The following is a 57,671-nucleotide window of genomic DNA, read 5'->3' as shown; positions in this document are numbered from 1 at the left end:
TTCGCCTGAAGCGCCGGAGTTAGGCTGCATAGACACTTCATCAAAACCTGTGATGGCTTTCAGTTGCTCTTGCAAGCTATCAATCATCGCAATGTAACCGGTGACTTGATCGCGCGGTGCAAAAGGATGCACATTGGCAAATTCAGGCCATGTAATCGGTAGCATCTCACTGGTCGCGTTCAATTTCATGGTACAGCTACCAAGTGAAATCATACTACGGTTCATCGCCAAATCTTTTTCTTCAAGCGATTTTAAGTAGCGCAGCATTTCATGTTCGGTATGATGCGAGTTAAAAACTGGATGGGTCAAGATATCATCGGTACGCAAGTGGGCGCTATCAAGTGACACGCTAGCCGCTTCAGGTAAATCGTGTGATTTATTGACAAATAGCTGAGTTAAAACGTTAAAGTCCTGCTCATCGCTGATTTCACTGAATGCGACGCCCAATTTACTGTCGCCCAAACGCCATAAGTTATAGCCAACATTGTCCGCATTTTCAAAAATCTGCGTCGCCAGCTTCTCTGAACCACAATCAATAACAACGGTATCGAAGAACTGCTCATGTACCACATTTAAATTGCTATCGTTAGCTTGTTTAATAACGTTCGCAAAGGCAGTCGCAAACGCATGGATACGAGTCGCGATACGCTTCACGCCACCTGGGCCATGATACACCGCATACATACCGGCTAGATTAGCAAGTAATACTTGTGAGGTACAGATGTTTGAGTTGGCTTTTTCGCGGCGGATATGCTGCTCGCGGGTTTGTAATGCCATACGCAATGCAGTATTGCCTTGTGAATCTTTTGAGACACCGATGATACGACCAGGTGCTGAGCGTTTGGCTTTATCAGAGAAGGCAAAGTAGGCGGCGTGTGGACCACCAAAGCCCATTGGAATACCAAAACGCTGGGTGCTACCCAATGCGACGTCTGCGCCCATATCGGCTGGTGATTTTAATAGCACCAAGCTCATGATGTCACTGACGACACTCACATAAGTTTTGTTTTTCTTCACCGCTGCGATAACGTCGGTTAAGTCTTTTACATCGCCTTCAACACCGACGTATTGGAAAATAGCACCGAAATAATCACCTGATTTAGCCAGTTCAAAATCACCGACCACCACTTCCCAACCAAAGTATTTGGCACGAGTATTGATGACGTCTAAGGTTTGTGGATAAATGCGGTCATCAACAAAAAACTGGTTTGATTTGCTTTTACTGACACGCTTCGACATCGCCATCGCTTCTGCCGCAGCCGTTGCTTCGTCAAGTAATGACGCGCCAGCCATCTCTAAACCAGTCAAATCAATACAAACTTGCTGGAAGTTTAGCAATGCTTCTAGGCGACCTTGGGCGATTTCAGCTTGATAAGGGGTATAAGCGGTGTACCAACCTGGATTTTCAAGCACATTACGCTGAATAACCGCTGGCATGCGCACAGGCGAGTAACCTTGACCGATATAGCTCTTATTAACCGTGATGTCGTCTGCCATGGTACGTAATTTAGCAAGTGCGGCATGCTCACTCATCGCCACAGGCAAATCTAGCTCTTTATGCAAGCGCACAGGCTCAGGCACGGTATCGTTGATGAAGCTCGCCATGTCTTTATAGCCAACTGCGCTGAGCAGGTCAGCTTGCTTGGTCTCATTTGAGCCTAGATGACGATAGACAAATTCAGCTTCGTTGAATAAACCTTTAAAGGTATCAAACGTTGGGTTTTGAGAAATAGTCATGAGAGTCCTTGGTTAAGGGAGTAATAAAGGGATGGCTAAAATAACTAATAACTAATAACTAATAACAATAACTAATGACGGCTTACAGTTTTAGACGTAATGGACAAACTGCTCTTGGTTAAAGCGGAACTGGGTGTTGTAGACGCCATTATCAGCGCGCTCACCAGCACCAATCATCATAATGATATGCTGGTCGTTGCTTAAATTTAATAAGCGTTTCATAGCAGGCTCATCAAAGCCGCCCATCGGACAGCTATCAAAACCGTGCGCGCGTAGGGCAAGCATTAAGTTTTCAGCGGCAAGGGAAGCATTGTTGGTGGCCCAATTTTTGGTGTCTTCAAAGGTATAATAAGGTGACTTAATCGGACCTTTTACGCGTCTAAATACTTGAGTTGCACTCCATTTTGCCGCTGATATTACGTTAACTGGTCCGCGTAAAAAGTCCATGGCTACGACTTTGGTGTAGTAGTCTTTGACTTTTTTGGGTACTGGTGTATCAGGGTATTCGCGCAATATCTGCTGAGCGTGATCCTGCCAGATATCGGTACGCGCAACGACCGAAATTAAGCGTGCGGCGGTTTTTGCCGCGTTTTGATTCATGCAATTCTTTACCGCGCGTTTGCGATTGTCCACATTATCAATCACATAAAATTCCCACGGCTGTAGATTGCTCGAGTTCGGCGCGAGCATGGCCAAACGCAGACAGTCTGCTAACACATCGTCAGGTATCTTTGTATCGGTAAAGCGACGAACGGAACGACGTGATTCAACCACTTCGCGAAACGCTTGCAGCTGCGGCGTATGAGTAGGCGTCGCAATATTGTCTTTAAGGTCAGTGCTAGAGGTCATATTAGAATCCATACTGGGGATTGAATGATCAACTTAGGTCAGTATTGAGTGCAACTTTTCAATAGTGTCTGACAAGTGGTTAATACGAGTAATCGAATAGCGATTTGCAGTAGTCAATTGAGCGATAAATAGGTTGAAAAAGGCGTACAGATATCAGCTGACGCCAATATCTGTCATAGCAAGTTATATTTTTAAGATTGCAAATAGCAATATTTCATTTCAGTCAAATAGCGCTTTTCAGCAAGAAAGCAAAGCTGATATTACAGCTCGTTTTCGTACTCATCAGCAGTTAGCAGCGCTTCGTAGTCAGCGATGTTGTCAGGCTTCATTCTAAAGAACCAACCTTCACCGTATGGGTCAGAGTTGATGATTTCTGGATCATCTTCTAATGCTTCGTTGATGGCAACGACTTCACCTGAGAGAGGCGCGTAAACGTCAGAGGCCGCTTTTACTGATTCTACTACTGAGATTTCGTCATCAACAGCGATGATGTCACCCACGTCTGGCAATTCAACAAACACCACGTCACCCAATAGGTCTTGAGCATGGTCAGTGATACCAACAGTGATAGTACCGTCGTCTTCTAGGCGTAGCCACTCGTGGCTGGCGATGTATTTTAGTTCTGCTGGGATATTGCTCATGGTCTCTCTCCTAAGTGATAGAGGATGGTTAACAAAAATAGTGGAAGCTAATAATAGAATTTATAATGACTACGAGTCAAACTGTTGCTTGCCGTTACGAACGAACGGTAGCTTAAGCACACGTACATCGACAAACTTACCTTTGCCGCGCAAATCGACTTGAACGCTATCGTCATCGGATAAGCTGGCAGGGACACGGGCAATCGCAATCGAATTTTTTAGGCTAGGGGAGAAGGTGCCACTAGTAATCAGACCAGTTTGCTCATTGTCCGTGCCTTGATTGATGGTGACGGTCATGCCTTCACGCAATACGCCGCGCGTCGTCAATAGTAAGCCGACTTGTTTCATGGCGGTGTTGTCGTCTTTTGCTTGCTGACGTTTGCTTACTAAGGCGTCACGACCGATAAAGTCGCGCTCATCTTTTAGCGCGAGTGTCCAGCCCATGTTGCACTCATAAGGGCTGGTTTCTTCATTCATATCATGACCATAAAGGTTCATGCCCGCTTCCATACGTAAAGTATCACGCGCCCCAAGGCCAGCAGGTTTAACGCCATTGGCTTTTAATTGCTCAAAGAACGCTGGAGCATCATCGCCATGCATAATCACTTCGACGCCATCTTCACCCGTGTAGCCGGTACGAGCAACGAACCAATCTGTGCCTTCGATGTCTGTTAAATCAGCACCAACGAAAGGCTTAAGTCCCGCCAAGGTATCCGCCCAGCTCGGTTTAACTTGCGCCAGTTTTTCAACGGCATTTGGTCCTTGTACGGCAATCATAGCCAGCTCTGGACGCTCGGTGATGGTAATGTCAAAGCCTTTAGCGACTTTTTCAAACTGTACCATGTCTTTATCGCGAGTAGCAGCGTTTGAGACGATACGGTATTCGGTAGCGTCGGCATTCATCAGGTAAACGATTAAGTCATCGATGATGCCGCCTTGCTCATTGAGCATGCCAGAATATAGCGCCTTACCGACGGTTTTTAATTTATCAACATCATTGGCAAGCAGCTTTTGGAGCCATGCTTTAGCGTCAGCGCCTTTAACATCGGCGACGACCATATGTGAGACATCGAACATACCTGCATCGGTACGCACGGCTTCATGCTCTTCGATTTGTGAACCATAATGGATTGGCAATTCCCAACCAGAAAAATCCACCAGTTTGCCATCACTATCAACGTGAGACTGGTAAAGAGGCGTGCGTTTAGGGGCTGAAGTACTGGCGCTTTGAGGGCTGGCGTTTTGAGAATTGGCGTTTTGAGTGTCGGTCATAACAAATCCTTATGTGTACATCAGTCGTACTCGGTAGAGTAATGAGCGATGTGCAGTTTCATAGTAGCGAGAAGCAATATTGCAGGGTGCAAGCATTGCAACCAAGGGTAGCACAGAAAAAAAAGATAAAGCAGTAAGCCAAACCAGCGCTGAACGTCGGTTTAAGCAAAAGCCCTATCTGTCCTGTAACCTGAGATTTTCAACACGAACCATCATTTTTTGTCTAAGCATTTGCTTGCAGAACAATAGCAATGATGTCGCATTTTCTCCCCTTCGGTGGGTAAGGCGTCGTCCGTCCTTACCGCTCTCCAGATTTGTTATGCCTTGTGTTTGGGTGTGCTACGCGATTGACGGTAGACAGCGAAACAGTCGTGGCATGTGTTTTTCAGTCCTTTTACCTGAGCGATTGGCAGGGTATATGCGCCTTCGGTGGTCTTGTTACAACTATCAACGCAACTCATTAAATAAGTGCATCTGACATCGTACCCAAGACTCTCTCCTGAAAAACGCTTTTATTATGAAAGGTTAATGGTTTTTTTACAAGCCACCGCAAGGATTAAAGTGAATAATTTAACCAAAATGCGCTTTTTTAGAGATATTTAGGCAAATAAACCGCTAAAAAAGCCAATTTTTTGCGCCTGTACAAAGCAACATGAGGCAATCAAAAGCCATCTCGTTAAAGCCTGCTACGCAAAGCCACTATTGAAAGTCGGACAAATTATGCTAGGCTAGCAACCATTATTCCCATATTCCTCATTCATTTCATCTAAGCTATTTACTACAGGCTATTTAATACAGGCTATTTAATACCAGTCATTTGATAACTGTTTTAATTGATGGTTTTTAACCTTTCGTGCTCAATAGGTGCCCTTTATGCATTGCGATATTTACAAATTTCCCAAACACAATGATATGTACGTCTATATTGCTCGTCCTGATTATCCTAACGATACCGACGAGATTAAAGACTGGCTTGGCGTATTACCGAAAGACTTCCGTGCAGGCTTAGGGCGCAGTCAGTTTGTTATGCATCTAGATTTGGCAACCACGGCAACGCTTGCGCGTGTTGATAAAGAAGAAGTATTGGCGAAATTACAATCACAAGGCTATTTTGTACAAATGCCGCCGCAAGATGTTATGCGCCGTCAAGCCGAGTTGCGCGCCCGTGAAGCACAAGACAATATCTACGATTAATGCGCTTGTTTTAAAGTATTTCTTTTAAGTTGTATCGCAAGCTTCTTTTATAATGTGTCATATTTTATAAAGCAACTAACGGCAACTGAAGGTAAATATAGGTCAGTGGCCAAGTGGTAGCAAGTCATAAACAGTCATAATCGGTGCTAATAACAAGCCAACTGGCGATGCGACCAATTGATAAAAAACGTTACCAAATAGTGGTCAGCATGCACTTTATTTAGAAGTCGTGATAAACTAGCAGCCTATTCAGTACAGATGTCGATGATGTAGTCGGCCCCATTTCTAGTACGACAGAACGTACCCTATACCGCTAGACACATAAAGTGTCGCCGGTGATAAATGCAGGTAACCAAACACGTATGGACTGGTTTAAAAGTATCTTACACAGCTTACCGTTGGAAGCCATCAGTGACATTCTCGGCGAGATTGCGATTTGGTGGGGGCAGCTGGTAAAAGACGTTCCAGCCGCAGACCTACCCATGTATGCGTATTTGGGCGGTGTCATTATCGTCTTGATACTTTGGCTGCTGGTTGCTCGGGTTTTGCCGCGTCCACTTGGCGGTATGAGCTGGATGATGCTCTTTGCTGTTTTACTAGCTCCCGGTACAGCGCTTGGTGACCCTAGCGTGATTGCACCAGCCAGTATTAGCGTTGTCTACGCCATTATGATGAAAGACACGGCTGGCGCGATTGCTAATATGTTGCCGATATTGGTGGTATTGGTCGCCGGCTTGTTTGTGGGTTTTGTTTGGCAACTGATTCGCGGCGCGTTTGAGTCAAGCTTAGATAAAGCCCGCAGCCGAACGGCAGAAGATACGCAAGCGACGATGCAGCTAACCAGTGGTAATTACTTAACAGACAATGCTGGTTTAGCAGAGCCGTCTGCTGATTCAGCATTAATGACTAAACCCGAAATGGCTAAGACGGAAATAAATAAGCCTAAAGCTGAAGTCAGTTTAAAAAAAGATAATAAGCCATTAAAGCAAGCGGATAGTGATAAATCTGATAAGCTTTAAAGTAGAATTAAGCTTCATTAGTTAAAATAGAAGACACCATGCGTGTCTTTTTTTATGTAAAAGCATTTTTATGTAAAAGCATTTTTTGCTGGTTGAGGATGTAAGCAATAAATGACTATTAAAACGATATCAGTAATATTTGTTAGCAACTGCGAACGCATGAGTATTTTGGCAATTAAGGCAGCTGTGCTAGTCTAATTCATTATTTTTTATTCACCAATTGCCCCTTAATCCCTTTAATGTATAACAATAACTGAGACTTAGTTTATGACAAACACGACCGATAAAACCAAGAAAACCTTTACCGGTACAGAAAGCTATATCGCTACCGATGATTTGCAATTGGCAGTCAATGCAGCGATGACTTTACAAAAGCCGCTACTTATCAAAGGCGAGCCGGGCACTGGTAAGACGTTACTGGCTGAAGAAGTAGCAGAGAGTCTGGGTATGCCGCTGATTACATGGCATATCAAATCAACCACCAAGGCGGAGCAAGGGCTGTATGAATATGATGCGGTATCGCGCTTGCGTGATTCACAAATGGGTGATGATAAGGTTTATGAGATTGGTAACTATATCAAGCCGGGTAAATTGTGGGATGCCTTTACCAGTAAAGAGCGCAGTGTGTTATTGATTGATGAGATTGATAAAGCTGATATCGAGTTCCCCAATGACTTGCTACATGAGCTGGATAAGATGTCATTTTATGTTTATGAGACGGGCGAGACCATCACCGCCGAGCAGCGTCCTGTAGTCATTATCACTTCAAACAATGAAAAAGAGCTGCCAGATGCGTTTTTGCGTCGCTGTTTCTTCCATTATATCGACTTCCCAGAAGAAGAAACCATGCGTCAAATCATTGAGGTGCATTTCCCCGATATCCAAGAAAAGCTGGTCAATGATGCATTAGATATCTTTTATAAGCTACGTAATGTTCAAGGGCTTAAAAAGCCACCATCAACGTCAGAATTGGTTGATTGGTTAACGTTATTATTAGCCGATGATATGGCACAAGAAGAGCTGCAAGAAAACTTGCGCGGCGAAAAGTCTATCCCGCCATTATATGGTGCACTGCTTAAGAATGAAGCCGATGTCAACTTATTGCAGCGTTTTGCCAATATGATGCGTCGCTAAGCAACAGACCATTTGTCATGATTAAAGCTAATGAAACGGCTTTATTCGTAACCATATTAGCAACGTCGCCAGATAATAATGTCAGCCAATAAGTGATACGTGTCTTATGTTTATCAAATTGTTCTATACCTTACGTACTTACGGCGTACCCGTCAGTACCCGTGAGCTGCTTGACCTAAACGCTGCGTTAGATCAAGGGTTGATGATGCAGCCGCATCCTGAGGATCCAGAGCTATCTACCTTTGCCAGTCGCGAGGATATGTATCGGCTGATTCGCCTCTGTATGGTCAAAGACGAGCGTCACTTTGATAAGTTTGACCGCGCCATGGCAGACTATTTTGAAGGGGTGGATAGCCTTGATATGGACGAGCTGTTGGCCAAGTTGACGGACGTCCCAAAAGAATGGCTCGATTTAAAGCTCGACCCAAAAAATCTGACCGAAGAGCAGCGGCGCTTGCTAAAAAAATACGGCTCGCTAGAGGAGTTGATGAAAGCGCTTGAAGAGCGTCTTAAAGAGCAAAAAGAGCGTCATCAAGGCGGTAGTAAATGGGTCGGTACAGGTGGGACATCACCATTTGGTGCCTATGGCGACCATCCAGAAGGGGTGCGCGTCGGCGGTGAATCGCGTAAACGTAGCGCCGCTAAAGTTTGGGAGCAGCGAAAATATCGCAATCTCGATGATGATAATCAGCTTGGTACGCGCCAAATTCAAATGGCACTGCGTAATTTGCGCCAGTTTGCGCGTACCGGAAGCGCGGATGAACTAGATATTCATGAGACCATCAAGCGCACCGCCAAAAAAGGCATGCTCGATATTCATATGCAAGCTGAGCGCCGTAACCGCGTCAAGGTACTAATGCTGTTTGATGTCGGTGGTAGTATGGATATCCATGTAGAGGCATTAGAAAAACTGTTTTCTGCAGCGAAGAATGAATTTAAAACCTTAGAGTTTTTTTACTTTCATAACTGCTTGTATGACTATGTTTGGAAGGATAATAATCGTCGTCATAGTGCACCGATGCCTACCTTTGAGCTGCTCAATAAATACGGCCGAGAATATCGCGTGATATTCGTCGGTGATGCATCGATGTCGCCCTATGAGCTGATGACAGTTGGCGGTAGTGTTGAGTATATGAATAATGAGGCGGGCATCGTTTGGCTTAAGCGGGTGCTGGCGCATTTTGATAAAGTCGCTTGGCTTAATCCTGAAAACCCCGCGTACTGGCAATATACCCAAACCATCGTCGAGATTAAAAAACTATTCGACAATAAAATGTATCCGATGACCTTGCATGGCGTGGAAGACATGACCAACTATATGGCGCGCTAACGGCTAACTATAGATAACTATAAGAATCATTTGCTTTATTTCTTATTGAAACACGCATAAAAATAGCCGTTATAAAATATAGCGGCTATTTTTTCTTTCTATTTTTCGTTTCTACCTTTTCTTTTCTAGTTTTTTGTTTCTATCAGCCCAATCATAACGCCCATCTCTTTTTTATCATGCTTATCGATAGTCGGTGCATACAATGCCGAAGCAATGCCGCCATCTAAAAACAATGCATTTGGACAGTTTAAATCATCCTTAAACAGGGTGGCAAATTGATAAAAGCTCACAGGCTCTTCGCTATTGACAAATTGTAGGCTGCCGTCACTGCAAACACCGGCACCATTACGCAGCTTAATCGAGGTACTGTCAGGATTGAACTGCGGATGAATCTCATTATTGATGACCAGCATCGGTCCAGATTGCGTCGCATACCAAGGCTGTGCTGTACCACTTTTGAGTTGCTTATCTAAAGCATTGCTTTCAGTAATTTGCACCTTACCAGACTTATCCCACCACATAACGCCATTGGGCAATAAGTGAAAGTTGCCGCCGCCTTCTTTAATATTTAACGCGCGCAGCTCTTTACCTTCGATGACGGTGTAGCCAATTGGCGCATAATTTTCATTATACATACCGGCGTTCATGGCAAAATTCAGCGTTTGCTCAGACGGTAATGTCGCTAACAAAGTATCAAAAGTCAGCAGCGGCTGGGTGTTATTAGCACTGTTATCCGCTTGCTGCCAAAACAGCTGTAAAGAATAGCGAGGGTCTGATAACGTTTGCGCGTCGATACGACAAGCGCTATAAGTAAAGGGCACGTTTTGCGACTGGCATGACCAGTGCTTGTTGCTATTATCAGTGCTGCTATCGTTTTGGTCTGTCGGTTGACAGGCGCTGATGCTTAATGCAATGAGCGCTGCCGTCAAAAGAGTGTGGGATAAAGTGAAAATGGTGCTTGGCATCAATGACTTGCCTTGTGGCAGGTGGACAGAAGTTATCTATTGTAATGCTTCTACCATATTTTGTCGCTTATTTGCTGCTTCGCTTAGTCATCTGTATGAGGTAAGTCGCGAAAAGTATTATTGACGTTGCCAATTAACATGCCACCATCGATGATGTCTACTGAATCATCTGGGTGTTTCGTGGTCGGCGCGCTGGTTTCTTTGCCTCTATCGCGCGAGTCTTTATTATAAGCAATCAGCGCATCGTTATTGGCAAGGAAGCTATCAGGATTTGCCATGACCCACATTTGGTTAAAGACGTCGGCGCGAGCGTTTTGCGCAAGTAATGCACCTTGGTCAGCAAAGTAAAAGAACTTCGATAATAGCTTAATTTGTCCGTTATCTAAACGGCGCGCAATATGATAAGGCTGTAATTGGCTTGGATGCTGGAGGCCAACCGCGCCAACGATGCTGGCGAGTGATTTCAGGGTGTTTTTATGGAAGCTTGCCACGCGCTCAGCTTTACTTGGCACATCAAGGGCTTTTTGGCGATACGGGTCTTGGGTCGCAACCCCCGTTGGGCAAGTGTTGGTGTGGCACGAGCGTGATTGAATACAACCAACGGCAAACATAAAGCCGCGCGCTGAGTTACACCAATCAGCGCCAAGCGCAATCATGCGCGCAATATCAAAGCCTGAGACGATTTTGCCACTGACACCAAGCTTGATTTTGTCACGGATACCGGCGCCAACCAAGGTATTGTGTACCAATAAAAACCCTTCAACCATTGGCATACCGACGTTGTCCATAAATTCAACGGGCGCTGCACCTGTGCCGCCTTCAGCGCCATCGATCACGATAAAATCAGGATAATTGTTCGTCTCAATCATGGCTTTAACAATCGCCATAAACTGCCACGGCTGACCTACGCATAGCTTAAAGCCGACAGGTTTGCCGCCTGATAAATCACGCAGCTGCTGCCAAAAACCAACCAACTCTCGCGGCGTGCTAAAAGCGCTATGCGAAGAGGGTGAAACGCAGTCTTGACCGGTTGGTACTTCACGGGTATCAGCGATTTCTTGGGTGATTTTTTCGGCGGGTAACACACCGCCTTGACCGGGTTTGGCACCTTGTGAGAGTTTAATCTCAATCATTTTTACTTGCGGGTCAACAGCTTTTTCGGCAAACGACTGCGGATCAAAATTACCCTGAGCATCACGGCAACCAAAATAACCGGTGCCCAGCTCCCAAATCAAATCACCACCAAATTTACGGTGATAAGGGCTAATCGCACCTTCGCCGGTGTCATGGGTAAAGCCGCCCATTTTTGCGCCTTGGTTGAGCGCCATGATGGCATTGGCAGATAAACTACCAAAGCTCATTGCCGAGATATTAAATACCGACATATCATGCGGCTGCTTACAACGATCGCCACCGACCACGATGCGAAAATCTTTGTTTTCTAACGGCTGGCTGACGGCGGATTGTAAAAACCACTCTTTATCATGGGCGTATAAATTGTCTAGCGTACCAAAGGCGTTGGTGTCACTGACATTTTTGGCACGTTGATAAACCAATGCGCGCTGCTGGCGTGAAAACGGCACTTGTTCTTTATCGTTTTCCAATAAATATTGGCGAATTTCAGGGCGGAAGTCTTCGAGCACGTAGCGGATGTGGCCGGCAACCGGATAGTTTCTTAAAATAGCGTGCTTTAACTGTGTGATATCGTAAATCCCCAAGCACACACCGAAGCCGCCAAGAATGATTAGCCACCAATTCGTCAGTAACAGTCCGGCTAAAAACAGCAAGACCGCGGCAGCAAAGGTACTATAGCGCAAAAATACGCCGACTAAATAAGGAGAACTGGTTTTTGATTCTGGATTTAAATTGGTACGAGATTGGGGCATAACGATACTCAACAGTAAAACATTGGAATTAAAAATGCGGCAGAAAGTTATTTCGTAACTTTGCCGCTATTCATTATTCAGTATAAAAGGATTGGATAATACTCATTAAAACAAATTAAAGCGCCACCAACTTAAACACTGACAATAAAGGCAGGGGCTCAAATTGATGGCGTACATCATACGCCTATAATATCACGGCTCCATATTAATTGAGTAACGGCTTGCTAATAATGACATGATAACGCCGTTTTTAAGGGTTTTAGCATGGCATAAACGGCTTATTAGCCAGATAAGCGCTTAAATACCGCGCCCAATTCTTTCTGCCAGCGCCTGCAATTTCGGCACAATGGTCGCCGCATATTCATCTGCCTGCCAGTTGGCACTCGGCACACTGGCATTGAGCGAATACGCATACTGTCCAGTGGCAACATCAAATACACCAACGGCCACGGCCAATATATCGGTAGAAAACTCACCGTCTGATACCGTATAACCATGCGCTCTATAATGCTCTTCTGCATCAGATAAAGCCAACTGCGCGTGCTTATAATCTTCTGTAGATAAGTGCTGTTGTAAATTACTAAGAATCACACTCTGTCTTGCTGGCGAGCTAGCCGCATAAAAAGCGCGCCCAATAGCAGTACGGGCGACGGGCACTGCCGAGCCAACTTGCAAATTGACTGACAGGCGAGCAGGGCTGCGACAACAAGCGTGATAGCGCATTTCTCCTTCGACCTCGGTTGCTAAATTCACCGATACTTCATTGCTACTGGCAAACTGTCGTAGCAACGGCTCAGCTGCCGCCACCATGTCATGTCGACTCCACGCCGTTGCGCTGAGTCTCACCGCGCTACTGCCGAGTTGATACTGTCCATGCTCGGTCATGCGTAAAAATCCAAGCGTCATCAAAGTATGAATAAGACGGGTGATGGTCGCTTTTGGCAAGGAAGTCATTTGACACAATTGCTGATGACTGAGCTGCTCATGCTGTTCAAAGGCTGCCAATAAAGTCAGTCCACGCCCCAGTGCGGTGACAAACTGCCGGTCGTTATCGTCCTTACTTTGCTCAAGAATGGTGATCATTCGATCGAGTAGTGGCAGAGCTGCCGATACATTTTTTGTCATTTTATGCTCATTTTTTTTGATAAAGGTTTACAGCGCGGTAAAACTTTGCTTAAATAGATTTAAATTATGAAACTAAGTTTCGCACAGCGGAATAAGTAAGTCAACAACCTGTGCAGTCAATTTACTTATTAATCACTACTCGTCGGTCAGGAAGACTGACATCAAGGAGATCCACATGGCAACATCTACGCGTCCAAGTTTCGATTGGGAAGATCCGTTTTTATTACGCGACCAGTTGACTGATGAAGAGCGCATGGTCACGGACAGCGCCCGTCAGTTTTTTCAAAAAGAGCTGATGCCTGGCATTTTAGAGGCCAATCGTAACGAGAACTTTGACCGTAATATCATGCGTCAAATGGGTGAGATGGGCTTGCTTGGCGTGATGATTGAAGGTTATGGTTGTGCCGGTTTATCAAGTGTCGCTTACGGTCTGATTGCCAAAGAAATCGAAGCGGTTGACTCAGGTTATCGTTCAGCGATGAGCGTGCAGTCAAGCTTGGTCATGCATCCTATCTGGGCATACGGCACCGAAGAGCAAAGAGAGAGATATCTGCCTAAGCTTGCTACTGGCGAATATGTCGGCTGCTTTGGTCTGACTGAGCCAGATTCAGGCTCAGATCCTGCCTCGATGTCGACCCGTGCACGCGCGGTTGATGGCGGTTATGAGCTGACGGGTAATAAAATGTGGATTACCAACAGCCCTATCGCTGATGTGTTTGTCGTTTGGGCAAAGGACGATGCCGGTGAGATTCGCGGTTTTGTTTTAGATAAAGGCATGAAAGGCTTATCAGCGCCAAAAATTGAAGGTAAGTTTTCACTACGTGCTTCAGTTACCGGTGAAATCGTTATGGACAAGGTATTTGTTCCTGAAGCCAATGCTTTCCCAGATATCCGTGGTCTAAAAGGGCCGTTTGGCTGCTTAAATAAGGCCCGTTACGGTATCGCATGGGGCGCGATGGGGGCAGCTGAATTCTGCTGGAAAGCAGCACGCCAGTACACGCTAGATCGTAAGCAATTTGGTCGTCCGCTCGCCGCAACGCAGCTCGTACAATTGAAGCTTGCCAATATGCAGACAGAAATCACCTTGGGTCTACAAGCGGCATTGCGTGTTGGTCGTTTGATGGATGAAGACAATGCGGCGCCTGAGATGATTTCACTGATTAAGCGTAATAACTGCGGTAAGGCGCTCGATATCGCGCGTATTGCTCGTGATATGCATGGCGGTAACGGTATTTCGGATGAGTTCCACATTATTCGTCATGTGATGAACTTAGAAGCGGTCAACACCTACGAAGGTACGCACGATATTCATGCGCTTATCCTAGGTCGTGCGCAGACTGGTATTCAAGCGTTTTATTAATAAGTGCTAACTAGTCAATGCTAGCCAGTTTTAGACCATTAACGTACGTTACTGTTTGGCTTTTTATAAGCTGTTATAAACAGGAACGTGCGTTTCTGAGTTTTTAGGCATTTTTCTTATACATTGTTTTTAGGCATTGTTTTCATCCATCGTTGTTATGCATCATTTATTTAGTAGTGCCTATTCTTAAAAGGTATTCAGGCATTAAAGAAAGTAAAAGCTAGAAAAGAAAGTAAAAGCTAAATGATACATGGCAATTTTTTATTAAATTTTTATCAAAGAATAAGTTACATAATAAGGGAAGATTATGACTGATATGGCAAAAGGTGCATTACACGGTATCAAGGTGCTCGACTTATCGAGAGTATTGGCCGGTCCTTCTTGTACCCAAGTACTTGCAGATTTGGGCGCTGAAGTCATCAAAGTAGAACGTCCACATATTGGCGATGAGACGCGTCATTGGGCGCCGCCAAAATTCAGCGATGATACCTCCGCTTATTACGCCACTATTAACCGCAATAAAAAATCCCTCACTGTTGATATCACCACACCTGCCGGACAAACCATTATCAAGCAGCTTGTCGCCGATAGCGATATCGTTGTTGAAAACTTTAAAGTTGGTGGTCTAAAGAAATACGGCTTAGATTATGACAGTCTAAAACAAGACAACCCGCGCCTTATTTATGCCTCATTAACGGGTTTTGGTCAGACAGGTCCAGACGCTAAGCGCCCCGGTTATGACTATATTATTCAGGGCTTGTCAGGACTGATGAGTATTACCGGTCCAAGCGATGGCGAACCGCATAAGGTAGGCGTGGCAGTGGTCGATTTATTCGCCGGATTGCAGCTGACCATCGGTATTCAAGCGGCCTTATTAGCGCGTCAAAATACGGGACTTGGGCAGCATGTCGATGTGGCATTGCTTGATAGCGCGCTTGCGATGCTCGCCAACGTTGGTATGAATTATTTGGCATCAGATAAAGTCCCGCCAAGACTTGGCAATCAGCATCCCAATATTGTTCCTTATCAAGTGTTTGCAGGGCAGGGTGACGCGCACTTTATCTTAGCCTGTGGCAATGACAGTCAGTTTGCCAAGCTTTGCACTGTGTTGGGCGTTGATTGGCATAGTGACAGCCGTTTTGCGACCAATCCTGCCCGGGTCGCCAATCGTGAGCTGCTGTGTGATGAATTGGCTAAGAAGTTTGCCGAGCAACCTCGTACTTATTGGTTAGAGGTGTTAGATAAAGCAGGTATTCCTTGTGGGGCGATTCATAATATCGCTGAGGCATTGGCCATGCCGCAAGCACTGGCACGTGAGATGGTAATTGATTTTGCCGAACAACGCAGCCCTGTTCGTGCCCTTGGGAATCCGATTAAATTATCCGCCTCACCGGTTACTTATCGTACGCCGCCACCGCAATTGAGCGAGCATACCGATAGTACGCTTGCTGATTTGGGTTATGACAGCGACATGATAGCAAAGCTTAAAGCCGATGGGATTGTTTAGTTAAGCATCAAAAAAAGCACCATTGGAAAAAATGTTCAACAAAGGAATGTTAAGCATGAAAATATACAGCCATGAAAACCTCAGTCTACATAGACCGTTACCGTATTTTTCTTATGGCAAGATGCATGAGCCGTTAGAGATACCAGAGCGCATGGTCGAGTTGTTAAAGGCGCCAGCAGCACTAGGTTTAGAGGTAACCACTGCCACCGATATCGGAACGGGGCCAATATTGGCGGTTCATGATTTTGGTTACGTGGATTTTCTCAAGCATGGCTATGCTGAATGGATGGCTGTTGAGGAAGATTTGGGCGCACAGGTGCAGACGGGGATTTTTGTGCCGTATGACAATCCTGGTATCGGCATCATGGCAAAGGCTGCTAAATATCAGGCCGATGATAGTGCGCCCATCAGTGAGCATTCTTGGACGTCTATTTATTGGTCGGCACAAACGGCGCTGAATGCTGCTGAAGCCTTATTAAATGAAGATGCATCAAGTGCTGAGCGTGGGAAAAATAATATCCAGCTTTGCTTTTCACGGCCGCCCGGTCACCATGCGCGCAAGAGCGCGGCGGGCGGATTTTGTTATCTTAATAACGCCGCCATCATCGCCGAACATCTGCGGCAAAAATACGCAAAAATCGCCATTATAGACACCGACATGCACCACGGTCAGGGTATCCAAGAGATATTCTACGAGCGCAGCGATGTGCTCTATACCTCGGTTCATGGTGATCCGGTTAACTTTTATCCAGCCGTTACTGGTCATGAGTTTGAAAGGGGCACCGGCGCAGGAGAGGGCTATAACGTCAACTTCCCGATGCCACATGGCACCGATGAAGCTGGGTTTTTTAATTATATTGATAAGTCTATCGAGGCGATGACGCTATTTGACCCTGATGTCATCGTCCATGTATTGGGCTTTGATGTGTATAAAGACGATCCAGAAGCCAGATGTGCGGTCACTACCGAAGGATTTACCGTATTGGCGCAAAAGCTGAAAGCGTTAAACAAACCGTTAATTGTCTTGGTTGAGGGCGGTTATTACCTGCAAAAGCTTAATGACAATTTGCAAGCATTTTTATCAGGGCTGATTTCAGAAGATTAGCAATTATCCTCAGAATAACTGAAATGATTGGAAATAAACAAGGAGCTAACGAAAAGCGTTTAGGCCTTATTGATGAGCAATAAAACCTAAACGCTTTTCAATCTGCTCTGCCAATTCAATCAGTACCGCACTGACCTCAGCTCGTTTTGACTCATACTCTGCTTGTAAAAAGCTGACCGCCATACCGGCAACCGCGTTGCCTGACGCATTGCGAATATAAGTGCCAAGGCAATACATGCCCTCGCGCAGTTGCCCATCGTCGAGGGAGATGCGACTGTTTTGAATAGCCGTCAGCTCAGTGGACAAGTCGGTAAAGTTATCGACACCGTGTTGGGTAATGGGCGTAGGGAAACCGCTGGCATAGATGGACTTTATGCTGTCCATAGAAAAGGTGGAAAGCATGGCTTTACCGGTAGCAGAGAATACTGCCGGTACGCGAACACCAGCGCGGAAAGTAAAGCCAAGCGGCGCCGGCGCTTCATGGCAAGCCAAAAACACCACTTCACCAAAATCGAGCTTGGACAAAGTCACCGTATGCTGAAGAAGGGTTGGATACTGGACAATAAGGTCTTTAAATAGCTGAATGACGCCTTGCTGCTGCTCATATTTGCCCGCCCAATACATCAAATACGAGCCCAAATGAAAGCGGCTATCGCTGTCTTTATAGATAACATGCTTGGCCAAAAGACTTTGCAAAATATTGTGGGTTGAGCTGCGCGGCAGGTTGAGCTCTTTGGCAATATGAGCCGCCGTTAAAGGCTGGGCGCTGTCGGTTATCAAATCTAAAATCTGAAAGGTCTTGTCCAAAGCAGGAACGGCAGTGGTGCTCATAAGGAACCTATAAAAGTCGTTAAAATTAAAAAAACATCAAAATAAAGTGATAAATCATCACAAAGTTGATAATAGGGGTTGCAAATATGCGTCCATCATTCTTATAATGATGTCTCATATATAGAATAGATGTTCAGTATATTGAACAAATAACAAGTTATCAATAATTATTTAAGTCATAACCTTTTATTTATTGTTAGTTTTTTATCGCTATAAATCTGCAAACCCTATCTGCAAAATAACATTGACAAGGAGTGTCAACATGTCACAACTGCCACATACGCTACCGCTATCAAACCCAGACCTACTTAAACAGCAGTGCTTCATCAAAGATGGCTGGCATGGTGCTAGTGATGACGCGACTATTGACGTCAGCAATCCTTTTAACGGCGAGATTATCGGTAGCGTGCCAAGCCTGACGACCGACGATGTCAATGATGCGGTTGCGGCTTCTCATGAGGCGCAAATCACGTGGGCGGCCAAAACCCCAAAAGAGCGCGCTGAGCTACTACAAAAGTGGGCCGACCTTATCGATGCCAACAAAGAAGATTTGGCCATCATTATGACCGCCGAGCAAGGCAAACCTTTAACCGAGTCACGCGGGGAAGTTGGCTATGCCAATAGCTTCATCCGCTGGTTTGCTGAAGAAGGCAAGCGCGTATACGGTGATGTTATCCCTGCCAATCAAGCACAGCTGCGCCATGTCATCCTAAAACAGCCTGTTGGTGTTTGCGCGGCTATCACGCCTTGGAATTTTCCTGCAGCGATGATTACCCGTAAAGCAGCCCCTGCACTAGCGGCAGGCTGCACCATGATTATCAAACCTGCAACCGAAACGCCATTTTCTGCCTTGGCACTGGCTGCCTTGGCTGAGCAAGCGGGCATTCCTGCAGGCGTTATCCAAGTCGTAACTGGCAAATCATCAACCATCGGCGATATCCTAACCGGCGATGCACGCATTCATAAACTATCATTTACCGGCTCTACCGAAGTCGGTCGCACCTTGATGGCTCAATGCGCCCCAACCATCAAAAAACTGTCATTAGAGCTCGGCGGCAATGCACCATTTATCGTCTTTGATGATGCTGATCTTGAAAAAGCCGCTGAAGGCTTAATCGCCTCTAAATATCGTAACGCCGGTCAAACTTGTGTTTGCGCCAACCGCGTCTACGTGCAGGATAGTATCAAAGACAAATTCCTAGACGTATTTGTGCAAAAAGTCGCTGAGCTTAATGTCGGTAATGGCATGGACGAAGGCGTCGATATCGGTCCGTTGATTAACAAAAAAGCCTTGGAAAAAGTACAAGCACTGCTAAAAGACGCGTTAGATAAAGGCGCAACCCTTATCACGGGCGGCAGCACCAACGGCGCATCAGAGCTGACTTATAACCCAACGGTAATTACCGATATCAGCAGTGATATGGATATCGCCCACGAAGAAATCTTTGGTCCTATCGCTACTATCTTTACCTTTAAAGATGAAGCCGACGTCATTCGTCAAGCCAACGACACTATTTATGGTTTGGCTGCATACTTCTACAGTGGCAGTTATGCACGCTCATGGCGCGTCACCGAAGGTTTAGAGTACGGCATCATCGGTCATAATACCGGTCTTATTTCTACCGAAGTCGCACCATTTGGCGGCGTTAAGCAATCAGGCTTTGGCCGTGAAGGCTCAAAATACGGCATCGAAGAATATGTCGTGACCAAATACTGGTGCTCTGATGTTAGTTAATAGCTGGAGCTAATAGTTAGCTATTTTATGTTTTAATCGTTTAATTTTTACTCAGTATTTAACGGGATTCAGCAGCAGGAATCCCCAATATTGCTAAACCTTATTTTATAAACCGCCATCACATCACTGGCATCTACGTAAAGAAGAAAGAAAAGGATATTCTTATGACTACTACCAATCAATCATTACTTGAGCGCCGTAAAGCGGTATTGCCAACCGGACTTGGCGTTGCCTTTCCTATCTTTGCCGAAAAAGCAAAAAACTCGGAAGTTTGGGATATTGAAGGCAATCGTTATATCGACTTCGTCGGCGGTATCTCAGTATTGAATACCGGTCACAGCCATCCAAAAATCACTCAGCGTGTGCATGAGCAGCTAGACAAATTTACCCATACTGCCGCGCAAATGATTAACTATGAATGCTATGTTGAGCTTGCTGAAAAGCTTTGCCAAAAAGCCCCTATCAGCGGTGATACCAAAGCATTCTTTTTGACCACTGGCGCTGAAGCCGTTGAAAACTGCATCAAGATTGCTCGTGCCAAAACCGGTCGTCCGGGTGTGATTTCTTTCGTTGGCGGTTGGCATGGTCGCACGCTAATGTGCATGAGCCTAACGGGTAAAGTATTACCATACAAAAAGAACTTTGGTCCGATGCCAGGCCCTGTATTCCATGCGCTATTCCCAGCTGAAGAGCTAAATGTTACTGAAGCACAAGCATTGCATAGCCTTGAGATGATTTTCCAAGCGGATATCGACCCAAGTGAAGTGGCAGCGATGATTATCGAGCCAGTACAAGGCGAGGGTGGTTTCCATCAAGTCACGCCATCATTTGCCAAAGCCTTGCGCGAGATTTGCGATGAGCATGGCATTGTGCTGATTTTTGATGAAGTACAGTGTGGTTTTGCCCGTACCGGTACGTTGTTCGCCAGTGAGCAGTTGGGCGTTGAGCCGGACCTAATGACCAGTGCCAAGAGCTTGGCGGGTGGTTATCCTATTTCTGCCGTTATTGGCCGTGCTGATATCATGGATGCGCCGCAAGTAGGCGGTTTGGGTGGTACTTATTCTGGTAACCCACTGGCTTGTGTAGCAGCTTTAGCAGTCATGGAAGTTATCGAAGAAGAGAATCTACTTGAGCGTAGTATTGAGATTGGCGACAAAATCGAAGCTTTCTTAAAGGGTTTAAACTTAAGCAGCATCGGTCATATTCGTCATAAAGGCGCGATGTTAGCGTTTGAGTTAATCGACAGTGATGGCAAGCCTGATGTTGAAGCAACGGCCAATTTAAAAGCCAAAGCATTTGAGCAAGGTCTGTTATTAGCCTCTTGTGGCATGTTCGGTAACGCCATTCGCGTGATGGTGCCACTAACGGTTGAAGATGAAGTGCTCCAAGAAGGCCTTGATATTATCAGAGGCATCTTGACTGCTTAATTGTATTAAGACTGAATAATACATGCGTCAGATTGGGATTCATATGTTCTTGATCTGAGTGGTGGTTTTACAACGGCGCCTTGCAAGTCAAGACGCCGTTGTTGTCTCTGCTATCGATATATAAAAACATTATCAAGCTTCACAGTCGAGAAGTATGGAAAGATAAATATGAGGGGCGATGCCCTGTTACATAAATCCTGTTATACAAAATACATGTCACTCTAGGTGTAATGAGCAAAAGATTAACATGGATTAAACACGGACAAGGAGTAGATTATGTCTGAATTAAAAAAATCTTTAGGGACGCTAGACGTTATCGCGTTGGCATTTGGTGCGATGGTCGGTTGGGGCTGGGTCGTTTTAGCGGGCGGTTGGATTTTGTCTGCTGGTACGTGGGGTGCGATGCTGGCATTCTTGATAGGCGGACTGGCAGTGATACTGATTGGGGTGACTTATGCTGAGCTTGCCGCATCGATGCCAGTCACCGGCGGTGAGCACACTTATACCCATCGCGCATTAGGGGTCAATGTCTCCTTTATCTGCTCATGGAGTATTCTATTTGGTTACTTCTCGGTGGTCGCATTTGAGGCGGTCGCACTCCCGACAGTGGTAGAATATTTTATCCCCAATTATAACCAAGGCTACCTCTGGACCATCGCTGGCTGGGATGTCTATGCCACTTGGGTCGGGGTCGGTATGCTGGGCTCCGTCATTGTAACTTGGCTCAATATCCGCGGTATGGAAGTCAGTGCTTGGTTCCAAAAAACGGCCGTATTGGGCATTTTATTCGTCGGTACGTTATTGTTTATCGGTGCGGTACTGTTTAATCCTGAAAGCTCAAATTCAGTACAAGCGCCAGCATTTATTGGTGGTATCGGCGGTATCATGGCGGTTATTGTCATGGTGCCCTTTATGTTTGTCGGCTTTGACGTTATCCCGCAGGCAGCAGAAGAGATTGATTTAACGCGCCCTAATATCGGTAAATTTTTGATTATCTCGATTATCGTTGCGGTGATGTGGTATGTGGGTATTGCGTGGAGTGTGGGCACGACATTGCCACTGGTACAAGCAGAGAACTCAACCCTCGCCACGGCTGATGCCATGACCAATGCGTGGCAAGGCAAGTGGGCGGGTATTTTGTTAGTGATTGGCGGTGTGCTGGGTATTTTATCGAGCTGGAATGCCTTCTTAATAGGCGGCAGTCGTCTGCTATATGCGATGTCCAGAGCACATATGTTGCCAGCCTTTTTAGGTAAATTGCACCCCAAATATAAAACACCATCAAATGCCATTTTATTAATCGGTAGTCTGGCGACGCTTGCGCCGTTATTTGGTCGCAAAATGTTAGTTTGGATTGTCGATGCCGGTGGTTTTGGTATCGTTATCGCTTACACCTGCGTGGCTATCTCATTCTTAGTGCTGCGCTACCGTGAGCCTGATATGGTTCGTCCGTTTAGAATACCAGCAGGTAAACTGGTCGGTATGCTGACGATTGTGCTAAGTTTTGGTTTATTAATGCTCTATATGCCAGGTATGCCATCTGCGTTGACCGCTGTTGAATGGTGGATTTTCTTTGGCTGGACTGTCTTAGGTATCGTGTTATATAGCTATGCAAGGATAAAATATCCTGGTATCAGTGAAGCGATTATGGCAGAAGAGCTACGCGAATTAAAAATTGTTAATCAGCTATGGTTAAAGGACAATCCAAAGAAATAGCTTTTTAGTTAAAGGGTTTCTTTAATAAAGTAGTTGCTCAATAAAGAAGTTCTTTTATAAACTGGCTTTTTAATAAAGTAGCTCTTAAAAAAATCTTATAGTAGAGTTACTTTAAAGTCGATACAGTGCGACTGGGATGAATTTTCCGTAGCCTCTGGCGTGCAAAGCGCGTAGCAAGCAAGGAAAGTTTATACCAGTCGCATATAGCTATAACGTAGCGCTTTTATTTTGAACTGATTATAGTAATAAAATGCCGCTGCAAAAAAAGCCTAACAGTGGATGTTAGGCTTTTTATTATTCTCAAAATCAATCAATCGATTAAGATTTATCACGAATCAATTTATAATTTAAAAATTCAGTTATACCAAGTGTACCAAGCTCGCGGCCAAATCCTGAGCGCTTAACACCACCAAATGGCGTGTTTGCTTCACTACCAGAAGGGGCATTGATAGTGACCATGCCGACGTCCAATTTGTCAGCAATATCAGCAGCTAGGGCAGCATCTTGCGTTTGGATAGAAGCGCCAAGGCCGAAAGGTACGTCGTTGGCTATCTTAATCGCATGCTCAATATCACGAGCTTTGTAGACGACTGCCACAGGGCCGAATAGCTCCTCACGGTAGACATCCATAGATTCGTCAACGTCAGTCAGAACAGCCGGCGCAAACCAAGCACCCGGCTTGTCTTTGACCATGCCACCTTCGACCAATACCGTTGCCCCTGCTTGAACGGCACTGTCTAACTGCTCTTGTAAATTAACCGCCGCCGCTTTTGAAGACATTGGACCGATAAAAGTACCTTCATCAAGCGGATCAGCCAAGGTCATGTTACGTACGGCATTGGTAAAGCCTTCGACAAATTTATCATAGACCGATTCAACGACGATAAGGCGTTTGGCCGCATTGCAAGCTTGCCCTGTATTACCAAAACGACCTTCGATTGCGCCTTTCACGGCTTGTTCGATATCGGCATCGGCTGCGACGATAAAGGCATCTGAACCACCAAGCTCTAGCACTACTTTCTTCAGCGCGCTGCCTGCAACTTTTGCAACCGCTTGACCTGCGCGCTCAGAGCCTGTTAATGAGACGCCTTGTACGCGGCTGTCTTCGATGATGGTCGCTGCTTGCTCATTGGTGGCAAAGACATTGTTATAGACGCCCTCAGGTAAGCCTGCCTCTTTTAGAATATCAACGATGGCTTCGGCGGTCTTAGGACACTGCGGCGCGTGTTTTAGGATAATGGTGTTGCCCGCCATAAAGTTTGGCGCGGCAAAACGTGCTACTTGATAATGCGGATAGTTCCACGGCATGATACCTAATAGAGCGCCTACAGGGAGTTTTTCTACAGACGCAGAACCACTATCAACATCGATGCTATGCGGTGCTAGTAGCTGCTCAGCGTTGTCTGCGTAGTAGCGATAAATCTCAGCAACCAAGCCAATCTCGCCTTTTGCTTGGGCGACAGGCTTGCCCATCTCATTGGCCACGATACGAGCCAGCTCATCTTGGCGCTCAAGATAAATATCGGCAATTTTATGCAGCAAGGTACTGCGCTCGTTCAATGAAACCTGACGCCAGTCTTGATAAGCACTGTGCGCTTGTTCAATTGCGTTTTGAATATCTTGCTCAGTTGCTGTCGGGTAGGTGGCTTCTACTTCGCCAGTCGCTGGGTTGTTTACTTGATAATCGCTCATCATTATTCCTTAGGGTTAGATTGAAAATCCGTTTATGTTTTTTTCTATGCATTTATTTCTATGTGTGTATTTCTATACTTATCTTTCTGTGCTTGTCTGTTTAAGTCTATCTTTTTAAGCGGATAATGTTAGTTGCTGCTGAGTAACGTTATGAGTCTTGCTACCAGCAAAAACGATTTGTCTTATGCGTACATCCATGACCTGATGCTAAAGAAACACTATTTCAAGTGCTACAAAGGCTGCATTTCGGCTGCATTTCGGCGTCGTTTATCATTCAGCCATGAGTCAGTAACGTGCCATACATCGATGGACGGCGATCACGGAAGACGCCCCATTGGCGGCGCGCGATAGCCAGTTCATCTAAATCAAAAGTGGCAGTAAGAACTTCTTTTTTATCCTTCGATGCTTCTTGGGTAATCTCGCCGCGACCATCGGTGATAAATGAGCTACCGTAGAATTCTAGCGTGCTGTCATTGCCATTTTGACTGATGGTTTCTGTACCGATACGATTCGCCGCGATAACTGGCATAAGGTTGGCGGCGGCATGACCTTGCATACAGCGCTGCCAGTGACCTTTTGAGTCAATGCCCAATGTTGGCTCATCACCAATCGCTGTCGGATAAAACAGTAGCTCTGCACCCATCAGCGCCATGCTGCGCGCGCACTCAGGAAACCACTGATCCCAGCAGATACCGACGCCGATTTTGGCGTATTTGGTATCCCAAACCTTAAAGCCAGTGTCGCCTGGGGTAAAGTAAAACTTTTCCGCATAAGGGATGCCATCTGGAATGTGGGTTTTACGATACGTGCCCAGTATCTCACCATCGGCATCAATCAAGGTGACACTATTAAAAAACGTATTACCAGACTTTTCATAAAAGCTGATGGGCAATACTATGTCTAACTCTTTGGCCAATGCTTTAAAGTGGTTGATAGCGGCATTGTCGGCAACTGAAGTCGCCATTTTAAAGTAATCAAAGTCATGAACTTGGCAGAAGTAGGGGGTTTCAAACAGCTCTTGTAGCAAGACAATATTGGCACCCGCTTTAGCAGCCTTGGTTACTAATTCAGTGGCGGTATCGATATTTTGCTGTTTATCCCAACCGCACGCCATTTGGGTTGTCGCAACGGTGACAGTTCTCATTATCTAATTCCTTTTAGTTATTGAGAGAGGTGGGCGGTCTTCTGAGAAGACTATCTATGGGTAATAATTGATAAAGTATTTATCCATAGATAGCGCTCATTTTGAATGCTTGTAATGGTACAAATTAAGCCATCATATAACCCAAGCCTAAGAACGTCACGACGGATAAACCCGCGCCGAGCATGGCATAGGGGAACTGAGTAAAGGCATGTTGCATCGGAGAGCAACCAGCGCCTTGGGCAGCCAATAACGATGAGTCACTAAAGAAACAGGCATGACTACCAAATGAAGAAGCTGACAATAAAGCCCCAATCATCAGTGGCGTGCTGACACCAAGTGCTAACGATATTGGGAATACAATTGGCATGGCAAGGACATATAGTCCCCAGCTTGATGAGGTGGCAAAAGTTAGGAATGCCATGACCGCAAAGATAACAGCAGGGAAGATGACAATCGTCATATATGGCGTGATAGCCTCAATCACGTATGAGGTCATACCCAGCTCGTCATTGATGGCTTTTAGGAAAAAACCGCCGACTACCGTTGATAAGGGATAGAGCATCACTTTAAAGCCTTTAAAAATAGCCTCAACTTGAGTCTCAAAGCTTAAAATACCTTGTATCCAATACACCACAACCGTGACAAAACAAGTCAATAGCGCGCCACGTAATAAATCAATTTCAAAATAAACCGTTGAAATAATCAATAAAATCATTGGAAAAGCAAAGTTCATGATATTGGCTTTAAACGACAGCTTACGTTTGGCTTGAACGTTTGAAACCAATTGCTCTTCTACAAAGGCTTCAGGGACAGGATTACCCGCTTTGGCGCGAGCCTCGGCTTTTTTCATCGGACCCCAGTCACCCAAAATGCCATAAGCTACTAAGAATACAATCAAAAGTGCAAACCAAGCATAAGCCATATAAGGAATAGCACTGATATAAAGCCCGATACCTTCACCGTCCCCAGCCACACCATTCTCTTCTAATAGACCGGCAAAATAGACCGCCCAAGTAGAGATAGGAACGATGATACACATAGGTGCGGCGGTTGAATCGACAATATAAGCGAGCTTCTCACGCGAAACGTTATAGACGTCAGTGAGCTTTTTGACAGAAGTGGATACGGCTAGACAGTTTAAATAATCATCAATAAAAACCACGACGCCTAAGGCAAAAGTAGCTAATAATGATTGACGGCGTGATTTGATGATTTTTTGTAGCCATTCACTAAAGCCATCGAGACAACCACTAATCTCAAGCAGCTGAATAAGACCACCCATCAGCCCGCAGACAAGTACAATCCAGATAATGGTTTCATTGCCCAGTACCATCGACATATTGTCGGCAAAAGGGGATACCAAATCAAACGGATTGAGCATTACGAGGCCAGCGACACAGCCTGCAATCATAGACTCAAACGGTCGTCTAGAAACAACAGCAGTGACCAGCACTAATAATGTGGGTAGTAGAGATAAAGCACCCCAAGATTCATTAGGGTCACGGATGGTCGATAGCCAAGCAAAAGCCAGATAAATGGCGGCTGCTACTATTAAGGTTAGAAATACTCGCTTGTTATGATACTGCCCTTCGACAGCCTCGCTGAGTTTCATGTTCATACTTACGCTCCCTGTAAAACCTCATTGTTTGGAACAAACTCTGTTTTATGGTTGGTGCTCGATAGGCAGTAGCGCATCAGTGCATTCGCTTTCTATCGAGCTCTATCACAACAATCCATTGCTATGACAGATTTATGCCACATCACCTTTAAAATAAAAACGTTGCATGCAAGATGTATCAATCAACGTTAATGATTTAGAGGCTTTGACGTATTTACATGCCAGTCGTGTCTTTTAGCGCATACCACCATGAGCCCATCACAGAATAAGGCACGCGTAGGGCGCGGCCACCTGGGAACGGAATCCAAGGAATCTTGGCAAAATTATCAAACTCTCTGGTGTTACCATTGATGGCATCGGCCAAGATTTGGCCAAACAAGTGCGAGCCCGTCACACCATGACCACTATAACCATGCGCAAAATAGACGCGGTCATGGAGTTTGCCCATTTGAGGTACTCGAGAAAAAGACAAAGCAAAGTTACCACTCCACGCGTAGTCAATTTTGACATCACGTAGCTCTGGGAAAATCTTATTCATGTTTGGTCGGATTTTGGCTGTGATATCAGCGGGGTCTTGACCACCGTAGACTGTACCGCCGCCAAATAACATGCGCTTATCTGCTGACAGGCGATAGTAATCAAGAATATAGCGAACATCCTCGACACAGACGTCGGTTGGAAGCAGCTGGTCTGCTAAATCACCCAATGGTTCGGTGGCGATAATTTGCGTTGAGACGGGCATGACACGGTCCGTCAGCTTGGGTATGACTTTATTGAGATAGGCATTACCGCATAGAACCGCTTGCTTACAAGTAACGGTGCCAAACTCGGTGATGATTTTGATAGAGTCATCGGCATACTCAATATCAACCACCAAGGTGTTTTCGTAGATAGTACCGCCAGATTTTTCGATAGCAGCGGCTTCGCCAAGCGCTAGATTTAGCGGATGGATATGACCACCTGAATGGTCAATAATACCGCCCACATAGGCGTCGGTTTTTATGTGCTCTTGGATACCATGTTTATCGAGCATTTCTCGATCATGCATACCATGGCTTTCCCACAAGGCATGCGTCTCTTGTAAGTCTTTTAATTGACCGTTATTTAACGCCGCAAAGATATTTTTCTCTTTAAGGTCGCAGTCAATATTATAATCAGCAACAAAGCGCCGAATGATTTTGCCACCACGGGTCACAAGCTGACCGACGAAGTTTGCGTTTTCTTGACCATAAGACTTTTTGATTTTTTGTAGGCTGGCATTAAGACCGTTGACGATTTGACCGCCATTACGCCCTGATGCGCCCCAACCAATTTGCGCGCCTTCTAGTACCACCACTTCATGATCAGTTTCGATAAGGTGTAGCGCCGTTGATAAGCCGCTATAACCGCCGCCGACCACACAGATTTCAACTTGAATATCATTTTTTAGGGTTGGTCTATCCGGCTTAGGATTACGGCTGGCCGCATAATAGCTATCAGGGTATTGACCTTTATCTGAATAATGCGGGATATTGCGCGTGTTATTCGAGGATAGGTTTGGGCTCGTTGCTGCGCTGCTATTTAAGTTGCTATTTGACATATCAAACATCCTGTAAATAGGTGAGGTATTCAAGGTTGGTCACTTGCTGAGCAAAGCGTTTGGCTTCTTGTTTTTTGACCGCAATCAATAGCTCAATCATCTCACTTGGAAACAATGAATCAATGATGTCGCTGCTTTCAAATTTGCGGATGGCGGACAGCCAGTCTAATGGCAAAGTTTTAAGCTCGGCTTCGTTGTAAGTAATGCTATTGACCGGCTCTGGCGCTTCAAGCTTGTTTTCGATGCCATAAAGCATGCCTGCTAATACCGCACTACAGACCAGATAAGGGTTGGCATCGGCTCCCGATACGCGGTGCTCGATACGGCGTGCTTGTGAGTCGCCACCAGGGATGCGTACGGCGGCGGTGCGGTTTTCATAACCCCATGACACATTATTTGGTGCCAGCGTACCTGGGGTAAAGCGGCGATAAGAATTGACGTGCGGCGCAAATAACAAGGTACAGTCTGACATGGTTTTTAATAAGCCAGCGACCGCATGGCGCAAGATATCTGACCCTTCTTCTGAGCCGTCATCAAAGACATTGTTGCCATCTTTATCAAGCAGGCTGCAGTGTACATGAAAACCATTACCTGATTGCAAACCAAAAGGTTTAGCCATAAAAGTGGCTGTCAGTTTGCGGCGCGCTGCGACTGATTTAACCACTTGCTTAAATAAAATGGCATCATCAGCGGCTTTTAAGGGGTCATCGACGTGTAGTAGGTTAATTTCAAATTGACCACAACCGTTCTCAGCTAAAGCCGCATCAACCGGAATATCAAGTTTTTTACATTGCTCATAGACTTCATCTAAAAACTCATCAAACTGCAATAAGTCATTGATACTTAAGATAGAAGTTTTATTCAGTCTTAAGCCACTCTTTGGGCGAATAGGCGGTTTTGGCGTTTCGCCTTCGGTGTAATCAATCAAATAAAATTCAAGCTCCGTTGCCATAACCGGCGTTAATCCCAATGCTTTGAATTTTTTGCTGACATAATCTAAGACGTGGCGTGCATCACCGTAATAAGGCTCGTTGTCTTCGGTATAAAGCCAAACGGGCAACAGCGATGAGGGCGCACTGGTATTGAGCAGTGGATAAGCGGCGCGGCCAGTAGGACGGGCGATGGCATCGATATCACCATTGCACTGAGAGGATTCGATAACATCCGCACCCCAGATATCGACCCCTAAAATCGATAATGGCAATCGTATCGCGCCGTTTTCTGCTTTTTCCATCTGATTGAAGGGGATGCGCTTACCACGAAGTAATCCATTGATATCCCCCGCCGCAACATACACATATTCCGTATTATTTGCAGATTCGACCATTCCATTGGTTGTCGTCATGTCTATTATCCCTATTGATGTTAATTTTTACTCTGATTATGGTTGCGCCGTTTATGGTCGCTGTCATTCATAATTGACAAGTCAAGATTGTGAATAACGTTAAATAAAACAGTGTTTCTAAATAAAACAGCACTTATAAATGCCGTGGCTGATACCACATTGTTCAGCTTACTAAGTATCCTTTTCATCTGATTGCGTAATATTTCTACTGCAAAATGAATCACTTAGCGTTATTTTTATCAGTGATGACATCAAGGTTGTAAGTACTGTTATTAACCTTTGTCTTACTAATGTCCTTCAATATATGACTGAAATTTATAGTTGTCAATTAATATTTAAAACTATTAAAAAGTAATTAATTATATCCAATAGGGTTTTTATTAACTAAAAATGAAGTTTATAGTTTACATTATCCAAAAGACTGTGTTAGATTTTAATCAACTAAATCTCGGCATATAGAAGATTTGAGGCTCATATATCACATTCAAGGAAGAATAAAATGCAAACTTATCGACCCATTATTGCTATTGTCTCTTGTCACAAAATGGTTGATGGTCAACCCGCGCAAGCGGTGTATCAGAAATATATCGATGCCGTCCATTTTTATGGTGGTAATCCTATCTTGCTGCCGAACACCGCTGCTGAAAGTGAGAACTTCGCGGCTTTGATTGCCATTGCTGATGGCATTTTATTGACGGGCAGTTATAGTAATGTTGCGCCTGCGCGTTATGGCGCTTCACATATTGAGGAAAAGCAGGACTTAGGTCGTGATGAGCTGAGCTTTAAGCTGCTTGCTCATGCAGAAAAATCTGGTACGCCTTTATTGGCAGTATGCCGCGGCTTGCAAGAGATGAATGTCTATTTTGATGGCAGCTTGCACCCAGATTGGCGCGAAGTAGAAGGGTTTTATGAGCCGCATTTGGAGGACAATACCCAGCCACTTGAAGTACAATATCAGCCGGTGCATGACGTGATTATTCAGCCTGAGGGTCGACTGGCGGCGTTTGGTGAAAAATGGCACGTCAATTCGTTGCACAAACAAGCCATCAATAAAGTAGGTAAGAATTTGTTTGTCGAGGCACGCGCACCGGATGGATTGGTGGAAGCGATCAGCTTAATAAAACATCCATTTATGATTGGTGTACAATGGCATCCTGAGTTAAATTATGCACAAGACGATTTGTCGAAATTTCTATTCAAGGAATTTATCCACTATGCCAGCAAAAAACACGGTTCATAATAGTGCAGAAAACGATATCGAAAAAGAGGGTATTGCGCCCGAAAATGAGATGGATTCGCTCGAAGACGAGGCTGAAGAAGACGAAGCTGATACTGATGACGTTAATAGCGATGAGGAAGACGGGTTAGAGTCTGATGAGGCGCCGTCCGTGCTCGAGATGGATAGGCAGCCAGAAGAAGATATCGGTAAAAAAATCAATCAGCTGCGCCTTGCAAAAGGCTACTCGCAACGCAAGCTGGCAAGGATGGCAGGGGTTACTAATACCTCAATCAGTGCGATTGAGCGTAATAAAGTCAGCCCAGCGGTGAATACGTTAAAGGCGATTTTGCTGGTGTTAGGATCTGATTTAACGACCTTTTTTAGTGATGAGTGGAAAGAGCCTAAAGCACGTGTGGTCGTCACGCCAAAAGATTTGATAGAGCTGAGCGAGCCAAGCAGTAGAGTGTCTCTAAAGCAGGTATATAATTGTAGCACCACCAAAAATCTTGGGTTTTTGATTGAGACTTATCAGCCAAATAGCTCCACGGAAGAAAAAATCGCTCATGAAGGTGAAGAGATTGGCACCGTCATTGAAGGCAAAGTATTGATTCGTATTGAAGAGACGACTTATCTGCTGAATGAAGGTGACAGTTATGTGATTGATACGATTAAACCGCACACCTTTATCAATCCTACTGACGGCGTAACTCGTATCGTAAGTGCGCATACGCCCACGACTTATTAAGTTAATGTTAGAGCTTAATTAACGTTATTGGGTGTTTTAAAAGAGTTTTAGAAATTATTCATTATCATGTAAAGCGCTACTTCTAGAAATAGAAGCAGCGCTTTTTTTGCTGAAAATAGATGGTTATGAGTAAGTTATTAGGTATTGTCTTGAGTTGCGTTTGAATCATCCGCTGATTTTACTGTTTCTGTTGCTTTCACCTCTATTTTCTTGGTGTCTGTCGCTTTCATGTCTGCGGTTTTAGCCTCTAGAACTTTAGTCTCTAGCACTTTAGCATCGGTCGTTTTAGTAGTGTCTTTAAGCAGCCTGACTTTGGTGATTCTATCCGCGGGTTCGATTTTTACATAAGGGGATTCAGGAATGGATTTAGAGGCCTTGCTAAGGCTGTTTCTAATTCTTTTGACCGCTGCTGCATCCGCCTGCGCTTCTGCACGCGATTCTTCATACAGCTCTTGATATACCGCAAGGGTTTGCTCAATCATCTCACGCATGGTGAATTTGGTGGTCATTTCAGGACGCGTAACACTTTCTAGCTGATTGCGTACCGCTTTACAAAGTGCCTTGGCATTGTACTTTCTAACCAAGCCCTGCGGATAAAGCGGTTGTAAAATCTCGCTAAACGCCGCTTGATCCCAACCAATGACTGGCGTGCCTAAATGAATCGCTTGTAGGGCATTGATACCGATAGATTCAGGCTCATTAGCAAGCGCCATGACGATATTGGCGGCTGACAGCCACTCGCGCATGTCGTTACGCTTACTACCAACATAGGTAATACGTTCAGAAAGCCCTAACGTATTGCTACGTTGGCGAAAGTCTTCATGCGCGACGTCACCCTCGCGGTAATCTTCATCCATAATAATGGCGTGAATATTGGGAAACTGTTCTTGTAGATTGCCCAAAATATCAATCAGCCATTCTTGCCCATATTCATTGCCAATGATGGTCGGAAAGACCAGCCATTTTTTATGTTCAAGCTCAGGATATTCAGCAAAAGTGTGCCGCAACCAATAAACAGAAGGATTATGCCGATACGGATAACGGCGCGTATCAACACCGCGGTAGATACGCTTAATGACCTTGGGCTCTAGATCCTCACGGCGCAGGCCTTTTTTTAGATAATTGGTGACGCTGTCAGAGACCGTGATGATGGTATCGACATCAAGCAGCGCTTGTGAGTATTTATTAATCGGATAAAAGCCATACATGGTCGAGACCAGTTTTGGTCGGCGCTTGACGCGCGCACGGCGCAGTGCCAAATGCAGTATCCATGCGGGTGTGCGTGAATGCACATGAATGACGTCGGGGTCGTATTTTTCAATCAGGCGGCGTAGCGGGGCGACTTGTAGCAGTGACAGCCAAGATTTTTTATTCATATAGAGCTGATGGTAAATATTGCCATCACGCTTTAGACGTTTGACCAAGTCATTTTCTTCATCAGCGCTGGAGATAATGATGGAAGTATGCTCATTTTTAACCAAAGCGCGTCCAAGATGAAAAATACCGCGCTCGGATTCATCATGCTTTAAAGACGACAGTAAGCGCATAACTTTCATAATAGCGTCGGTCACCAAATAAGATATCAAGCTGCTATTGTCAGTTAAAAGCGCTGAAAACTCAACCACCAAGATAAAAAGATAAGGTCGGATTTGCCATACTTTTTTTAGCTAAGATTAATCATTTGATGAGAGTTAACCTTAGTATTAATCTTAATAAACTAGCGGCGTTTTTGTAGATGCTCAGCATTAGGTAGCACTTGCTTTTCACTGAGATATTTCCAATAGCGCTGCGGCAAATATTGCTTATGCAGCCGCGGATTTTTACGCTCTTTGATATTGACGTTGGTAAAGTAACCTTGCCAAAACTTTTGATAGCGCTGCTCGTCTTGACTATGAATACTGGCAGGATTACGCAGTACGGCATCGTCTAAGTCTGTAATGGTTTGCAAGGCAGCAGGGCGCGACGGGGTACTTTTACTTTTGTCGTAATAAATACCATAGCCGCGCGCCACATCATAAATTGCCCAATGCTGGTCTTGGTAGCGCTGCCGAAAATGCTCACCAATTAAGGGTAAGACATTAAAATCCGGCTCAACGCGGGCAAAGTAAATATCATCAGTGGTGTGCTCAAAGCGCACAAAAGCTTCCATACGGTGCTTCTCACGAGCGACAGACTTGACGGTTTGTACCAACTCCAAAACATTCAGGTTACCCAAATCTTCCATAATAGCGCGGCTAGGGTAGTCGATGGCATATTTAACCACCTGAAATAAAGTGGTGCCAATATGGTTTTTTTCTGATAAAAATCCCCACAGAATATTGCGCATACCTGAACGACCTAATAATTTATGCAGCTTTGTTAGTACACGTTCGGCATGATTTTCATCTGTAGCAATGCTCGTCGCTTGAGCAATTAATGAAGGTATATAGCAGTCTTGAGCAATTAACTGTAAGGATTCATCATCTTGTAAGCGGTTGGCATAGACATAAAATACCGCACTCAGCCAACCTTCAAAACTTGGCTCATAAAGCACAATACTGGGCGTTAAGTGACTGACAATATAGTCATGATTTTGCATCAGTTGTGACATTTATGTTCCTATTGGATTAAAACAGCGCCAACTGCCCATTACGTTGATCTTTATACTTGGTCTGCGTTTGCGCCAGTACATATTGACGGAAATTATCACGCGTTAAATGCGCAAGATGTTCGTTTTTACCCGTTGTAGCGATAAAGTATTTGGCACGGTTGACCGCCGCACCCATTTTCTTTAAATGGTAAAGCGTCAACTGATTAAACTTGCGTGCCTTGACTATCTTTTTAGCGGTTTTGGTACCGATGCCGGGAATGCGTACAATCATCTCGTAAGTGGCGGTTTGAATATTAACTGGAAAATGCTCACGATGGCGAATCGCCCACGCCAATTTTGGGTCGCAATCTAAGTCTAGAAATGGCGAGTCTGGCTCAACGATTTCGTGCGCGCCAAAACCATAAAAGCGCATCAGCCAATCGGCTTGATACAGACGGTTTTCACGTATCATCGGCACAGGCGTTCCAATCGCTGGCAGGCGACTATCTGTCAACATCGGCACATAGCCAGAGTAATAGACACGCTTTAAATCATACTGTTTATAAAAATGACTCGATAGCTGTATGACTTGCAAATCAGTCTCATTACTGGCGCCAACAATCATTTGACTGGTTTGACCCGCTGGGGTAAATTTTGGTGCTTTTTTATGCGTTTTACGGCTTTCACGGATAGTGATGATTTCTTCTTTTACCGTTTGCATTGGTGCTTTTAGTTGTTCATGCGACTTCTCTGGTGCGAGCAAAGCCAGCCCTGATTTGGTCGGGATTTCGATATTGACGCTTAAACGATCAGCATATAATCCCGCTTCTAATAGTAATTCCTTTGACGCGCCGGGAATGGTTTTTAGATGGATATAGCCATTAAAGCGCTCGCGGGTACGTAATATTTTGGCGACTTCGACCAAGCGCTCCATCGTATAATCGCCACTTTTAAAAATACCTGAGCTGAGAAAAAGCCCTTCGATATAATTACGGCGATAAAACTGCATGGTTAAATCAACCACTTCTTCGACACTAAAAGCCGCGCGCGGGGTGTCATTGCTTTTACGTGAGGTGCAATAAGCACAGTCGTAAATACAATGATTGGTCAAAAGGATTTTAAGTAAGCTAACGCAGCGACCATCTTCAGTATAGCTGTGGCAAATACCGGTTGCTGAGGCATCGCCAAGACCACCGCCTTGATTTTTACGCGTACCAGCCGAAGAGGAACAAGAGACATCATACTTAGCAGCATCCGCTAAAATATTGAGCTTGCCTTGTAGCCGTTCATAATTGATGGTTGCCATAAGCGATATTTACCAATGCATTAATGAAAGGCTATTTTAACAAAATTAACGTTAAGTCATTGTATTTATAGAAGAATATTAGAAATAACACGACAGATGGTGTCGTTAGATGCCAATAATTTATTATCGAGAAGTTATAGCTGAAAAATTACTATCGAAAAGTTATTATTAAAAAGAGCTTTGTCGTTTATATTCTTTACAAACAAAAAAGCCCTGCATTAGCAGGACTTTTAGAGCAGTTATTTAGCAAATATGTTTTTATACGCGGTAGTCGTTACTGAACTTTAGCACGTATAACAACCGTTTGCGGTGCGTTAGCAGGAAGGTCAACCAAGTTCCATTTTAGTCCAGAATAGTTTTCCGTAACGACTACAGTATTGCCAACTTGTTGGATAGTTTGATAGCTATCGCCGCCAGTGGTCGCAAGCGTCGGTAATGGACTGTTTAATGATACCAATTGCACGCCGTTTGGCAATGACACCATCGCATTGATATCAGTAACAGGCTGTGCTGTGGTATTGGTATAAGTGGTGTGATATTCGATGACGTCACCAGGCGCGATATGATTCGCTGGTACGGCCACTTCACGACCGTCTTTATTTTTTAATATCTTCATGACTTTGGTTTGTGCATTGACTACGCCAGGCGTACTAAAAGTCGGGGTCAGTTGCAGAGCGTCTAAAGAGGTAGATACGATTTGCGTCGTTGCAGGTTGGTTGGTCACTACGGTTGTCGTTGGCGCATTGAGGACTGGCAATTGGGTAGCCGTCGTCACAGGCAAGACTTCTGTCACGCTAGTCGTCGGCACGGCTATGACATCTACTCTGCTGGTTTGATTGGTCATCTGGTTGGTCACAGGCACGCTCGTCACCGTGGCACTGCCTTGGGTGACGAGCGTATTGCTAACACCGTTACTGGCGACTTGACGAACCGTATAGCGCGGCACATTGGTCACTTGTGTCACTGCAAACGGCATGCCATCTTGCATGGTGATGCTATTCGGTGTTGCGGTGATGACCGCCGTTTTACCATCAGAATATTGCTCAACCACCGTGGTGCTACCAACAGACGAGCTAACTGCTATCTCAGGCGCGGCATTGGCTGTGGCGATAGACATCACTGCGCCTGCCAACAGTGCTGATACTGCAGTAAATGTCGCTGTTTTTTGCATGATACCTGATGAGCGACGAATAGTAGTGGTCATAATAAAGTCCTTTAAAGTTATAATAAGTAAAACAAAAATGCCAAACACTTAGATAAAAATACCCTCGTTGACTCTACAGAGCAGGTCAACGAGGGTAGCAGTACTAATGCAGTACTAATAATAGTCATAAACCGCCAAACAATATAAGCTATCTATCGAAGCGCGCTATCAAACGATTCAATCATAAACTATCGAATTACTGATTTATCTGTCATTATTTTAATGAAAAGCTAAGCATGTGCCATGCACCTAATTATTTAGCCATCTCAACTCAACAATTATGCGCCAAAACGAATTGAGTAGAAAAGCAGCGTTGTGTAACTGCTCTCCTATAAACGATAAATTTTTGTGTGCTTTACTTTATATATTTCTTAAGAAAATTACTATTTTACTCACTACAAAAGCCAATCAGATTAATCGTAAATCACTTTCATGATTTCGTATTCGACCACACCTTTTGGCGTTTCAATACGGGCTTCGTCGCCTTCAGATTTACCAATCAAACCACGCGCGATAGGTGAGTTGACTGAGATTTTGCCAGCTTTAAAGTCAGCTTCGTCGTCACCAACGATTTTGTACTGTTTTTCTTCTTCAGTGTCCATATTTTCAATAACGACGCTGACGCCGAATATCACACGACCATCTTTTGGCAATGTCGTCGGGTCAATCACTTGCGCGCCGCCAAGTTTGGCTTCGATATCACGGATACGCGCTTCACAAAAACCTTGTTGTTCGCGAGCTGCATGATATTCAGCATTTTCTTTTAAATCGCCGTGTTCGCGAGCTTCAGCGATAGAAGCGGTGATGCGGGGACGGTCGACACTTTTTAACTGTTTTAATTCGGCTTCTAGAGCCGCATGTCCTTGCGGAGTCATGGGATAACGTTGCATGTTTTTTCCTTAAACCAATAACACCACACCATCTCCTAGTGAATAGTGAGATGGTGTCAGTGTTGTTGCAATGAGTATGTGAAGATATAAAAAGAATGAGGTTTAGACGGCGTCATAAGTAAATGCGCGCTTATCCATGAGCGTATATACACTGATAGATGATACACATGAACCTTACGTAATAAAAAGCATAGTCGCAGTTTAGCCACTATGCTTTTTAGGTCTATCTTTTTAAAACTTTGTTTTTTTCAAGCACTGCTTTTTTAAGCCGTACGTTTTTTAAGCACTACTGTTATATAAAAATAGATAACAAGTTTTGCAGCAGCGATTAAACAAGCACTGCAATTATGCTTAATCTACTGAAATTATGCCGCCAAGTCAATAGAGCTATGCGATAGTCTTTGCTTGTTCGTGCAAATCTTGTAGCTTATACACGTCAAACGGTAAGTCGATGGCATAAGATTTACAAACCGCATCTGCCGCGCCTAAGGTTGTCACATAAAAGACTTTACCTTGCAGAGCACTACGGCGAATAGAGAATGAATCCTCTTGTGCCTGTTTGCCTTCAGTGGTATTGATAATAAGGTCGATTTTACCATTTTTCAAGGCATCGACGATATGTGGGCGACCTTCGGTGACTTTATTGATTTGCTTACACTCGATACCGTTATCGCTAAGTACTTTTTGCGTACCCGTGGTGGCAACGATTTTAAAGCCATAGTCGATTAGCTGACGGGCGATAGGGGCGACTTGTTCTTTATCGCTATCACGTACCGAGATAAAGACAGTTTTGGTTTCGCCCTCAACAGGTAGACCTGGCAGACGCTCGTTACTACCGATAACCGCTTTGTAGAATGCTTCGCCAAAGGTTTTACCAACGCCCATCACTTCACCGGTTGATTTCATCTCAGGGCTCAAGATTGGGTCAACACCAGGGAATTTAGCAAATGGGAATACTGCTTCTTTTACCGCGAAAAATGCAGGAACGATTTCAGTGGTAAAGCCTTGGTCTTTTAATGACGTGCCAGCCATACAGCGCGCCGCGATTTGCGCTAATGACGTACCGATACATTTAGAAACGAAAGGTACAGTACGGGCTGCACGTGGATTGACTTCTAAGATATAAACGGTTTCACCTTTTACCGCAAACTGGACGTTCATTAGACCAATTACGCCAAGCTCTTTTGCCATCGCAACGGTTTGCGCGCGCATAACGTCACACAATTCATCAGATAATGAGTAAGGCGGCAGTGAACAGGCTGAGTCACCAGAGTGGACGCCAGCTTGTTCGATATGCTGCATGATACCGCCAATCACCACGTCTGTACCGTCGCTAACACAATCGACATCGACTTCAATAGCATCATCTAAGAAACGGTCTAACAATACCGGTGCTTCATTCGATGCTTGTACCGCAGTACGTAGATAATGTCTTAATTCATCTTCGTTATAAACGATTTCCATCGCGCGACCACCGAGTACATAAGACGGGCGTACCACCAACGGATAACCAACGTCTTTTGCCTTAACCAAACCATCTTCTAAGCTCGTCGCTAGAGCATTGGTTGGTTGAATAAGATTCAATTGCTGAATCATATGCTGGAAGCGTTCGCGGTCTTCAGCACGGTCAATCGCATCTGGGCTAGTACCAATGATTTTAACGCCGGCAGCTTCAAGCGCGCGTGCCAGTTTCAATGGTGTTTGACCACCAAACTGTACAATCACGCCATCAGGATTTTCGATACGGACAATTTCTAACACGTCCTCTAACGTGATTGGCTCAAAGTAGAGACGGTCAGAGGTGTCATAATCGGTTGAAACCGTTTCAGGGTTACAGTTAACCATGATGGTTTCATAACCGTCTTCGCGCATGGCAAGCGCCGCATGGACGCAGCAATAATCAAACTCGATACCTTGACCGATACGGTTAGGACCACCGCCGATAACCATGATTTTCTTATTATCGGTAGGATTGGCTTCACATTCGCTATCGTATGTTGAGTACATATAAGCGGTGCTAGTCGCAAACTCTGCGGCACAGGTATCGACGCGCTTATAGACTGGATAAACGTTTAAATCCCAACGCTTGGTGCGTAGCTGCTTCTGTGATACACCAAGCAGTTTCGCCAAACGCAAGTCTGATAAGCCTTTGCGTTTAAAGCTGCGTAAATTATGCTCAGTTAAACCACCAAAACCTAACGCTTTAACTTGCGCTTCAGTTTTGACGATATCTTCGATTTGTACCAAGAACCATGGGTCGATTTTGGTTAAATTAAACACTTCATCGACGCTCATGCCAATACGGAAAGCATCAGCAATATAATAAATACGTTCAGGCGTTGGAATGGTTAAGCGATTGTTAATCTCGCTACGGGCTTTTTCGATGCTTACTTTTGATAAGTCGATTTGCTCATCAAAACCATCATTGCCAGTTTCCATCCCGCGTAATGCTTTTTGCATCGACTCTTGGAAGTTACGACCGATTGCCATCACTTCGCCAACCGATTTCATCTGCGTTGATAAAACATTATCGGCTTGTGGGAATTTTTCAAAGTTAAAACGAGGGATTTTCGTCACAACGTAATCAAGCGCCGGCTCAAAGCTCGCTGGCGTTTTGCCACCAGTGATATCATTTTGCAATTCATCTAGTGTATAGCCAATCGCCAATTTTGCTGCGATTTTAGCAATCGGGAAGCCAGTGGCTTTTGATGCCAATGCTGATGAGCGTGATACGCGTGGGTTCATCTCGATGACGACCATACGACCAGTCTCAGGGTTGATACCGAACTGCACGTTTGAGCCGCCCGTTTCAACGCCGATTTCACGCAGTACTGCTAATGAAGCATTACGCATGATTTGGTATTCTTTATCGGTCAAGGTTTGTGCTGGGGCAACTGTGATTGAGTCGCCTGTATGTACGCCCATCGGGTCAAAGTTTTCAATCGCACAAATGATAATGCAGTTGTCGTTTTTGTCACGAACCACTTCCATCTCATATTCTTTCCAACCGATTAACGATTCATCGATAAGCAATTGATGGTTCGGTGATAAGTCAAAACCGCGCTCACAAATCTCGATAAATTCGTCACGGTTATAGGCGATACCGCCGCCTGAACCACCCATAGTAAATGACGGACGAATGATACACGGATAGCCCATTTTTTCTTGGGTCGCAAAGGCTTCTTCCATGGTTTCAGCCGTTTCAGCGCGTGGACACTCAAGGCCGATGCGCTTCATGGCTTTATCAAATAAGTTGCGATCTTCTGCCATCTCGATTGAGTCTTTGGTCGCGCCAATCAATTCGCAGTTGTATTTGGTCAAGACGCCATGTTTGTCTAGGTCTAAAGCACAGTTTAGCGCCGTCTGTCCGCCCATCGTTGGCAGGATAGCATCCGGACGCTCTTTAGCAATGATTTGCTCAACCGTCTGCCAAGTAATCGGCTCGATATAGGTCGCATCAGCCATGACAGGGTCAGTCATGATGGTTGCAGGGTTTGAGTTGACCAAGATGACGCGGTAGCCTTCTTCTTTTAGCGCTTTACACGCCTGCGCGCCTGAGTAGTCAAACTCACATGCCTGGCCGATGACGATAGGGCCTGCGCCAATGATAAGAATGCTTTTTATGTCGGTACGTTTTGGCATAGTTAGGGCTACCTTCGTTTGGGTGATATTTTGAGTAATCTGTATTTTAACGATATGTTCAATAACGCTTATCGTGTTTGCTATGGTGCAGCTTGAACCACCATCTGTGCTTCAAGCTTTATATTGATTATTTGCTTACGGCTAATTATTGATAACTTACGCTTTCGCCGCTGCCATCATATCGGCAAATTTATCAAACAATGGCGCAGCATCATGCGGGCCAGGGCTGGCTTCTGGGTGACCTTGGAAACTAAAGACGGGCTTATTGGTCAGCTCAATACCTTGGTTAGTACCGTCAAATAATGAGCGATGGGTAGATTTAACGTTGTCAGGCAGGGTGTCTTCATCAACGGCAAAACCATGGTTTTGACTGGTAATCATAACTGTACCAGTGGCCAAGTCTTGAACTGGATGGTTGGCACCATGATGACCAGTTTTCATTTTGATGGTTTTTGCACCGCTGGCAAGACCAATCAGCTGATGACCTAAGCAGATACCAAAGGTTGGAATGTCCGTTTCTTCAATGATATGACGTACCGCATCGATAGCATAGTCACAAGCAGCTGGGTCGCCAGGGCCATTTGATAAGAAGATACCATCTGGATTCATCGCCAGCACGTCTGCGATAGGCGTTTGCGCGGGTACGACGGTGACATGACAGCCGCGGTCTACTAGCATACGTAGGATATTGGTTTTGCTACCGAAGTCATAGGCGACGACATTGTATTTTGCTTCGACGTGCGTGCCCAAATGTTTAAAGAAGCCGCCCGTACCGCTATCATGGCTACCAGCTACATCGCGGTTAAGTAAGGTGTCTGATAAATCCCAGCTACCGGCGGTCCATTCAAATATCGTCGGTGTACAGCATTCTTTTGCTAAGTCCATACCTTCGATACCAGCAAATTCTTGTGCCAATTTAATCGCTTGCTGTTCATCTTCGCTGCTAATCGTTGCGCCGTTAGAAGCGGTCATGATACAACCGTTTTGTGCACCTTTATCACGTAATAGGCGGGTCAATTGACGGGTATCAATATCAGCAATGGCGACGGTATTATGGCTCTGTAAATAATCACTCAATGACTCTGAGTTGCGGAAGTTTGAGGTCACCATGGTCGCATCGCGGATGATAAGACCTTCAGCCCATACTTGATGACCATTACCAGATTCGACATCTTCAGCGTTGGTACCAGTATTGCCAATGTGCGGATAAGTAAGCGTGACCAGTTGGCGTGCGTAACTTGGGTCAGTTAGGATTTCTTGGTACCCTGTCATGGCTGTATTAAATACCACCTCACCGACACGATGACCAAGACTACCGATACTCAAACCGCGAAAAATCGTACCGTCTGCTAGTGCCAAAATTGCTTGTATTTCTGCCGATGAATTCAAGGGTTGCCTCCGCTGTTATTAGTGAGTGCTGTGCTATTTTTAGGTTAAAATAAAGCGCTGCTTTTTTGATTATTGCTATTTAACTGCGGCTAAATAACCATAATAAAAGAGACAGCGCCAAAATTTTTCCACAAAAAAGCGAGAAGACATCATAGATGAAAAGGTACAGGATTCACTAAGGGGTGAATAAGTAATTTACATCATGTCCGCTCGCTTTGGCACAGATTTTGCGCATTATACTAGAGTTTTGCGTTAAGGGCTAGCACCTTAAGGTGAGGAAGGCAGATAAAATGGGCATAATGTTAAAACGGTTGTTATTTAATCAAAAACTGAGGCAATACCAAAAGCGTTTTTATTCTAAACAGGTTGTATAGTTGATGCCAAATAAAATAGACTCGCCATATCGTTTTTACATCGAACTGATTATATCTACAAGCAATCTAAAGCCTTAAAAATTATAATGAACCGATAAGCCGTAATAGTCGGGCGCTAAATTGGTGGCGATATGCAACTGGTCATCATAATAGCTTTTGGTTAAATACATACTGCTGGCAACCCCTAAGGCTGCTCCTGCTAATACGTCAGTCACATCATGCTCATCGGCTTCAACACGGCTATAAGCCACGAAACCTGCGCCAATATAAGCAGGGATGCTATATTCTAAGCCATAGCGTTTATGAATAAAGCTTGCGCCCTGAAACGCCATTGAGGTATGACCAGAGGGGAAGGATTTCTCATCACGGCCATTGGGTCGCTCTTTATCTATCACTGACTTTAGCACTTGCGTTGCAGCAATGTTGGTCGCAAATGAATAGTAAAATTGCTGACGACCCTCTTTATCATCCATATAATAAGTGCTACCGTAAGCAGCTGCCGGTATCGCAAAGGCCAGCACATCGCCTACCTTGCTAGTAGAGCTACTGTCTGCGTGGACAGGGATGGCAACCATCAAGCTGGTCGATAGTAAAATGATAGGGGCATATTTTTTGCTGATCATCACTGCGATCCTAAAAAGGGTTGGTGAGCGTTGATTGTCCGTATAAAATTTTATGGTTATTTTATAGGGATAAATGGCATACGGCTCTATTGTAATTGCTAATTGCTCTATTGATTGGCGGCAGCATTATACTATAAAGTTTTTATCTTTCTTTACAACTATCACGCTTTAGGTCACATTTATTTATGACACGTTTTTTACGCTAGGCTTTTTTACCACGCACTTTTACCATGTATAAACTTATATAAAAATAACGATTAAGGATAGATGATGATTTATCAATATTTAGACAAAACGCCAGAGTTTGCAGCACCTTTTAATGGTTGGGTTGCGGACTCAGCACGGGTGATAGGCGATGTATATTTGGGTCATAAAGCCAACGTGTGGTTTGGAGCGGTGATTCGCGGTGATAACGAGCGCATTCATATCGGTGATTATAGTAATGTACAGGAAAACAGCGTCATTCATACCGATGCAGGCATTGAGGTTAAAATCGGTAATTATGTCACCATTGGACATTTAGCAATGCTGCATGGCTGCGAAGTTGGTGATAATAGCTTGATAGGTATTGGTGCGGTGGTGTTAAATAATGCCAAAATCGGCAAAAACTGTATCATTGGTGCCAAAGCTTTGGTCACCGAAGGTAAAGAGATTCCGGATAATTCACTGGTGATGGGCGCTCCGGCAAAAGTGGTCAAAACCTTGACCGATGAGCAGGCGGCAATGTTAAAAATGTCAGCGTTACATTATGTTGAGCGTTGTCAAAAATTTAAAACTGGCTTAACAGAAATAGCGATGCCTGATTAATTGCTATAGATGCTAGAACAATAGAAATTAAAGCAAATTTATAAAAAAGGATGGCTTTATAGTGAGCAATCCCTTTTACGAATGTTAACTTATTTTTTGACATTGAGCGGCTCTTTATGCAAACGGTCGTTATGCCAGTAGCATCATGATAAGCCAAATAACGGCAAAAATGATAATGCCGATAATCAGGCCGCGAAAGATATCATGGCGAATAGAGTGGTCGCTAAGGTAATGATTATTACCGGTATCGTCGATATTTAAGGCATTGACGCTTTCAGCACCGGCGCTTTTACCGACGATAAAACCTGTTAATGCCCCCAAAATTAGCATAAACGGCGTAAATAGCCAGAATATCTCGCCATTGCCCATACCGGCGATGGAGCGAATAACAACGATGGCAAGGTCGATAAGCAAGCCGCCAAAACCATATAACAGAGCGTTTAACAGCGCATAAAGCAGACGCTCTAAAGGCGATTGATAGCTTTTGCCTAACTGCCGTCGCCTGATTTCTCTGATTGAGCGGGCAGGAGGTCGCGGTCGGTTGGACAAAGCAGTTTTATCATCAGGCGCTTTCATAAATTTCTCTATTGTTATTATTCAGCAGGCTAAAGATAAGCTAATGGGATATTAAAGTAAACAAGTTAGCATAATTTTGTTTGGTAAACTGTGGGCTTCTAAAAGTTTATTCAGCAAGTTTTATATTCATCAATACTTTTATTTTAAGCTCTTTATTTCAAAAATTATTTATATCTAAAAAATTATTCCCTCAATAAACAAGAATAAGGCTCCATTATGCAGGCAACACAAGCAGGACAGGCTCCAAAAGAGTTGGCACTCTTTGATTTAGACCATACTTTACTCGATGTCGATAGCGATTACCTATGGGGTGAGTATATCGTTAAGCATAATCTGGTTGACGAAGCTGAGTATCGCACTGCCAATCAAAAGTTTTATCAAGATTATATCGAAGGTACGCTTGATGCGACCGAATATAATGAATTTGTCGCACAATTCTTAAGTAGCTTACCGATGGACAGATTACATGAGCTGCGCGAAGACTATATTAAGACGGAAATCGAGCCCCACATTCGCCCAAAAGCCATGGAGGTGCTCTGTCATCACGTCGAGAAGGGTCATGAAGTAGTGATTATTTCTGCCACCAATAACTTTGTGGTATCAGCCATTGCCAAGCGTTTCGGTATTGAAGACGCCAATGTGCTATCGACGCCACTTGAAATAAAAAACCAGCGCTATACCGGCAAATTAACGGATAAGCCTAATTTTAAAGAAGGTAAAATTTACCATCTCAATAAATGGATAGATAAGCGAAAATCAGCGGGTATGGATTTTGATAAAACTTATGCCTACTCAGACTCCAAAAATGACATTCCATTACTCGAGTGGGCAGATGTGGCTATTTGCGTGTCACCCGATGATGCGCTACATGCGCACGCGCTTGCCCATCGTTGGGCAGTAGAAGATTGGTCGATTTAGGCAGTTTAACTGCTATTTAATATACAGGCAGTACTAATTAGCCAACTATTTATTGTCAATCTCATTTAAAATAGCGCCATATCAGTGAGATATCTATTTAAAAAGACAGGAACACTTATGGAAATCAATCCGTATCAAGAACAAATCAAAGATTTATCTGAGCGTGGGCAGGATTTGCGGAGGTATCTTTGACTTCGACGGTAAGCAAGAACGCTTAGAAGAAGTCAATTTAGAATTAGAAAACCCTGAGCTATGGAATGATCCAGAGCGCGCGACCAAGATTAATAAAGAAAAAAGTCAGCTTGATGGCGTCATCGACGTGGTGGTTTCGCTTGAAACTACTTTGGAAGATGCTGCTGCCATGCTAGAGCTGGCGGTAGAAGCAGAGGACGAATCATTGCTTGCTGATGTGCAAGCAGAGCTCGACAATGCAGAGAAGCGCGTTTCTGATTTAGAATTCCGCCGAATGTTTAGTGGCGAGATGGATCCAAACAATTGCTACTTGGATATCCAGTCAGGTAGTGGCGGCACGGAAGCGCAAGATTGGGCAGAAATGCTACTGCGTATGTATACGCGCTGGGCGGAATCACATGGCTTTAAGGTTGACGTGATTGAAGTGTCTTCTGGTAGCGTTGCTGGGATTAAATCAGCCACGATTGAGATTAAGGGTGATTATGCGTTTGGTTGGTTACGTACCGAAATAGGCGTGCATCGCTTAGTGCGTAAATCACCATTTGATAGTAATAATGGTCGTCATACTTCGTTTGCTGCTGTTTTTGTGTCGCCTGAAATCGATGATAACGTCGAGATTGATATCAATCCAGCCGATTTGCGTATCGATACTTACCGCTCATCGGGCGCCGGTGGTCAGCACGTGAACACCACCGATTCCGCCGTACGTATCACCCACGAACCAAGTGGCGTGGTGGTGACTTGTCAGAACGAGCGTAGCCAACATGGTAACAAAGCGACAGCGATGAAAATGCTCCGTGCTAAGTTATATGAGCTTGAGATGCAAAAACGTATGGAGTCACAACAAGCAGTCGAAGATGGTAAGTCTGATGTCGGTTGGGGCAGTCAAATCCGCTCTTATGTACTCGATGACTCGCGCATTAAAGACTTGCGTACTGGCGTTGAGACCTTTAACACTGGCGCGGTGCTAGATGGTGACCTCGACCAATTTATCGAAGCAAGCTTAAAAGCGGGATTGTAAAGTCAGACTATTATTAATACCATTTAAAAGATAGATTTAAACCCAAACACTATTTAATTAAGGAAAATTATGCCAAGCGTTAATAACTATTTTGATGATAAAGTCACTTCTATTGCTTTTCAAACAGCGACCAAGCCGGCTACCGTTGGCGTGATGGAAATTGGCGAGTATGAATTTGGTACCAGCGAATTTGAAACCATGAGCGTAGTCAGTGGTGCCTTGACGGTCAAACTGCCAGAGAGTGATGAGTGGCAAACATTTAACGCTGGCGAGCAATTTACTGTTGAAGCCAATCAGAAGTTTCAAGTAAAAGTAGCAGTAGAAACGGCTTATTTATGTGTTTATGGTAAATAAGTATTTTTAGAGTAGTAGTCAACAGATTAACGCCAAGTGTTTAACGCTTGGCGTTTTTTTATGATTGCATTTTGAGGTGAATTTGAGTCATAAAGTATTGGACAACCATTATAAGTTTTTACGGTATTGCACCATGTCCGTTTGACTGGCAATTACATCATAGAGTTTGCGCGCGGTGGTATTTCCTTCTTGCGTTGTCCAATAAACGCGGTTGCAGTTTCTCTTATTGGCAAATTCATATACCTGTTCAATCAATGCGCGCCCGAGGCCTTGACCGCGCACCGCTTCACTAACGTATAAGTCTTCTAAGTAACAACACTCTGTCGTATTCCAAGTATTGGGATGTAGCACCACATGCGTGATACCTAGCAGCGTGTCGTCTTGCCACGCACCAAAGCCATAAATCGGCATATCGCTATCAAGCAAGTTGCGCCATGTTGTATTAGTCGTCCTTAGTGGCAAACTGGTTTCATAAAATGCCAGATAGCGCTGCCATAAATTTAACCAAGAGTCGTAATCAGCTTTAGATAATGGGGTTATTTTTATAGAGGTATTTTTCATGATATTTATTTAACTTAAGTGGTGGTGGTTATCGAATTATGGCTCAAAAGCTCATTATTTAGAACCCTTTAAAGAGTGTTTCTTACACATCGATTACACTTTGCTCGTGGCAAACAAACAGCAAAAATAATCACAATTGATTATGCTAAAACGACTATTTTATCAATCGAGTATGTATTATGGCGAAGCTAGATGACCAAACAACCACGCAGGATGTGCGCCATGATTATGAATATTTGGCTCGCTTGGCCAACTTACGCTATGTCAGTGATAATGAGCCTGGGTTTACACGTAGGCGTTGGGGACGTGGCTTTACCTATAAAGACGCCATAGGTAAAACGGTGAAAGATAAAGCGTTGCGCAAGCGTTTTGATGCGCTGGTGATACCGCCGATGTGGTCAGAGGTTTGGATATGCCAAGATGATAAAGGGCATCTGCAATCGACAGGCCGCGATGATAAAGCGCGTAAGCAGTACTTGTATCATCCTGAGTGGGACCGCGTACGTGACCAAGCTAAGTTTAATGCCATGATAGGTTTTGCTGAGGCGTTGCCAAACCTACGTGCGCAAGTCGAAAAAGACTTAGAAGCGCAGTCGTTATCACGCGCCAATGTACTAGCTGCCGTGGTTAAATTGCTGGAAACGACCTTAATTCGTATCGGTAATAGCCGCTATGCTAAGCTCAATAAGAGCTATGGCCTCAGCACATTACGCAGCAAGCACGTCAGTGAAACAGACACTGGACTGGCGTTTGATTTCGTCGGAAAAAGCGCAAAGGAGCATCATATTGAGCTGCAAGACGAGCGTTTGATAGATATTGTGCAGGCATGTTCTGAGTTACCGGGTTATCAGGTTTTTAAATATTTGGACGATGATGGCAACAAGCAAGTTGTCGACAGTAGCCATATCAATGACTATCTACGCACACATACTTGCGGTCATGATTGTGAGAGCAAGATGTATAGCGGCAATTTATATAGCGCAAAAGACTTTCGTACTTGGATGGCAAGTGTTCTTGCAGCCAGTCATTTATACGATGAGCTGCAAACCTCGAAAGGGCAAGCAATATTAGCCAGTGAACCCAATAGCGATGAGCGTCAACAGCTGGTTACTGCTATGGTCAAAGCGGTGGCGGAGGAGCTTGGCAATACACCTGCTGTCTGCCGAGCTTCTTATATCAATCCAGTTATTATCGAGCGCTTTTTAGCAGGACAGTTTTTTGAGCCTTATAAGCAAGCGCGCCGTGGACGTACGAAGCAATATCAAAGCTGTGAAGAGAAAGCGTTGCTAGGATTTTTAAATGGCATAAAATAAGCTTATCTTCTCTAAAAAAACCATATTAAAATTAAAAATGATACGTTATGTATTGAAATAAATATAAAAATGCGTTACTAATAGAGCATATGAAATTTAATAAGTGCAAACAATAAGAGAAAACAGTGTATAGGATATGACTGTTTTACTCCTGATAAATTGCTGATATCGTCAGTGACCCTCGATTGCTAAAGGATTAGCTTATGAATACCTCTTCTATAGATTTTTCGTCCTCAACCAATTTGTCTTCAGACAACCTGTCTCAAAGCAATTCGTCTTCTTCAAACCCAACTGGCTATAGCGACTACTATAATAACTTTGATATGAATGCGCTATTAACAGAGATATTTGGTGAAAACTTAGATGACCGTCTAAATGCCTATATGGCCTGTTGTGGTCGTCATGTACGTGATGGTCGCGGCGATAGTTTGGCGTTAGTGCATGAAGATACTGCTGGCAACATAACGTGCATGACTTTTGCTGAGCTTGATAAGGCAAGTGCGCAAGTTGCCAATATATTACTGTCTTATGGCGTAAAGGTCGGTGACCAAGTGGCGACCATGCTACCGCGTACGCCTGAACTGCTCACGATTGTTTTAGCAACTTGGCGGATTGGGGCGGTTTATCAACCATTATTCACCGCTTTTGGCTATGATTCGATTAAATACCGCATGGACAAGGCCAATACCAAAGTTGTTTTTACCAATCAGGAAAATCGTGGCAAGTTTGAAGACTTAGCTGAGCAAACCAAAATGGTCATGGTTGGCAGTAGGAATAATGCGCAAACTGATAATGAAAGCAAATGGACTGATGATAATTATGCTCAGATGATGGCGACTCAGCCGCAAACGGTAGAGGCTGTTTTGTTAGATGAAGATGCGCCGTTTTTGCAAATGTTTACCTCAGGTACCGTAGGTAAATCAAAAGGCGTCAGTGTGCCATTGAGCGCGCTATCAGCTTTTTATCTATATATGCGCTATGCGATTGACTTGCGCGCAGATGATAACTACTGGAACATGGCCGATCCCGGTTGGGCATATGGATTATATTATGCGATTACGGGTCCTTTGCTGATGGGTGTCACCACCTATTTTAATGAAGCAGGCTTTGACGCTGCCAATACCCGCGACTTTATGGTCCGTCATAAGATTAGCAATTTGGCATCTTCACCGACCGCCTTTCGGATGATGAAATCGAGTGGCGTGTTTGAAGAAGCTCACAATGACGCCAATGCTAAGCTATTACTACGCTGTGCCAATTCAGCAGGCGAAACCTTGAATACCGAAGTCGTCAACTGGGTGGAAACTTATCTAAACTGCAAAGTGTGCGATCAGTACGGGCAGACCGAAACGGGCATGACCTGCTGCGAGCACCATGCATTAGCTCATGAATGCCCAGTAGGCTCGATGGGCATGGCGTTACCGGGGCATACGTTAGTCGTATTAGATGATGACATGAACATATTGCCTGATGGCGAGCAAGGACAGCTGGCAGTGGTCGTCAGTCAATCGCCGGCGTTTTATTTCCGCGGTTATAGTTGGAATGAGAAAGACGCCTTTGCTGAAGATTACTATTTAACCGGCGATGTGGTCGAGCGCCATAGCGATGGCAGCTATTGGTTTTCTGGACGTGATGATGACATTATCATTACAGCAGGCTACCGCGTAGGGCCTACGGATGTTGAAAATACCGTGCTTGAGCATGAGGCAGTCGCAGAATCCGCCGCCGTTGGCGTGCCAGATGAAGTGCGCGGTCATACGATTAAGTCTTATGTGGTGCTAAAAGATGGCATCAAAGGGACAGATGAGATTGCTAAACAGATTCAAGACTTGGTCCGCAGACGTCTTTCAACTCATGCCTATCCGCGTGAGGTTGAATTTGTCGATGCGTTACCAAAAACGCCAAGTGGTAAAATCCAGCGCTTTTTGCTGCGTAGTTTGTCTGCTGCATAAACGAATCGAGGTGTTAATAGTAGTTGAAAATAATAAAATAGTTAGCTTATAAAAATAGTAATAAAACATCAATTAAAGGAATAATTATGCAAATTGAACAACACAGCTTTTTAGTTACTGGCGGTGCATCAGGTCTAGGTGAGTCAGTGGTTCGCGCTATCGTGGCTCAAGGCGGCAAGGTCGTTATTGCTGATTTGAACGAGTCAACTGGGCAAGCTTTGGTTAATGAACTGGGTGATAATGTACGTTTTGCACGTTGTGATGTAACCAGTGGTGATGAGGTACAAGCGGCTGTTGAGTTGGCTGAAAAAGAATTTGGCGGTTTGCAAGGTTCCATTAACTGTGCTGGTATCGCTGTCGTACAAAAGCTGCTTGATCGTGAAAATAATCCAGCAGATCTTGATGCTTTTAGTCGCGGGGTTAATATCAACCTTGTTGGCTCTTTTAACGTGGCGCGTTTGGTCGCGGCTAGTATTGCTAAGCGCGTGGCGAACGGCAATAATACAGAAAGCGACGCAAAGAAGAATGCTGATAATGGTGTCATTATCAATACCGCTTCTATCGCGGCTTTTGATGGGCAAGTAGGGCAAGCAAGCTATTCATCGTCTAAAGCGGGCGTCGTTGGTCTGACCTTGCCGCTAGCGCGTGAGCTGGCGCGTCATGGTATTCGTGTGATGACCATTGCGCCTGGGGTCTTTGCGACACCTATGATGGAGACTATCCCTGAAAAAGCGCGTGAGCAGTTAGAGGCCGGTGTCCCTTATCCTAAACGTTTGGGCAATCCCAATGAATTTGCTAAATTAGTCATGCATATCATTGATAATGCTTACCTAAATGGTGAAGTGATTCGCCTAGATGGCGCGATTCGTATGGTATAAGGTGATTTTAGATTTTGAGTGCAGCAAATTTACCCTTAATTCATAAAACTTGCACAAACTTGGCATAGTCTTTTGCTATCTTATCAAAGATGATTTTATTAATGAACGCTTACCTTTAAGAAGCAAAAGCTATGTCTTTTTTCAATATATATAGTAAATATTCACATTGGTTATTTATTGTCATGGGTTTTAGCCTCGCTATCATGACTAGCACGAGTGCCATTGCTGATGAGGGTGTTTCAGAGAACAAACAAGCCATGCTTAACAATATTGTGATTGATAAAGTCTTTGTCGATAAGTCCGCTCGTACCCTGCAGTTGTTAAGCGATAATAAAGTGATTAAAACTTATCATATTGCGCTCGGTGGCAATCCTGTCGGTCATAAGCAGCAACAAGGTGACAAACGAACGCCGACAGGCTCTTATATACTCGATTATAAAAATGAAAAATCCAAATTCTACCGCTCTATTCACGTAAGCTACCCCAATGCGGCGGATAAAGCCCGTGCCAAATCACGTGGCGTTAGTCCTGGCGGGGATATTATGATTCATGGGCAGAAAAACGGTTTTGGGCATTTAGCAGCTATAAATCAGCAACGTGATTGGACGGATGGCTGTATTGCCGTTACCGATAATGAGATGGATGAAATCATGGCGGCTGTAGAGATTGGTACACCTATCGAAATTGTGGAATAAGCACCTTGTTAACGTATGTTTATTCAGCTCATATTTAACGTACTTTCTACTTTTATAGATATTTCTAAATCACTCATTTAAGGTTTTTTCGATAATTTATTCATACTCTTAACATACTCATCTCTTTCTTTCTGAAAAACTCCAAACTTCCTATTTTTTCTTTTCTATCTTCCCTTGAAATCTCCCATAAATGTGCCTATTAATGCTTTATCGTCATATCATTGTTATAAGTAAGGTTTATATTGATAAGGTGATATATTAGTGTTTTGTATGGTCTATTTAATTGAAAGCAACTGACAGTCATAAGCCACTAAATATTACTGAGAGCAGTTAAATTGACATTGAAATATTACTTAACAAACCCGATATAGATAACAACGAAAAGCTTACGGCATCTTAATACTTATAAAAAGCCGCAGCTACTATCAGATATAAAATATTATTAATTATAAGAGGAAACAAATATGAGATTCGAGAAGTTTACCCAAAAGTTGCAATCTGCCATTCAAGAAGCACAAAGTCTGGCGTTAGGGCGCGACCATACAGGTATCGACCCTGTGCATTTGCTTGCCGTATTGCTGCAAGATGAGTCTAACTTGTCTATTTGCCAGCAAGCGGGCGCGTCTATTCCTGCGCTAAAAAATGGTGTGGCAAAGGCGCTCGACAATCAAGCAACGATTAGCGAGCCAACCGGCGACGTTAATTTAAACCCCAATTCGGTTAAAATTTTGAACTTGGCAGATCGTCAAGCACAAAAAGAAGGTGATGATTTTATCGCCACTGAATGGGTGATGTTGGCGCTTGCTGAACAAGGTGACACCAAAAAGATATTTGAAAGCGCTGGCGTAACGGCAAGTAAGTTAAAAGCGGTCATTGAACAATTACGTGGTGATGAAACGGTGAACAATCAAAATGCGGAAGATCAGCGTGATGCGTTGAATAAATATACCATTAACCTAACTGAGCAGGCGGAGCTTGGTAAGCTTGATCCGGTGATTGGTCGTGACGAAGAGATTCGCCGTACCATTCAAGTACTATCGCGCCGTACCAAAAACAACCCTGTACTGATTGGTGAGCCGGGTGTTGGTAAAACGGCTATTATTGAGGGTTTGGCACAAAAAATCATCAATGGTGATGTACCAGAAGGACTACGCCGCAAAGAAGTGTTGTCGTTAGATTTAGGCTCATTGATTGCGGGAGCAAAATTCCGTGGTGAGTTTGAAGAGCGCCTCAAAGCGGTACTTAGCGACTTATCAAAGCAAGAAGGCAATGTCATTCTATTTATCGATGAGTTGCATACCTTAGTAGGTGCTGGTAAAGCCGACGGCGCGATGGACGCTGGTAATATGCTAAAGCCTGCGTTAGCTCGCGGTGAGCTACATTGCGTTGGTGCGACGACACTCGATGAGTATCGCCAGTATATCGAAAAAGATGCTGCCCTTGAGCGTCGTTTCCAAAAGGTGCTGGTCGATGAGCCAACGGTCGAGGATACCATTGCGATTTTGCGTGGTTTAAAAGAGCGTTATGAGCTGCATCACGGTGTTGATATTCAAGACAGCGCGATTATTGCTGCCGCGCGCATGAGTCATCGCTATATTACCGATCGTAAGCTGCCAGATAAGGCGATTGATTTAATTGATGAAGCGGCAAGTCGTCTGCGTATGGAGATGGACAGCAAGCCTGAGTCACTTGGTAAACTTGATAGTCGTTTGATTCAGTTAAAAATGCAGCGCGAAGTGCTCAAAAACGAAGAAGATGCAGGCGCGCAAGCAGAGCGTAAAGTGCTTGATGCACAAATTGAAGAGCTTGAAAAAGAGTACGCTGATCTTAATGAGATTTGGCAAGCAGAAAAAGCACTGGTCAAAGGCAGCCAACAGCTAAAAGACGAGCTCGATAAAGCGCGTATTGCTTACGATAAAGCCAGCCGTGAAGGCGATTACGAGACCATGAGTAAGCTGCAGTATGAAACCATTCCGCAGCTAGAGCGCCGTATCCATGAGTCGGATTTGGCTGAGCAAAAAGAGCAGACTGGTGAAAATAGTGGTATCAAACTGCTGCGTAATAAGGTCACGGATAATGAAATCGCCGAGGTCGTGGCGGCTGCGACTGGTATTCCGGTCAGCAAAATGATGCAAGGGGAGCGCGACAAGATGATAGCGATGGAAGAAAAACTTCATGAGCGTGTCATCGGTCAAGATGAAGCGGTCGAAGCGGTCGCCAATGCGGTACGCCGTAGCCGTGCAGGTTTGTCTGATCCGAATCGCCCTTCTGGATCGTTCTTATTCTTAGGGCCTACGGGGGTCGGTAAGACTGAACTGACTAAGTCATTGGCGAACTTCTTGTTCGATAGTGAGGATGCGATTGTTCGTATCGACATGAGTGAGTATATGGAGAAGCATAGCGTCAGTCGTTTGGTAGGCGCGCCTCCAGGGTATGTTGGTTATGAAGAAGGTGGCGCATTAACTGAAGCGGTACGCCGTAAGCCTTATAGTGTAATTTTGTTTGATGAAGTTGAAAAAGCGCACCCTGATGTGTTCAATATCTTACTGCAAGTATTGGACGATGGTCGCTTAACGGACTCGCAAGGTCGCGTGGTTGACTTCAAAAACACCGTCATCATCATGACCAGTAACTTGGGCTCGCATAAGATCCAAGAGATGGTCGGCGAAAGCTATGAGGATATCAAAGCTGAGGTGATGGAGTCAGTTGGGCAGCATTTCCGCCCTGAATTCGTTAACCGTATTGATGAAATCGTAGTATTCCATCCACTGGGTATGTCGCAGATGTCTGGTATTGCGGCGATTCAGTTGGATCGCTTGCGTCAGCGCTTGCATGAGCGTGAGTTGGATATCGAGCTATCAGCCGATGCGATGAACAAGCTGGTGGCAGTTGGTTACGATCCGGTTTATGGTGCGCGTCCACTAAAACGTGCTATCCAGCAAGAGATCGAAAACCCATTGTCATTGAAACTGCTGGCGGGTGATTTTGTCGCCGGTGATATCATCAAAGTCGATGTGAGCGCCGATGATAAATTGACCTTTGATAAGCTCAGAATGAGCTAATAGCAAACGCTAAATGACTGTCGCTAAATGACGGTTATGGTTTAAAAAAACCCCTTACTTGCCTATACTTTATATGGGTGAATAAGGGGTTTTTGCGTTTGCTGCAAGCATTATTTTACCGTTGTTATACTTTGCCCGTACTTTGATTATGGTATAAATAATTATAGTGCAAATAAGAATGCAACAAAATTAAGGGAGATGATATCAGGATGATGAACTATAAGAAAAAGACAAATACGCTAATAACATTACCGTTGATTCTTACCGCACTGCTGTTTAGTGTCTCTGCATGCTCTAATCCTTCAGCCGTCAATACCAATAAAGATCTGAGCGAGTATAAAGAAGGGCAAGCCTCTATCGATGCATCCATAGCAAATATGGAAAAACCTACCTTTGCAACGAAAGCAGTGACCACCTTTAATGAACCTTGGGCAATGACCGCGTTGCCTACCGTCAATAATAAAGCAGCCAAACTGCTTGTAACCCAAAAGACAGGCGAGCTATTGATTGTTAATACGGCTACTGGTGCTAAGAAAGTGGTCGCTGGCGTACCCAAAGTGGCTTATGGCGGGCAGGGTGGTCTTGGCGATATTATCCTTGCGCCAGATTTTGCTACTTCAAACAATATATATCTTAGCTACGTTGAAGCAGGCAAAGCTGCTGATAGTAATAAATTCGGTGCAAAAGTAATCAAAGCGACATTGACGGGGTCAGATACTGACAGGCCAAGCTTACAAGCCATGACGCCCATTTGGGAGCAATTTCCAAAAGTAAAAGGGCAGGGGCATTATAGTCATCGCTTACTGTTTTCACCTGACGGGCAGTATTTATATATCAGCTCAGGCGAGCGCCAAGAAAAAACCCCAGCGCAGGATATGAGTGTGAATTTGGGTAAAATTATGAGATTAAATCCTGATGGCTCAGTGCCAGCCGATAATCCATTTATGAATACAAATAATGATATCGCTGACCAGTTTTGGACCACGGGTCATCGTAATGTACTTGGCATGGCGTTCGATGAGAAAGGCAGACTTTGGGCGCATGAAATGGGGCCACGCGGCGGTGATGAGTTTAATCTTATTGAAAAAGGTAAGAACTATGGCTGGCCAATCGTCTCGAATGGCCGTAATTATACCGGAACCGATATTCCGGATCACGATACGCGTCCTG

Annotated in this window: 44 protein-coding genes, 1 pseudogene and 2 riboswitches (1 of these 47 running past the window's edge); of the genes and pseudogenes, 22 read left to right on the top strand and 23 right to left on the bottom strand. The window is 44.5% G+C overall.

Translation table 11 applies throughout. From position 1 onward, the window contains the following. The 4 genes from gcvP to gcvT form a co-directional block, all read right to left on the bottom strand. Nucleotides 1-1,737 carry the 5' portion of an aminomethyl-transferring glycine dehydrogenase gene (gene gcvP, locus JMX94_RS09510; RefSeq protein ID WP_201565124.1) on the bottom strand. Its footprint begins 1,161 nt before the window's first position, so 1,737 of the gene's 2,898 nt are visible here — the first part of the coding sequence; it begins with the start codon at nt 1,735-1,737; the stop codon falls past the left edge of the window. A 90-nt stretch (nt 1,738-1,827) separates the two neighbouring features. Then, a complete protein-coding gene (locus JMX94_RS09505) occupies nt 1,828-2,586 on the bottom strand; it encodes a nitroreductase family protein (protein ID WP_201565123.1) in 759 nt (252 codons plus the stop codon). A gap of 260 nt (nt 2,587-2,846) precedes the next feature. Next, nucleotides 2,847-3,227, bottom strand: a complete 381-nt coding sequence (gcvH, locus tag JMX94_RS09500) for a glycine cleavage system protein GcvH (protein WP_144297111.1) — start codon at nt 3,225-3,227, stop codon at nt 2,847-2,849. A gap of 69 nt (nt 3,228-3,296) precedes the next feature. Further along, nucleotides 3,297-4,499 (bottom strand): glycine cleavage system aminomethyltransferase GcvT, encoded by a 1,203-nt coding sequence (gene gcvT / locus JMX94_RS09495; RefSeq protein WP_201565122.1) that lies wholly within the window; start codon nt 4,497-4,499, stop codon nt 3,297-3,299. Nucleotides 4,500-4,667: 168 nt separating this feature from the next. Further along, nucleotides 4,668-4,821, bottom strand: a riboswitch (glycine riboswitch). 54 nt (nt 4,822-4,875) lie between these two features. Then, nucleotides 4,876-5,011, bottom strand: a riboswitch (glycine riboswitch). 361 nt (nt 5,012-5,372) lie between these two features. Between gcvT and JMX94_RS09490 the strand changes: the two genes are divergently transcribed. The 4 genes from JMX94_RS09490 to JMX94_RS09475 all read left to right on the top strand — a co-directional run bounded on the left by JMX94_RS09490 (nt 5,373) and on the right by JMX94_RS09475 (nt 9,176). Continuing rightward, nucleotides 5,373-5,693, top strand: a complete 321-nt coding sequence (locus tag JMX94_RS09490; protein WP_201565121.1) for a YcgL domain-containing protein — start codon at nt 5,373-5,375, stop codon at nt 5,691-5,693. Nucleotides 5,694-6,055: 362 nt separating this feature from the next. After that, nucleotides 6,056-6,712 (top strand): hypothetical protein, encoded by a 657-nt coding sequence (locus JMX94_RS09485; RefSeq protein WP_201565120.1) that lies wholly within the window; start codon nt 6,056-6,058, stop codon nt 6,710-6,712. Between the two features lie 267 nt (nt 6,713-6,979). After that, on the top strand, nt 6,980-7,846 hold the full coding sequence (locus JMX94_RS09480; RefSeq protein ID WP_201565119.1) for a MoxR family ATPase: 867 nt from the start codon (nt 6,980-6,982) through the stop codon (nt 7,844-7,846). A 106-nt stretch (nt 7,847-7,952) separates the two neighbouring features. Then, on the top strand, nt 7,953-9,176 hold the full coding sequence (locus JMX94_RS09475; RefSeq protein ID WP_201565118.1) for a VWA domain-containing protein: 1,224 nt from the start codon (nt 7,953-7,955) through the stop codon (nt 9,174-9,176). A gap of 125 nt (nt 9,177-9,301) precedes the next feature. Here JMX94_RS09475 and JMX94_RS09470 read toward each other — a convergent pair whose 3' ends face one another. The 3 genes from JMX94_RS09470 to JMX94_RS09460 form a co-directional block, all read right to left on the bottom strand. Continuing rightward, entirely contained in the window at nt 9,302-10,141 is an 840-nt protein-coding gene (locus JMX94_RS09470) for a phosphodiester glycosidase family protein (protein WP_201565117.1), read from the bottom strand. An 83-nt stretch (nt 10,142-10,224) separates the two neighbouring features. Next, complete coding sequence (locus JMX94_RS09465; RefSeq protein ID WP_201565116.1) at nt 10,225-12,027, bottom strand: FMN-binding glutamate synthase family protein; 1,803 nt, start codon at nt 12,025-12,027, stop codon at nt 10,225-10,227. A 297-nt stretch (nt 12,028-12,324) separates the two neighbouring features. Next, nucleotides 12,325-13,152, bottom strand: a complete 828-nt coding sequence (locus tag JMX94_RS09460; protein WP_201565115.1) for an IclR family transcriptional regulator — start codon at nt 13,150-13,152, stop codon at nt 12,325-12,327. 175 nt (nt 13,153-13,327) lie between these two features. On the opposite strand from JMX94_RS09460, the gene JMX94_RS09455 reads away from it, so the two are divergent. From JMX94_RS09455 to JMX94_RS09445, 3 genes are all read left to right on the top strand, one after another. Beyond that, nucleotides 13,328-14,512, top strand: a complete 1,185-nt coding sequence (locus tag JMX94_RS09455) for an acyl-CoA dehydrogenase (protein WP_201565114.1) — start codon at nt 13,328-13,330, stop codon at nt 14,510-14,512. Between the two features lie 307 nt (nt 14,513-14,819). Continuing rightward, the gene (locus JMX94_RS09450) at nt 14,820-16,019 is read left to right on the top strand and encodes a CaiB/BaiF CoA-transferase family protein (protein WP_201565113.1); all 1,200 of its coding nucleotides are present in this window, start codon (nt 14,820-14,822) and stop codon (nt 16,017-16,019) included. A 55-nt stretch (nt 16,020-16,074) separates the two neighbouring features. Beyond that, a complete protein-coding gene (locus JMX94_RS09445; protein ID WP_201565112.1) occupies nt 16,075-17,124 on the top strand; it encodes a histone deacetylase family protein in 1,050 nt (349 codons plus the stop codon). Between the two features lie 66 nt (nt 17,125-17,190). Here the strand turns inward: JMX94_RS09445 and JMX94_RS09440 are convergent, their stop codons facing one another. Then, a complete protein-coding gene (locus JMX94_RS09440) occupies nt 17,191-17,955 on the bottom strand; it encodes an IclR family transcriptional regulator (RefSeq protein WP_201565111.1) in 765 nt (254 codons plus the stop codon). 262 nt (nt 17,956-18,217) lie between these two features. Between JMX94_RS09440 and JMX94_RS09435 the strand changes: the two genes are divergently transcribed. The 3 genes from JMX94_RS09435 to JMX94_RS09425 all read left to right on the top strand — a co-directional run bounded on the left by JMX94_RS09435 (nt 18,218) and on the right by JMX94_RS09425 (nt 22,833). Beyond that, the gene (locus tag JMX94_RS09435) at nt 18,218-19,690 is read left to right on the top strand and encodes an NAD-dependent succinate-semialdehyde dehydrogenase (protein WP_201565110.1); all 1,473 of its coding nucleotides are present in this window, start codon (nt 18,218-18,220) and stop codon (nt 19,688-19,690) included. A gap of 164 nt (nt 19,691-19,854) precedes the next feature. Continuing rightward, entirely contained in the window at nt 19,855-21,117 is a 1,263-nt protein-coding gene (gene gabT, locus JMX94_RS09430) for a 4-aminobutyrate--2-oxoglutarate transaminase (protein ID WP_201565109.1), read from the top strand. 276 nt (nt 21,118-21,393) lie between these two features. Further along, nucleotides 21,394-22,833: an APC family permease gene (locus tag JMX94_RS09425; protein WP_201565108.1), complete on the top strand. Its 1,440-nt coding sequence runs from the start codon at nt 21,394-21,396 to the stop codon at nt 22,831-22,833. A 318-nt stretch (nt 22,834-23,151) separates the two neighbouring features. On the opposite strand, the gene JMX94_RS09420 is transcribed toward JMX94_RS09425, so the two are convergent. The 5 genes from JMX94_RS09420 to JMX94_RS09400 all read right to left on the bottom strand — a co-directional run bounded on the left by JMX94_RS09420 (nt 23,152) and on the right by JMX94_RS09400 (nt 30,211). After that, entirely contained in the window at nt 23,152-24,528 is a 1,377-nt protein-coding gene (locus JMX94_RS09420; RefSeq protein WP_265088951.1) for an NAD-dependent succinate-semialdehyde dehydrogenase, read from the bottom strand. A gap of 271 nt (nt 24,529-24,799) precedes the next feature. Beyond that, nucleotides 24,800-25,672, bottom strand: coding sequence for an N-carbamoylputrescine amidase (gene aguB / locus JMX94_RS09415; RefSeq protein ID WP_201565136.1), 873 nt, complete (start codon nt 25,670-25,672; stop codon nt 24,800-24,802). A gap of 121 nt (nt 25,673-25,793) precedes the next feature. Beyond that, the gene (locus tag JMX94_RS09410; RefSeq protein WP_201565107.1) at nt 25,794-27,287 is read right to left on the bottom strand and encodes a Na+/H+ antiporter NhaC family protein; all 1,494 of its coding nucleotides are present in this window, start codon (nt 27,285-27,287) and stop codon (nt 25,794-25,796) included. Between the two features lie 214 nt (nt 27,288-27,501). Further along, complete coding sequence (locus JMX94_RS09405) at nt 27,502-28,866, bottom strand: FAD-binding oxidoreductase (RefSeq protein ID WP_227673588.1); 1,365 nt, start codon at nt 28,864-28,866, stop codon at nt 27,502-27,504. A gap of 1 nt (nt 28,867) precedes the next feature. Beyond that, entirely contained in the window at nt 28,868-30,211 is a 1,344-nt protein-coding gene (locus tag JMX94_RS09400) for a glutamine synthetase family protein (protein ID WP_201565106.1), read from the bottom strand. Nucleotides 30,212-30,710: 499 nt separating this feature from the next. On the opposite strand from JMX94_RS09400, the gene JMX94_RS09395 reads away from it, so the two are divergent. Both JMX94_RS09395 and JMX94_RS09390 read left to right on the top strand, forming a co-directional pair. Beyond that, a complete protein-coding gene (locus tag JMX94_RS09395) occupies nt 30,711-31,451 on the top strand; it encodes a gamma-glutamyl-gamma-aminobutyrate hydrolase family protein (protein ID WP_201565105.1) in 741 nt (246 codons plus the stop codon). Beyond that, nucleotides 31,426-32,175: a cupin domain-containing protein gene (locus JMX94_RS09390; RefSeq protein ID WP_201565104.1), complete on the top strand. Its 750-nt coding sequence runs from the start codon at nt 31,426-31,428 to the stop codon at nt 32,173-32,175. The genes JMX94_RS09395 and JMX94_RS09390 overlap by 26 nt, the downstream gene beginning before the upstream one ends. A 395-nt stretch (nt 32,176-32,570) precedes the next feature. Here JMX94_RS09390 and JMX94_RS09385 read toward each other — a convergent pair. From JMX94_RS09385 to JMX94_RS09350, 8 genes and pseudogenes are all read right to left on the bottom strand, one after another. Beyond that, nucleotides 32,571-33,731: pseudogene (locus JMX94_RS09385) on the bottom strand (glycosyltransferase); the annotation flags it as partial. 161 nt (nt 33,732-33,892) lie between these two features. Beyond that, the gene (locus JMX94_RS09380; protein ID WP_201565103.1) at nt 33,893-34,765 is read right to left on the bottom strand and encodes a TIGR03915 family putative DNA repair protein; all 873 of its coding nucleotides are present in this window, start codon (nt 34,763-34,765) and stop codon (nt 33,893-33,895) included. A 16-nt stretch (nt 34,766-34,781) separates the two neighbouring features. Then, nucleotides 34,782-36,050, bottom strand: a complete 1,269-nt coding sequence (locus tag JMX94_RS09375) for a putative DNA modification/repair radical SAM protein (RefSeq protein ID WP_201565102.1) — start codon at nt 36,048-36,050, stop codon at nt 34,782-34,784. Between the two features lie 274 nt (nt 36,051-36,324). After that, nucleotides 36,325-37,254: a hypothetical protein gene (locus JMX94_RS09370; RefSeq protein ID WP_201565101.1), complete on the bottom strand. Its 930-nt coding sequence runs from the start codon at nt 37,252-37,254 to the stop codon at nt 36,325-36,327. A gap of 413 nt (nt 37,255-37,667) precedes the next feature. After that, on the bottom strand, nt 37,668-38,144 hold the full coding sequence (gene greA / locus JMX94_RS09365; protein WP_079691347.1) for a transcription elongation factor GreA: 477 nt from the start codon (nt 38,142-38,144) through the stop codon (nt 37,668-37,670). 387 nt (nt 38,145-38,531) lie between these two features. Next, the gene (gene carB / locus JMX94_RS09360; protein ID WP_201565100.1) at nt 38,532-41,786 is read right to left on the bottom strand and encodes a carbamoyl-phosphate synthase large subunit; all 3,255 of its coding nucleotides are present in this window, start codon (nt 41,784-41,786) and stop codon (nt 38,532-38,534) included. 156 nt (nt 41,787-41,942) lie between these two features. Next, on the bottom strand, nt 41,943-43,175 hold the full coding sequence (gene carA, locus JMX94_RS09355; RefSeq protein ID WP_201565099.1) for a glutamine-hydrolyzing carbamoyl-phosphate synthase small subunit: 1,233 nt from the start codon (nt 43,173-43,175) through the stop codon (nt 41,943-41,945). 448 nt (nt 43,176-43,623) lie between these two features. Then, nucleotides 43,624-44,172 carry a phosphatase PAP2 family protein gene (locus JMX94_RS09350; RefSeq protein WP_201565098.1) on the bottom strand — a complete coding sequence of 183 codons (549 nt, stop codon included), beginning with the start codon at nt 44,170-44,172 and terminating at the stop codon, nt 43,624-43,626. Between the two features lie 270 nt (nt 44,173-44,442). Here JMX94_RS09350 and JMX94_RS09345 point away from each other — a divergent pair, with 270 nt between their 5' ends. Continuing rightward, entirely contained in the window at nt 44,443-44,979 is a 537-nt protein-coding gene (locus JMX94_RS09345; RefSeq protein WP_201565134.1) for a gamma carbonic anhydrase family protein, read from the top strand. A 129-nt stretch (nt 44,980-45,108) separates the two neighbouring features. Here the strand turns inward: JMX94_RS09345 and JMX94_RS09340 are convergent, their stop codons facing one another. After that, the gene (locus JMX94_RS09340) at nt 45,109-45,555 is read right to left on the bottom strand and encodes a hypothetical protein (protein ID WP_201565097.1); all 447 of its coding nucleotides are present in this window, start codon (nt 45,553-45,555) and stop codon (nt 45,109-45,111) included. 216 nt (nt 45,556-45,771) lie between these two features. Between JMX94_RS09340 and JMX94_RS09335 the strand changes: the two genes are divergently transcribed. From JMX94_RS09335 to JMX94_RS09325, 3 genes are all read left to right on the top strand, one after another. Next, on the top strand, nt 45,772-46,473 hold the full coding sequence (locus JMX94_RS09335) for an HAD family phosphatase (protein WP_201565096.1): 702 nt from the start codon (nt 45,772-45,774) through the stop codon (nt 46,471-46,473). A 117-nt stretch (nt 46,474-46,590) separates the two neighbouring features. After that, nucleotides 46,591-47,686, top strand: a protein-coding gene (gene prfB / locus JMX94_RS09330; protein WP_201565095.1) for a peptide chain release factor 2 whose coding sequence is annotated in 2 segments (ribosomal slippage) — nt 46,591-46,662 and nt 46,664-47,686 — 1,095 coding nt in all. Because the reading frame shifts where the segments join, the coding sequence is not laid out codon by codon here. A gap of 69 nt (nt 47,687-47,755) precedes the next feature. Continuing rightward, entirely contained in the window at nt 47,756-48,040 is a 285-nt protein-coding gene (locus JMX94_RS09325; protein ID WP_201554161.1) for a pyrimidine/purine nucleoside phosphorylase, read from the top strand. Nucleotides 48,041-48,148: 108 nt separating this feature from the next. On the opposite strand, the gene JMX94_RS09320 is transcribed toward JMX94_RS09325, so the two are convergent. Next, nucleotides 48,149-48,601, bottom strand: coding sequence for a GNAT family N-acetyltransferase (locus tag JMX94_RS09320; protein ID WP_201565094.1), 453 nt, complete (start codon nt 48,599-48,601; stop codon nt 48,149-48,151). Between the two features lie 179 nt (nt 48,602-48,780). Here JMX94_RS09320 and JMX94_RS09315 point away from each other — a divergent pair, with 179 nt between their 5' ends. The 6 genes from JMX94_RS09315 to JMX94_RS09290 form a co-directional block, all read left to right on the top strand. Beyond that, nucleotides 48,781-49,914 carry a DNA topoisomerase IB gene (locus JMX94_RS09315; protein WP_201565093.1) on the top strand — a complete coding sequence of 378 codons (1,134 nt, stop codon included), beginning with the start codon at nt 48,781-48,783 and terminating at the stop codon, nt 49,912-49,914. A 203-nt stretch (nt 49,915-50,117) separates the two neighbouring features. Next, complete coding sequence (locus tag JMX94_RS09310) at nt 50,118-51,866, top strand: AMP-binding protein (protein ID WP_201565092.1); 1,749 nt, start codon at nt 50,118-50,120, stop codon at nt 51,864-51,866. 86 nt (nt 51,867-51,952) lie between these two features. After that, entirely contained in the window at nt 51,953-52,744 is a 792-nt protein-coding gene (locus JMX94_RS09305; protein WP_201565091.1) for an SDR family NAD(P)-dependent oxidoreductase, read from the top strand. Between the two features lie 203 nt (nt 52,745-52,947). Continuing rightward, nucleotides 52,948-53,439, top strand: a complete 492-nt coding sequence (locus JMX94_RS09300) for a murein L,D-transpeptidase family protein (RefSeq protein ID WP_265088950.1) — start codon at nt 52,948-52,950, stop codon at nt 53,437-53,439. Between the two features lie 464 nt (nt 53,440-53,903). Next, on the top strand, nt 53,904-56,501 hold the full coding sequence (gene clpB, locus JMX94_RS09295; RefSeq protein WP_201565089.1) for an ATP-dependent chaperone ClpB: 2,598 nt from the start codon (nt 53,904-53,906) through the stop codon (nt 56,499-56,501). A gap of 209 nt (nt 56,502-56,710) precedes the next feature. Beyond that, nucleotides 56,711-57,671: PQQ-dependent sugar dehydrogenase (locus JMX94_RS09290; protein ID WP_201565088.1), on the top strand; the 961-nt coding region annotated here is incomplete at its 3' end.

Origin of the sequence: Psychrobacter sp. CMS30 (assembly GCF_904846565.1) — a bacterium.
Lineage (GTDB): Bacteria > Pseudomonadota > Gammaproteobacteria > Pseudomonadales > Moraxellaceae > Psychrobacter > Psychrobacter maritimus.
This window is presented reverse-complemented; position numbering and strand designations above follow the sequence as displayed.

Excerpts from the sequence above, each read along its gene's own strand:
- JMX94_RS09375 (WP_201565102.1), bottom strand. The coding sequence starts at position 36,050 with ATGGCAACCATCAATTATGAACGGCTACAAGGCAAGCTCAATATTTTA.
- JMX94_RS09340 (WP_201565097.1), bottom strand. The coding sequence starts at position 45,555 with ATGAAAGCGCCTGATGATAAAACTGCTTTGTCCAACCGACCGCGACCT.
- JMX94_RS09475 (WP_201565118.1), top strand. The coding sequence starts at position 7,953 with ATGTTTATCAAATTGTTCTATACCTTACGTACTTACGGCGTACCCGTC.
- JMX94_RS09465 (WP_201565116.1), bottom strand. The coding sequence starts at position 12,027 with ATGCCCCAATCTCGTACCAATTTAAATCCAGAATCAAAAACCAGTTCT.
- JMX94_RS09315 (WP_201565093.1), top strand. The coding sequence starts at position 48,781 with ATGGCGAAGCTAGATGACCAAACAACCACGCAGGATGTGCGCCATGAT.
- JMX94_RS09445 (WP_201565112.1), top strand. The coding sequence starts at position 16,075 with ATGAAAATATACAGCCATGAAAACCTCAGTCTACATAGACCGTTACCG.
- JMX94_RS09305 (WP_201565091.1), top strand. The coding sequence starts at position 51,953 with ATGCAAATTGAACAACACAGCTTTTTAGTTACTGGCGGTGCATCAGGT.
- JMX94_RS09320 (WP_201565094.1), bottom strand. The coding sequence starts at position 48,601 with ATGAAAAATACCTCTATAAAAATAACCCCATTATCTAAAGCTGATTAC.
- JMX94_RS09450 (WP_201565113.1), top strand. The coding sequence starts at position 14,820 with ATGACTGATATGGCAAAAGGTGCATTACACGGTATCAAGGTGCTCGAC.
- JMX94_RS09350 (WP_201565098.1), bottom strand. The coding sequence starts at position 44,172 with ATGATCAGCAAAAAATATGCCCCTATCATTTTACTATCGACCAGCTTG.
- JMX94_RS09455 (WP_201565114.1), top strand. The coding sequence starts at position 13,328 with ATGGCAACATCTACGCGTCCAAGTTTCGATTGGGAAGATCCGTTTTTA.
- JMX94_RS09395 (WP_201565105.1), top strand. The coding sequence starts at position 30,711 with ATGCAAACTTATCGACCCATTATTGCTATTGTCTCTTGTCACAAAATG.
- JMX94_RS09335 (WP_201565096.1), top strand. The coding sequence starts at position 45,772 with ATGCAGGCAACACAAGCAGGACAGGCTCCAAAAGAGTTGGCACTCTTT.
- JMX94_RS09425 (WP_201565108.1), top strand. The coding sequence starts at position 21,394 with ATGTCTGAATTAAAAAAATCTTTAGGGACGCTAGACGTTATCGCGTTG.
- JMX94_RS09390 (WP_201565104.1), top strand. The coding sequence starts at position 31,426 with ATGCCAGCAAAAAACACGGTTCATAATAGTGCAGAAAACGATATCGAA.
- clpB (WP_201565089.1), top strand. The coding sequence starts at position 53,904 with ATGAGATTCGAGAAGTTTACCCAAAAGTTGCAATCTGCCATTCAAGAA.
- gabT (WP_201565109.1), top strand. The coding sequence starts at position 19,855 with ATGACTACTACCAATCAATCATTACTTGAGCGCCGTAAAGCGGTATTG.
- JMX94_RS09480 (WP_201565119.1), top strand. The coding sequence starts at position 6,980 with ATGACAAACACGACCGATAAAACCAAGAAAACCTTTACCGGTACAGAA.
- JMX94_RS09490 (WP_201565121.1), top strand. The coding sequence starts at position 5,373 with ATGCATTGCGATATTTACAAATTTCCCAAACACAATGATATGTACGTC.
- JMX94_RS09440 (WP_201565111.1), bottom strand. The coding sequence starts at position 17,955 with ATGAGCACCACTGCCGTTCCTGCTTTGGACAAGACCTTTCAGATTTTA.
- JMX94_RS09380 (WP_201565103.1), bottom strand. The coding sequence starts at position 34,765 with ATGTCACAACTGATGCAAAATCATGACTATATTGTCAGTCACTTAACG.
- JMX94_RS09300 (WP_265088950.1), top strand. The coding sequence starts at position 52,948 with ATGACTAGCACGAGTGCCATTGCTGATGAGGGTGTTTCAGAGAACAAA.
- gcvH (WP_144297111.1), bottom strand. The coding sequence starts at position 3,227 with ATGAGCAATATCCCAGCAGAACTAAAATACATCGCCAGCCACGAGTGG.
- JMX94_RS09485 (WP_201565120.1), top strand. The coding sequence starts at position 6,056 with ATGGACTGGTTTAAAAGTATCTTACACAGCTTACCGTTGGAAGCCATC.
- greA (WP_079691347.1), bottom strand. The coding sequence starts at position 38,144 with ATGCAACGTTATCCCATGACTCCGCAAGGACATGCGGCTCTAGAAGCC.
- JMX94_RS09420 (WP_265088951.1), bottom strand. The coding sequence starts at position 24,528 with ATGATGAGCGATTATCAAGTAAACAACCCAGCGACTGGCGAAGTAGAA.
- JMX94_RS09370 (WP_201565101.1), bottom strand. The coding sequence starts at position 37,254 with ATGACCACTACTATTCGTCGCTCATCAGGTATCATGCAAAAAACAGCG.
- JMX94_RS09410 (WP_201565107.1), bottom strand. The coding sequence starts at position 27,287 with ATGAACATGAAACTCAGCGAGGCTGTCGAAGGGCAGTATCATAACAAG.
- JMX94_RS09470 (WP_201565117.1), bottom strand. The coding sequence starts at position 10,141 with ATGCCAAGCACCATTTTCACTTTATCCCACACTCTTTTGACGGCAGCG.
- JMX94_RS09345 (WP_201565134.1), top strand. The coding sequence starts at position 44,443 with ATGATTTATCAATATTTAGACAAAACGCCAGAGTTTGCAGCACCTTTT.
- JMX94_RS09325 (WP_201554161.1), top strand. The coding sequence starts at position 47,756 with ATGCCAAGCGTTAATAACTATTTTGATGATAAAGTCACTTCTATTGCT.
- JMX94_RS09460 (WP_201565115.1), bottom strand. The coding sequence starts at position 13,152 with ATGACAAAAAATGTATCGGCAGCTCTGCCACTACTCGATCGAATGATC.
- JMX94_RS09400 (WP_201565106.1), bottom strand. The coding sequence starts at position 30,211 with ATGACGACAACCAATGGAATGGTCGAATCTGCAAATAATACGGAATAT.
- gcvT (WP_201565122.1), bottom strand. The coding sequence starts at position 4,499 with ATGACCGACACTCAAAACGCCAATTCTCAAAACGCCAGCCCTCAAAGC.
- JMX94_RS09405 (WP_227673588.1), bottom strand. The coding sequence starts at position 28,866 with ATGTCAAATAGCAACTTAAATAGCAGCGCAGCAACGAGCCCAAACCTA.
- JMX94_RS09505 (WP_201565123.1), bottom strand. The coding sequence starts at position 2,586 with ATGACCTCTAGCACTGACCTTAAAGACAATATTGCGACGCCTACTCAT.
- JMX94_RS09310 (WP_201565092.1), top strand. The coding sequence starts at position 50,118 with ATGAATACCTCTTCTATAGATTTTTCGTCCTCAACCAATTTGTCTTCA.
- JMX94_RS09435 (WP_201565110.1), top strand. The coding sequence starts at position 18,218 with ATGTCACAACTGCCACATACGCTACCGCTATCAAACCCAGACCTACTT.
- carB (WP_201565100.1), bottom strand. The coding sequence starts at position 41,786 with ATGCCAAAACGTACCGACATAAAAAGCATTCTTATCATTGGCGCAGGC.